58 protein-coding genes (2 of these 58 running past the window's edge) are annotated in these 55500 nt (G+C 63.4%); 21 read left to right on the top strand and 37 right to left on the bottom strand.

The genetic code is table 11. The features are described 5' to 3' along the window. The 4 genes from A2I95_RS03270 to A2I95_RS03255 all read left to right on the top strand — a co-directional run. Positions 1–648 carry the 3' portion of an ATPase gene (locus A2I95_RS03270; protein ID WP_291727763.1) on the top strand. 660 nt of this gene lie to the left of the window's left edge, so only the last 648 of its 1308 coding nucleotides appear in the window; the start codon falls outside the window, past its left edge; its stop codon occupies positions 646–648. A gap of 97 nt (positions 649–745) precedes the next feature. Next, positions 746–3163 (top strand): ligase-associated DNA damage response DEXH box helicase, encoded by a 2418-nt coding sequence (locus A2I95_RS03265; protein WP_291727761.1) that lies wholly within the window; start codon positions 746–748, stop codon positions 3161–3163. A gap of 37 nt (positions 3164–3200) precedes the next feature. Continuing rightward, positions 3201–3851, top strand: coding sequence for a ligase-associated DNA damage response endonuclease PdeM (gene pdeM, locus A2I95_RS03260; RefSeq protein WP_291727759.1), 651 nt, complete (start codon positions 3201–3203; stop codon positions 3849–3851). A gap of 74 nt (positions 3852–3925) precedes the next feature. Next, positions 3926–4333, top strand: coding sequence for a PaaI family thioesterase (locus tag A2I95_RS03255; RefSeq protein ID WP_291727757.1), 408 nt, complete (start codon positions 3926–3928; stop codon positions 4331–4333). Positions 4334–4480: 147 nt separating this feature from the next. Here A2I95_RS03255 and folD read toward each other — a convergent pair whose 3' ends face one another. The 18 genes from folD to ruvC form a co-directional block, all read right to left on the bottom strand. Continuing rightward, on the bottom strand, positions 4481–5371 hold the full coding sequence (gene folD, locus A2I95_RS03250; protein WP_027256633.1) for a bifunctional methylenetetrahydrofolate dehydrogenase/methenyltetrahydrofolate cyclohydrolase FolD: 891 nt from the start codon (positions 5369–5371) through the stop codon (positions 4481–4483). A 48-nt stretch (positions 5372–5419) separates the two neighbouring features. Then, entirely contained in the window at positions 5420–5725 is a 306-nt protein-coding gene (locus A2I95_RS03245; protein WP_291727752.1) for a chorismate mutase, read from the bottom strand. A 59-nt stretch (positions 5726–5784) separates the two neighbouring features. Then, positions 5785–7461, bottom strand: a complete 1677-nt coding sequence (locus tag A2I95_RS03240; protein ID WP_291727750.1) for a formate--tetrahydrofolate ligase — start codon at positions 7459–7461, stop codon at positions 5785–5787. Positions 7462–7649: 188 nt separating this feature from the next. Further along, a complete protein-coding gene (locus tag A2I95_RS03235; RefSeq protein ID WP_291727748.1) occupies positions 7650–8225 on the bottom strand; it encodes a sulfurase in 576 nt (191 codons plus the stop codon). Between the two features lie 272 nt (positions 8226–8497). Beyond that, positions 8498–10411: an ATP-dependent zinc metalloprotease FtsH gene (ftsH, locus tag A2I95_RS03230; RefSeq protein WP_291727745.1), complete on the bottom strand. Its 1914-nt coding sequence runs from the start codon at positions 10409–10411 to the stop codon at positions 8498–8500. A 78-nt stretch (positions 10412–10489) separates the two neighbouring features. After that, positions 10490–11743 (bottom strand): tRNA lysidine(34) synthetase TilS, encoded by a 1254-nt coding sequence (gene tilS / locus A2I95_RS03225; protein WP_291727743.1) that lies wholly within the window; start codon positions 11741–11743, stop codon positions 10490–10492. Then, positions 11740–12573, bottom strand: coding sequence for a tol-pal system protein YbgF (gene ybgF / locus A2I95_RS03220; protein WP_291727741.1), 834 nt, complete (start codon positions 12571–12573; stop codon positions 11740–11742). Before ybgF ends, tilS begins: the two co-directional genes overlap by 4 nt. A gap of 4 nt (positions 12574–12577) precedes the next feature. Next, positions 12578–13084, bottom strand: coding sequence for a peptidoglycan-associated lipoprotein Pal (gene pal, locus A2I95_RS03215; RefSeq protein ID WP_291727739.1), 507 nt, complete (start codon positions 13082–13084; stop codon positions 12578–12580). A 91-nt stretch (positions 13085–13175) separates the two neighbouring features. Beyond that, positions 13176–14501, bottom strand: coding sequence for a Tol-Pal system beta propeller repeat protein TolB (tolB, locus tag A2I95_RS03210; RefSeq protein ID WP_291727737.1), 1326 nt, complete (start codon positions 14499–14501; stop codon positions 13176–13178). Then, positions 14498–15625, bottom strand: a complete 1128-nt coding sequence (locus A2I95_RS03205; protein WP_291727735.1) for an energy transducer TonB — start codon at positions 15623–15625, stop codon at positions 14498–14500. The genes tolB and A2I95_RS03205 overlap by 4 nt, the downstream gene beginning before the upstream one ends. A 15-nt stretch (positions 15626–15640) precedes the next feature. Further along, positions 15641–16132 (bottom strand): protein TolR, encoded by a 492-nt coding sequence (tolR, locus tag A2I95_RS03200; protein ID WP_291727733.1) that lies wholly within the window; start codon positions 16130–16132, stop codon positions 15641–15643. Between the two features lie 3 nt (positions 16133–16135). Beyond that, positions 16136–16831 carry a protein TolQ gene (gene tolQ, locus A2I95_RS03195; protein ID WP_291727731.1) on the bottom strand — a complete coding sequence of 232 codons (696 nt, stop codon included), beginning with the start codon at positions 16829–16831 and terminating at the stop codon, positions 16136–16138. Between the two features lie 104 nt (positions 16832–16935). After that, on the bottom strand, positions 16936–17319 hold the full coding sequence (ybgC, locus tag A2I95_RS03190; RefSeq protein ID WP_291727729.1) for a tol-pal system-associated acyl-CoA thioesterase: 384 nt from the start codon (positions 17317–17319) through the stop codon (positions 16936–16938). 61 nt (positions 17320–17380) lie between these two features. Continuing rightward, positions 17381–17923 (bottom strand): RNA 2',3'-cyclic phosphodiesterase, encoded by a 543-nt coding sequence (thpR, locus tag A2I95_RS03185; protein ID WP_291727727.1) that lies wholly within the window; start codon positions 17921–17923, stop codon positions 17381–17383. Next, positions 17923–18591 carry a hypothetical protein gene (locus A2I95_RS03180; protein ID WP_291727725.1) on the bottom strand — a complete coding sequence of 223 codons (669 nt, stop codon included), beginning with the start codon at positions 18589–18591 and terminating at the stop codon, positions 17923–17925. The genes thpR and A2I95_RS03180 overlap by 1 nt, the downstream gene beginning before the upstream one ends. A 322-nt stretch (positions 18592–18913) precedes the next feature. Further along, positions 18914–19933 carry a Holliday junction branch migration DNA helicase RuvB gene (gene ruvB / locus A2I95_RS03175; RefSeq protein ID WP_291727723.1) on the bottom strand — a complete coding sequence of 340 codons (1020 nt, stop codon included), beginning with the start codon at positions 19931–19933 and terminating at the stop codon, positions 18914–18916. A gap of 106 nt (positions 19934–20039) precedes the next feature. Further along, entirely contained in the window at positions 20040–20729 is a 690-nt protein-coding gene (gene ruvA / locus A2I95_RS03170) for a Holliday junction branch migration protein RuvA (RefSeq protein ID WP_291727721.1), read from the bottom strand. 13 nt (positions 20730–20742) lie between these two features. Next, the gene (gene ruvC, locus A2I95_RS03165) at positions 20743–21240 is read right to left on the bottom strand and encodes a crossover junction endodeoxyribonuclease RuvC (RefSeq protein ID WP_291727719.1); all 498 of its coding nucleotides are present in this window, start codon (positions 21238–21240) and stop codon (positions 20743–20745) included. Positions 21241–21566: 326 nt separating this feature from the next. Between ruvC and A2I95_RS03160 the strand changes: the two genes are divergently transcribed. Next, entirely contained in the window at positions 21567–21785 is a 219-nt protein-coding gene (locus tag A2I95_RS03160) for a DUF1127 domain-containing protein (RefSeq protein WP_291727717.1), read from the top strand. 172 nt (positions 21786–21957) lie between these two features. Here A2I95_RS03160 and A2I95_RS03155 read toward each other — a convergent pair whose 3' ends face one another. From A2I95_RS03155 to A2I95_RS03145, 3 genes are all read right to left on the bottom strand, one after another. Beyond that, on the bottom strand, positions 21958–22302 hold the full coding sequence (locus tag A2I95_RS03155) for a hypothetical protein (protein ID WP_291727715.1): 345 nt from the start codon (positions 22300–22302) through the stop codon (positions 21958–21960). A 103-nt stretch (positions 22303–22405) separates the two neighbouring features. Then, positions 22406–23278, bottom strand: a complete 873-nt coding sequence (locus A2I95_RS03150) for a 50S ribosomal protein L11 methyltransferase (protein WP_291727713.1) — start codon at positions 23276–23278, stop codon at positions 22406–22408. A 137-nt stretch (positions 23279–23415) separates the two neighbouring features. Then, complete coding sequence (locus A2I95_RS03145) at positions 23416–24651, bottom strand: MFS transporter (protein ID WP_291727816.1); 1236 nt, start codon at positions 24649–24651, stop codon at positions 23416–23418. Between the two features lie 165 nt (positions 24652–24816). Between A2I95_RS03145 and A2I95_RS03140 the strand changes: the two genes are divergently transcribed. After that, positions 24817–25878, top strand: a complete 1062-nt coding sequence (locus tag A2I95_RS03140; RefSeq protein ID WP_291727711.1) for a YeeE/YedE family protein — start codon at positions 24817–24819, stop codon at positions 25876–25878. Here A2I95_RS03140 and A2I95_RS42500 read toward each other — a convergent pair. The 3 genes from A2I95_RS42500 to A2I95_RS03130 form a co-directional block, all read right to left on the bottom strand. Beyond that, positions 25763–26266 carry a hypothetical protein gene (locus tag A2I95_RS42500; protein ID WP_367150675.1) on the bottom strand — a complete coding sequence of 168 codons (504 nt, stop codon included), beginning with the start codon at positions 26264–26266 and terminating at the stop codon, positions 25763–25765. The genes A2I95_RS03140 and A2I95_RS42500 overlap by 116 nt on opposite strands. Before the next feature lie 7 nt (positions 26267–26273). After that, the gene (locus A2I95_RS03135; protein ID WP_291727708.1) at positions 26274–26468 is read right to left on the bottom strand and encodes a hypothetical protein; all 195 of its coding nucleotides are present in this window, start codon (positions 26466–26468) and stop codon (positions 26274–26276) included. 272 nt (positions 26469–26740) lie between these two features. Continuing rightward, complete coding sequence (locus tag A2I95_RS03130) at positions 26741–28936, bottom strand: primosomal protein N' (RefSeq protein WP_291727814.1); 2196 nt, start codon at positions 28934–28936, stop codon at positions 26741–26743. 81 nt (positions 28937–29017) lie between these two features. On the opposite strand from A2I95_RS03130, the gene fsa reads away from it, so the two are divergent. The 5 genes from fsa (at position 29018) to A2I95_RS03105 (ending at position 33040) form a co-directional block, all read left to right on the top strand. Continuing rightward, on the top strand, positions 29018–29671 hold the full coding sequence (fsa, locus tag A2I95_RS03125) for a fructose-6-phosphate aldolase (RefSeq protein WP_291727706.1): 654 nt from the start codon (positions 29018–29020) through the stop codon (positions 29669–29671). Positions 29672–30068: 397 nt separating this feature from the next. Next, entirely contained in the window at positions 30069–30767 is a 699-nt protein-coding gene (locus A2I95_RS03120) for a DUF484 family protein (RefSeq protein WP_291727704.1), read from the top strand. Further along, positions 30764–31684, top strand: coding sequence for a tyrosine recombinase XerC (locus A2I95_RS03115; protein WP_291727702.1), 921 nt, complete (start codon positions 30764–30766; stop codon positions 31682–31684). The genes A2I95_RS03120 and A2I95_RS03115 overlap by 4 nt, the downstream gene beginning before the upstream one ends. 51 nt (positions 31685–31735) lie before the next feature. Then, positions 31736–31963 carry a GDCCVxC domain-containing (seleno)protein gene (locus tag A2I95_RS03110; protein ID WP_291727700.1) on the top strand — a complete coding sequence of 76 codons (228 nt, stop codon included), beginning with the start codon at positions 31736–31738 and terminating at the stop codon, positions 31961–31963. Positions 31964–32329: 366 nt separating this feature from the next. Then, complete coding sequence (locus A2I95_RS03105; protein WP_291727698.1) at positions 32330–33040, top strand: phosphatidylcholine/phosphatidylserine synthase; 711 nt, start codon at positions 32330–32332, stop codon at positions 33038–33040. A gap of 41 nt (positions 33041–33081) precedes the next feature. Here the strand turns inward: A2I95_RS03105 and A2I95_RS03100 are convergent, their stop codons facing one another. Beyond that, positions 33082–33534 carry a methylated-DNA--[protein]-cysteine S-methyltransferase gene (locus A2I95_RS03100; RefSeq protein WP_291727695.1) on the bottom strand — a complete coding sequence of 151 codons (453 nt, stop codon included), beginning with the start codon at positions 33532–33534 and terminating at the stop codon, positions 33082–33084. A gap of 196 nt (positions 33535–33730) precedes the next feature. Here A2I95_RS03100 and A2I95_RS03095 point away from each other — a divergent pair, with 196 nt between their 5' ends. After that, complete coding sequence (locus tag A2I95_RS03095) at positions 33731–34117, top strand: hypothetical protein (RefSeq protein ID WP_291727693.1); 387 nt, start codon at positions 33731–33733, stop codon at positions 34115–34117. A 103-nt stretch (positions 34118–34220) separates the two neighbouring features. Beyond that, on the top strand, positions 34221–34586 hold the full coding sequence (locus A2I95_RS03090) for a hypothetical protein (protein ID WP_291727691.1): 366 nt from the start codon (positions 34221–34223) through the stop codon (positions 34584–34586). Positions 34587–34588: 2 nt separating this feature from the next. Here A2I95_RS03090 and A2I95_RS03085 read toward each other — a convergent pair whose 3' ends face one another. From A2I95_RS03085 to A2I95_RS03065, 5 genes are all read right to left on the bottom strand, one after another. Further along, positions 34589–35614, bottom strand: a complete 1026-nt coding sequence (locus A2I95_RS03085; protein ID WP_291727689.1) for a transporter substrate-binding domain-containing protein — start codon at positions 35612–35614, stop codon at positions 34589–34591. Between the two features lie 11 nt (positions 35615–35625). Continuing rightward, positions 35626–36705 (bottom strand): transporter substrate-binding domain-containing protein, encoded by a 1080-nt coding sequence (locus A2I95_RS03080; RefSeq protein ID WP_291727687.1) that lies wholly within the window; start codon positions 36703–36705, stop codon positions 35626–35628. Positions 36706–36852: 147 nt separating this feature from the next. Beyond that, positions 36853–37647, bottom strand: a complete 795-nt coding sequence (locus A2I95_RS03075) for a hypothetical protein (RefSeq protein ID WP_291727685.1) — start codon at positions 37645–37647, stop codon at positions 36853–36855. A 234-nt stretch (positions 37648–37881) separates the two neighbouring features. Then, positions 37882–40824, bottom strand: a complete 2943-nt coding sequence (ileS, locus tag A2I95_RS03070) for an isoleucine--tRNA ligase (RefSeq protein WP_291727684.1) — start codon at positions 40822–40824, stop codon at positions 37882–37884. A gap of 265 nt (positions 40825–41089) precedes the next feature. Then, on the bottom strand, positions 41090–42988 hold the full coding sequence (locus tag A2I95_RS03065) for a calcium-binding protein (RefSeq protein WP_291727682.1): 1899 nt from the start codon (positions 42986–42988) through the stop codon (positions 41090–41092). A gap of 136 nt (positions 42989–43124) precedes the next feature. On the opposite strand from A2I95_RS03065, the gene A2I95_RS03060 reads away from it, so the two are divergent. Beyond that, on the top strand, positions 43125–43547 hold the full coding sequence (locus A2I95_RS03060; RefSeq protein ID WP_291727680.1) for a group III truncated hemoglobin: 423 nt from the start codon (positions 43125–43127) through the stop codon (positions 43545–43547). 104 nt (positions 43548–43651) lie between these two features. Here A2I95_RS03060 and A2I95_RS03055 read toward each other — a convergent pair whose 3' ends face one another. The 3 genes from A2I95_RS03055 to A2I95_RS03045 are packed head-to-tail and all read right to left on the bottom strand — an operon-like array spanning position 43652 to position 46505. Continuing rightward, positions 43652–44641: a YcjF family protein gene (locus tag A2I95_RS03055; RefSeq protein WP_291727678.1), complete on the bottom strand. Its 990-nt coding sequence runs from the start codon at positions 44639–44641 to the stop codon at positions 43652–43654. Then, positions 44638–45093: a GNAT family N-acetyltransferase gene (locus tag A2I95_RS03050; RefSeq protein ID WP_291727676.1), complete on the bottom strand. Its 456-nt coding sequence runs from the start codon at positions 45091–45093 to the stop codon at positions 44638–44640. The genes A2I95_RS03055 and A2I95_RS03050 overlap by 4 nt, the downstream gene beginning before the upstream one ends. Then, positions 45090–46505 carry a YcjX family protein gene (locus A2I95_RS03045; RefSeq protein WP_291727674.1) on the bottom strand — a complete coding sequence of 472 codons (1416 nt, stop codon included), beginning with the start codon at positions 46503–46505 and terminating at the stop codon, positions 45090–45092. The genes A2I95_RS03050 and A2I95_RS03045 overlap by 4 nt, the downstream gene beginning before the upstream one ends. A gap of 112 nt (positions 46506–46617) precedes the next feature. Between A2I95_RS03045 and truA the strand changes: the two genes are divergently transcribed. The 3 genes from truA (at position 46618) to A2I95_RS03030 (ending at position 49301) form a co-directional block, all read left to right on the top strand. Then, positions 46618–47385 carry a tRNA pseudouridine(38-40) synthase TruA gene (truA, locus tag A2I95_RS03040; protein WP_291727672.1) on the top strand — a complete coding sequence of 256 codons (768 nt, stop codon included), beginning with the start codon at positions 46618–46620 and terminating at the stop codon, positions 47383–47385. 138 nt (positions 47386–47523) lie between these two features. Next, the gene (locus A2I95_RS03035) at positions 47524–48264 is read left to right on the top strand and encodes an NYN domain-containing protein (protein ID WP_291727670.1); all 741 of its coding nucleotides are present in this window, start codon (positions 47524–47526) and stop codon (positions 48262–48264) included. Positions 48265–48365: 101 nt separating this feature from the next. Continuing rightward, positions 48366–49301, top strand: coding sequence for a glyoxylate/hydroxypyruvate reductase A (locus tag A2I95_RS03030; RefSeq protein WP_291727668.1), 936 nt, complete (start codon positions 48366–48368; stop codon positions 49299–49301). Positions 49302–49427: 126 nt separating this feature from the next. Here A2I95_RS03030 and gcvH read toward each other — a convergent pair whose 3' ends face one another. Continuing rightward, a complete protein-coding gene (gene gcvH / locus A2I95_RS03025) occupies positions 49428–49787 on the bottom strand; it encodes a glycine cleavage system protein GcvH (RefSeq protein WP_291727812.1) in 360 nt (119 codons plus the stop codon). Positions 49788–50006: 219 nt separating this feature from the next. Then, positions 50007–51455, bottom strand: coding sequence for a glutamine synthetase family protein (locus A2I95_RS03020; protein ID WP_291727666.1), 1449 nt, complete (start codon positions 51453–51455; stop codon positions 50007–50009). A 212-nt stretch (positions 51456–51667) separates the two neighbouring features. Here A2I95_RS03020 and A2I95_RS03015 point away from each other — a divergent pair, with 212 nt between their 5' ends. From A2I95_RS03015 to A2I95_RS03005, 3 genes are all read left to right on the top strand, one after another. Next, a complete protein-coding gene (locus tag A2I95_RS03015) occupies positions 51668–52444 on the top strand; it encodes an IclR family transcriptional regulator C-terminal domain-containing protein (RefSeq protein ID WP_291727664.1) in 777 nt (258 codons plus the stop codon). An 80-nt stretch (positions 52445–52524) separates the two neighbouring features. Continuing rightward, positions 52525–52839, top strand: coding sequence for a hypothetical protein (locus A2I95_RS03010; protein WP_291727662.1), 315 nt, complete (start codon positions 52525–52527; stop codon positions 52837–52839). Positions 52840–52960: 121 nt separating this feature from the next. Then, positions 52961–53944, top strand: coding sequence for a glyceraldehyde 3-phosphate dehydrogenase NAD-binding domain-containing protein (locus tag A2I95_RS03005; protein WP_291727660.1), 984 nt, complete (start codon positions 52961–52963; stop codon positions 53942–53944). 52 nt (positions 53945–53996) lie between these two features. Here A2I95_RS03005 and A2I95_RS03000 read toward each other — a convergent pair whose 3' ends face one another. After that, a complete protein-coding gene (locus A2I95_RS03000) occupies positions 53997–54605 on the bottom strand; it encodes a hypothetical protein (protein ID WP_291727658.1) in 609 nt (202 codons plus the stop codon). A gap of 64 nt (positions 54606–54669) precedes the next feature. Further along, complete coding sequence (locus A2I95_RS02995) at positions 54670–55014, bottom strand: hypothetical protein (RefSeq protein ID WP_367150666.1); 345 nt, start codon at positions 55012–55014, stop codon at positions 54670–54672. A gap of 484 nt (positions 55015–55498) precedes the next feature. On the opposite strand from A2I95_RS02995, the gene A2I95_RS02990 reads away from it, so the two are divergent. Then, a protein-coding gene (locus tag A2I95_RS02990; protein WP_291727656.1) for an autotransporter assembly complex family protein crosses the window boundary here: on the top strand, positions 55499–55500 show a 2-nt sliver of it. The gene runs 1801 nt beyond the window's last position; a 2-nt sliver of its 1803-nt coding sequence is all that appears in the window; only part of the start codon is in view: it crosses the right edge, with 2 bases visible at positions 55499–55500; its stop codon lies off the right edge, out of view.

Here is a 55500-nt window from a genome sequence, read left to right as displayed (position 1 = left end):
TTGCGCCGCCGCCGCCGTTTCGACGAACGCTATGTCATGTGCCAGCGCCCCACCGTGATCACCGGCGGCGAGCTGTCGCTGGACATGCTGGACCTGGTCTACAACCCCACGGCCCGCACCTATCAGGCTCCCTTGCAGTTGAAATCCACCGGCGGCATTTTCATCGTCGACGACCTTGGCCGCCAAGCGGAACCGCCGCAATCCCTGGTCAACCGCTGGATTGTGCCGCTGGAAGAAAGCAAAGACATCCTGGCGCTGCAGTCGGGCGAGAAATTCGAAGTGCCCTTTGACACGCTGGTGATTTTCTCCACCAACTTCCACCCGAACAAGATTTTCGATCAGGCGGCCCTGCGCCGGATCTTCTTCAAGATCAAGATCGATGGCCCGGACCAGGAAAACTACCTCAAGATTTTTGCCATGGTGGCCCGCAAGAAAGGCATGCCGCTGGACGAAGGCGCATTGGTGCATCTGCTGAAAAAGAAATATCCGGCGATCAACAACGTCTATGCGAACTACCAGCCGGTGTTCCTGATCGACCAGATCATCGCGATCTGCGAGTTTGAGGGCATCCCCTATCAGATGTCCCCCGAGCTGATCGACCGCGCCTGGGCCAACATGTTCGTCAAGGACGAAGACATCGTGAATTGACCCGGCGACCGGCGCAGCCGTTTCCGGCAGCAAGAGTTTTTGAAAACTCTTGCCAAAACTTTTCGAAAAGTTTTGGGTCTTCCCCTAAAAGGAACGAATGACGAAGCTTCCCAAGGTCATTCACAGTTGGTTTTCCGCCCGCGGCTGGGCCATCCACCCGCATCAGCACACCATGCTGGAATGTGCCCAGGAACCGGCCACCCTGCTGATTGCCCCCACCGGCGGCGGCAAGACCATGGCCGGCTTTCTGCCCACCCTCGCCGATCTGGCGGAAAACCCTCATGACGGGCTGCACACACTCTATATTTCGCCGCTCAAGGCCCTCGCTGCCGACATCAAGCGCAACCTGCGCACGCCCGTCGCGGACATGGGCCTGCCCATCCGCATCGACGACCGCACCGGCGACACGCCTTCCTCCCGCAAACGGCGCCAGCGCGCCGATCCGCCGCATATTCTGCTGACCACACCGGAAAGCCTGGCGCTGCTTACCTCCTACGAGGATGCAGCCCGCACGTTCAAAGGTCTGAAGCGGGTGGTGGTGGACGAGATCCATGCGCTCGCTGAAAGCAAACGCGGCGATCAGCTGATGCTGGCCCTGGCGCGGCTGCAGACGCTCTGCCCTGATCTGCGCCGGGTGGGCCTGTCAGCTACCGTGGACGACCCGCAGGCCATTGCCAGCTATCTGGCCAGCCACCCGGACCCTTGCAAGATCGTGCTGGCCGACCCCGGCCCCGCCCCGGACATCCGGATGCTGGAAACCGACGAGGCCCCGCCCTGGGCTGGCGGCGGCGCGGCCTATGCCATCGCGGCGGTGATGGAACAGATCAAGGCGCATAAAACCACGCTGATTTTTCACAACACCCGCGCCCAGGCCGAGATTTTCTTTCGCAATCTCTGGCTCGCCAATGACGATGCGCTGCCGATCGGGATCCACCACGGCTCGCTCGACCGGGGCCAGCGCGAACGGATCGAGGCCGCCATGGTCCACGGCGAGCTGCGTGCCATTGTCTGCACCGGTTCACTGGACCTCGGCATCGACTGGGGCGATGTGGACCTGGTGATCCAGATCGGGGCACCGAAGAACGTCAAACGCCTGGTCCAGCGCATCGGCCGCGCCAACCACAGCTACAACGTCCCGTCCAAGGCGCTTTTGGTCCCCGCCAACCGGTTTGAGGTAGTGGAATGCCGTGCCGCGCTTGAAGCCGTCCGTGCAGGCGATCTGGATGGCGAGGCGCGCGGCCCCGGTCCCCGCGACGTTCTTTGCCAGCACATCCTGATTGCAGCCTGCGCCGGGCCGTTTGATGCGGACGAACTCTACAGCGAAATAACCAGCGCCGGCGCCTATGCCGCCCTCACCCGCGCCGGTTTCGATGCCTGTCTGGATTTCTGTGCCACCGGCGGCTACGCGCTGAAAGCCTACGACCAATGGCAGCGCCTGCTGCTGCGCCCGGACGGCAAGTGGCAGCTGCGCGACCCGCGTGCCGCCGCCCGCATCCGCATGAACCTGGGCACCATCCAGGACGCCGGCTTGATCAAGGTCCGCCTGAAACGCAGCCGCGGCGGCAAACCTCTGGGTGAGATCGAAGAAGCCTTTGCCGCCACCCTCACCCCCGGCGACACCTTCCTGATCGGCGGCCGGACCGTGCGTTATGAGGGCCTGCGCGAAATGACCGTCGAGGTCACCCGCAACTCCGGCAAAAAGCCGAAGATCGCAGTGTTCTCCGGCACCAAATTCGCCACCTCCACCCAGCTCAGCGCCCGCATCCTGGAAATGTTCACACAGGACAGCTGGCCAAATCTGCCCCCACACACTGCAGAATGGCTGGAACTGCAGCGCGAAGTCTCGGACCTTCCCCGCGCCGGGTCCCTTCTGATCGAAAGCTTTCCCCACGACGGACGCGAGCATGCCTGCATTTATGGCTTTGCCGGCCGCAACGCACAGCAAACACTGGGGCTGCTTCTGACCAAGCGGATGGAAGAACTCGGCCTCGACCCGCTTGGCTTTGTCTCGACCGACTACGCCACTTTGATCTGGGGGCTGGAGCCGCTGACAGACCCGGACCCGCTGTTCGATGTCACGGCCCTGCGCGCAGGGCTGGAGGGATGGCTAGCCGGCAACGCAGTGATGAAACGCGCCTTCCGCGGCGCGGCGACCATCGCCGGACTGATTGAACGCAACGCGCCCGGCCAACGCAAGAACGGACGCCAGGCGGCGTTCTCCTCCGATATCCTCTATGACACGCTCAGGAAATACGATCCCGATCACCTGCTGATGGGCATTACCCGCGAAGAGGCCTTGCGCGGTCTGGTGGACTTTGGCCGCATCGAACAGATGCTGGCGCGGATCAATGGCCGGATCACCCTGCGGCCGCTGGACCGGATCTCTCCGCTCGCAGCGCCGCTCTTGCTGGAGGTTGGCAAGGTTCCGGTCAAGGGCGCCGCCGAGGAAAAGCTGCTGCAACGCGAGGCCGAAGCGCTGATGCGGCAATCCGGTCTGGACCGGCTGGTGCAATAACGCTTGCCTGTTCAGCCTGCATAGCTAAGACCACTGCATGACCGGATTTGACTTCACTCTTGCAGACGCCCACCTCACCGCGCTCGGCGCTGGTGCGCTCTGGTGGGCCGAGCACCGGCTGCTTTGCGTCTCCGACCTGCATCTGGGAAAATCCGAACGCCATGCGCGGCGCGGCGGCAGCGCTCTGCCCCCTTACGAAGGCCGCGACACACTCAACCGCCTTGAGAGACTGGTCGCCGGTTTCAACCCGGCAACCGTGGTTTGCCTCGGCGACAGTTTCGACGATGATGCCGCAGCCACAGCCTTGCCGGCCCCGGAAAGGCGCCAAACCCAAGACCTGATGCAAAACCGCCGCTGGATCTGGATCGAGGGAAACCACGACCCCGCCCCTACCGGTTTAGGCGGAGAGCATCTGGCGGGCCTGCAGGCCGGCCCCCTCACCTTCCGCCACATTGCCGATCCGCCGGCAACCGCAGAAATCTCCGGCCACTTCCATCCCAAGGCCCGCGTCCGCAGCAATTCCCGCCCCTGTTTCCTGCTGGACGCCTCCCGCCTGATCCTGCCGGCCTTCGGCACCTATACCGGCGGCCTGCGCAGCACCGATCCGGCCCTTACATCATTGATGGCGCCGAATGCCCTGGCCATTCTGACCGGTCCGCAAGCCCTGCCCATACCGATGCCCCGCTAAGTGGCGCAGCGTCACCGCCATGGGATCGCCTCTTCTCTTCTATGCTTGTCCTCAGCAAAAGAAGGATATTCGAAATGGAACACCGCATCCGCAGCAGTTTCGCCAGGCAAAGCATGATGCAAACCCTGGGGGCAAACATCGAAAGCGTCTCGGATGGCGAAGTGGTGATCACTGCGCCGATACTGCCCGGCAGCCGCCAGCAGCACGATGCGGCTCATGCTGCACTGAGCTTTGCGATCGGCGACACCGCTGCCGGATATGCGGCGCTGACAAAAATGCCGGAAGGCAGTGAAGTGATGACAGCTGAGATGAAGATCAACTTGCTGGCGCCGGGTGCCGGGGACTCGTTGCGGGCAACCGGCAAGGTCATCAAACCGGGGCGCCGGCTGGTCATCGTCACGGCTGAGGTCCACGCGCTGCAGGGCAGCCAGGAAAAGCTGATCGCCATCCTCCAGGGCACGATGGTTCCTGTCGCGTCCTGAGGAACTGACCCGCGTTCTTCACGTTTTCACAGAGGCTCAGCCAGGCTCCAGAAGCCCTCCCGCCCTTCATCTTTTTAAAAAATACTCCCGCCGGAGACGTCCGGCGGGAGCAGGTGATCTCAGTCCGTGCTGTTGTGCGGCGCGGTTTCAGGCGGTCAGGCCTTCGGGCTCTTTCAGACCGTTGGCGCGGCAGCAGGCGGTGACGGTGTTCGCGAGCAGGCAGGCGATGGTCATCGGGCCGACGCCGCCCGGCACCGGGGTGATGGCGCCGGCGCGTTCGGCTGCGGAGGCAAAATCGACGTCGCCCACCAGCTTGGTCTTGCCGTCGCGCTCGATCCGGTTGATGCCCACGTCGATCACCGTGGCGCCTTCCTTGATCCAGTCGCCCGGCACCATTTCCGGACGGCCCACGGCGGCCACAACGATGTCGGCGCGGCGCACAACATCCGGCAGGTCCTTGGTGCGCGAATGCGCGATGGTCACGGTGCAGCTGTCGCCCAGCAGCAGCTGCGCCATCGGCTTGCCGACGATGTTGGAACGGCCGATCACAACCGCATCCATGCCCGACAGGCTCCCGTGGTGGTCGCGCAGCATCATCAGGCAGCCCAAGGGCGTGCAGGGCACCATCGATTTCTGGCCGGTGCCCAAGAGGCCCACATTGGAGATGTGGAAGCCGTCGACGTCCTTTTCCGGCGCGATCGAGTTGATCACCAGATCCTCGTTCATATGCTTCGGCAGCGGCAGCTGCACCAGAATGCCGTGGATCGAGGGATCGTTGTTCAGCTGCTCAACCACCGCCAGCAGATCGGCTTCCGAGGTGTCCGCATCCAGCTTGTGCTCAACCGAGTTCATGCCGACCTCAACGGTCTGCTTGCCCTTGGAGCGCACATAGACCTGGGAGGCCGGATCTTCGCCGACCAGAACCACGGCGAGGCCCGGGGTGATGCCGTTTTCCTCTTTCAGCCGCGCCACATGCTCGGCCACCTGGCCGCGCACCTTGGCCGCAAAGGCCTTGCCGTCAATCAGAGTTGCTGCCATTTGATCTCTTCCTCTTTGCCGCAGGCCCGGATCGCCCCTGGCGCCTGCCTATTCCTCACGGATCACCCGCGCCTCGCGGGCAATCGACCACTCCACCAGCTGCCGCCACAGGCGCTCAACCAGATCGGGGTCCAGCCCTTCCCTGTCAGCCGCGGCGCGGGCCTTCATGACCACGTCTTCAACCCGTTCCGGGATCCGCGCCGGCCAGCCGTTTGCCTGCTTCAGCGCGATCGCCCGGTCGATGTAGGCCGCCCGCTCTGCCAGCAGCGCCACCAGCTCCCGGTCCATCCGGTCGATCTGAAGCCGGAGGCTTGCCATATCGCTGCAGGCGTGCGGCGGGATGCGTGTGCTCATGTCTTAAAACTCTCACGGCCCGGGATGGGTCCCGGGCCGTGAATGTCGCATATCGCCGTTTAGAACAAGCCTTCGATCTGGCCGTCGTCATTCAGGCGGATGGTTTCCGACGCCGGTTTGCGCGGCAGGCCCGGCATGGTCATGATCTCGCCGCAGACCGCGACGATGAAGCCGGCACCCGCCGACAGGCGGACCTCACGCACCGGAACCGAATGGCCGGTGGGCGCGCCGCGCAACGACGGGTCGGTCGAGAAGGAGTACTGGGTCTTCGCCATGCAGACCGGCAGGTTGCCGTATCCTGCGTCTTCCCATTCCTTCAGCTGGTTGCGGATCTTGTTGTCGGCCAGCACCTCGTCGGCGCGGTAGATGCGCTTGGCGATGGTGTCGATCTTGTCGAACAGCGACATCTCGTCCGGGTAGATCGGCGCAAAATTGGCCTGGCCCGCATCGACGATCTCCACAACTTTCTCGGCCAGCGGCGCCGAGCCTTCCGAACCCAGTTCCCAGTGGCGCGACAGAACCGCTTCGACGCCATGGGTGGCGGCGTAGGCTTTGACGGCGTCCACTTCGGCATCGGTGTCGGTGACAAAGTGGTTGATCGCAACCACAACCGGCACACCAAAGGATTTGATGTTCTCGATGTGGCGGCCCAGGTTGGCACAGCCCGCGTTCACCGCCTCGACATTCTCGGCGCCCAGATCCGCCTTGGCAACGCCGCCGTTCATCTTCATCGCGCGCACGGTGGCAACCAGCACAACCGCGGAGGGTGCGATGCCTGCCTTGCGGCACTTGATGTTCATGAACTTCTCGGCACCCAGATCGGCGCCAAAGCCTGCCTCAGTCACCACATAGTCGGCGACTTTCAGCGCGGTCTTGGTGGCGATCACCGAGTTGCAGCCGTGTGCGATGTTGGCGAAGGGGCCGCCATGCACAAAGGCCGGGTTGTTTTCCAGGGTCTGCACCAGGTTCGGCTGCATCGCGTCTTTCAGCAGAACGGTCATTGCGCCTTCGGCCTTGATGTCACGGCAGTAGACCGGGGTCTTGTCGCGGCGGTAGGCCACGATGATGTCGCCCAGGCGCTTTTCCAGGTCCTTGAGGTCGTTGGCCAGGCACAGAATCGCCATCACTTCCGACGCCACGGTGATGTCAAAACCGGCTTCGCGCGGGAAACCGTTGCTGACGCCGCCCAGCGACGCGGTGATGGTGCGCAGCGCCCGGTCGTTCATGTCGACAACCCGGCGCCATGCGACGCGGCGGGTGTCGATCTCGCACTCGTTGCCCCAGTAGATGTGGTTGTCGATCATCGCCGACAGCAGCGAGTGGGCCGAGGTGATGGCGTGGAAGTCGCCGGTGAAGTGGAGGTTCATTTCCTCCATCGGCACCACTTGCGCGTAACCGCCGCCGGCCGCGCCGCCCTTCATGCCGAAGTTCGGGCCGAGGGAGGCCTCGCGGATACAGATCATCGCGTTCTTGCCAATCCGGTTCAGGCCGTCGCCCAGACCCACGGTGGTGGTGGTCTTGCCTTCGCCCGCCGGGGTCGGGTTGATCGCGGTCACCAGGATCAGCTTGCCGTCTTCCTTGCCCTGCACCGAGTTGATGAAGGACTGGGACACCTTTGCCTTGTCGTGGCCGTAGGGCAGCAGATCGCTGTCCGAAATCCCGATCTTCGCACCAATCTCCTGGATCGGCTTCTTCTGCGCTTCACGCGCAATCTCGATGTCACTCTTGTAGCTCATGGCAAGGTTCCTGCTGAGTTTGCATACGATCGCCGGCACAGAGATGCCGGTTTCGCGATAGACTTAGCCAATATGCGGCAAAACACGCGCTTGATTTCCGACATTATCCTGCCTTGAAGCGGCGTGAGGTCTTTCGCAGCCCCCATCACGGTTCCTTAAAGGAAACGCATTCCCCTAAAAGGAGGAAATCACGGCGCCCAAGCGCGCTGGTCCGGCACAAAGAGGCTGAATTCGCCGCCCAGAGACAGGCTTCCCGGCCGTTCCACCCAAGCGGTGATTCCCCGGCGATTCTTTGCGGCCGGCTTGAACCGGGCGCCATATCCGCTGTGATCATTTTCAATCTCCCGCCCTGGCAGGACGCAAGGCCGGTTTTCCATGTCGATAGTCAAGGTTACTCCGTCCGGTCCCTGCAGCCGGGAACCAGGCGGCACAAAGGTGAAGTCCGGGATGCCGCGAAGGATGATCGTGGCGCCCAAATAGGCAGGATCGATCCGCTCCATCCCCATATCCGCCGCGATCAGCGCCAGCTCTTCCTCGGACAAAATTGTCAGCTGGCGGACATTGCGGATTTCGGTGCCTTCCGGATAAAGATTACGAACCCGCACGCAGGAGGCGCGGTTCTCACCTTCGTGGCGTTCACCGGCAATGCCGGAAAACCCCAAGCGCAACTGGTCAGCCGGCTCGGACTGCAGACTATCGCCGGCCGGAACCATGCCCAGCCATGTGATTTCGCCCTTGAACCCGCTGTCCCGTAATACCGGCATTGCCTGTATCTCCTGCTGAAATTTAATCAATCCCGGCGGAAGCTACACGCTTTGGCAAGGGTTGCCAGCGCGAAAGCGCCTGCTACCCCTTTGTTTCCGGACGAGGGAATGGCGCAGCAGGCCAAAGGATCGGATCGCCAATGCGATCCGATCCGGGCGGGGGCCGCGGCAGGCAGCTTTGCTGCCTGCCGCGGCCCCCGCCTCCCTTCCAAAAAAAACGTCCCGGAAACCGCAACCGGCTTCCGGGACGTTTCATATTCAGATCTGGATCCTTATGCCGACGGCTCAGGCTCCATGCCGCCTTCCGGCGGGGATTTTTTCGGCTTGGCCTTGGGGATTGCGGTGACCGAAGCATTGCCCTGGTCCTCACCGCTGTCCTCGTCATCGCCCGCCTGCGGAGGTTCGCCGTTCATGACCCGCTTGATCTCGTCACCGGTCAGCGTCTCGTACTCCAACAGCCCCTGCGCCAGGCGTTCCCATTCATCGTGATGGTCGGTCAGGATCTGAAAGGCGCGGTCATAGCCTGACTGGATGAAGCTTTTCACCTCTTCCTCGATCATCTCCTTGGTATGGGCCGAGACCGAGAAGCCGGCAGTGTTGCCCGAGTAGCCTTCATGCGCTTCGGCATAATCGATATTGCCGACCTTGTCGGACATGCCCCAGCGCATCACCATGGCGCGGGCCAATTGGCTGGCCTGCTGGATATCGCCGGCCGGGCCGTTAGACACATGATCTTCGCCGTATTTGATCACTTCAGCCGCCTTGCCCGCCATCGTCATGGCCAGCTTCTGCTGGCACTCATCGCGGTGCCAGTTCAGCCGGTCCATTTCCGGCAGGGACACCACCATCCCCAGCGCACCGCCGCGCGGAATGATTGTCGCCTTATAGACCGGATCGCATTCTGGCAGCTTCAGGCCGACAACCGCGTGGCCTGCCTCGTGAAAGGCGGTCTTTTCTTTCTGGTCCTGGGTCAGCACCATCGAGCGGCGCTCAGCCCCCATCATCACCTTGTCCTTGGCCGATTCGAAATCTTCCATGGTGACAAAGCGGCGGCCGACACGGGCGGCCATCAGCGCCGCCTCGTTGACCAGGTTGGCCAGATCCGCACCCGAGAAACCAGGCGTGCCGCGGGCGATGATGCGCAAGTCCACATCCGGGCCCAGCGGAGTCTTGCGGGCATGCACGCCCAGGATCTTTTCGCGGCCTTTGATGTCGGGGTTGCCAACAGTCACGTTGCGGTCAAAGCGGCCAGGACGCAGCAGCGCCGGGTCCAGCACGTCCTTGCGGTTGGTCGCCGCCAGAATGATCACGCCCTCATTGGCCTCAAAGCCGTCCATTTCGACCAGCAGCTGGTTGAGCGTCTGTTCGCGTTCATCGTTGCCGCCGCCATAGCCTGCACCACGATGGCGGCCGACGGCATCGATCTCGTCGATGAAGACGATGCAGGGCGCGTTTTTCTTCGCCTGCTCGAACATGTCGCGCACACGGGAGGCACCAACGCCGACAAACATTTCCACAAAGTCCGAACCTGAAATGGTGAAGAACGGCACCCCGGCCTCGCCTGCGATGGCGCGGGCCAAAAGCGTCTTACCGGTGCCCGGAGGGCCCACCAGCAGCGCGCCCTTGGGGATCTTGCCGCCGAGGCGCGAAAATTTCTGCGGGTTGCGCAGGAATTCCACGATCTCTTCCAGCTCTTCCTTGGCCTCATCAATGCCAGCCACATCGTCAAAGGTGACACGGCCGTGCTTCTCGGTCAGCATCTTGGCCTTCGACTTGCCGAAACCCATGGCGCCGCCTTTGCCGCCGCCCTGCATCCGGTTCATGAAATAGATCCAGACACCGATCAGCAGAATGAACGGCAGCAGCGTGATCAGGAAGGACTGAAAGCCCGACTGCTGCTGTTTTTCGGCGCGCACCGGAATGTTCTTGTCGATCAGAAGCGCGGTGACTTCGGCATCGGCCGGTTTGATGGTGACATAGTTCTGCCCATCGGTCGTGGTGTAGCGCACCTGCTCCCCGTCCAAAGTGACAGTGCTGACCTTGCCGGTCTCAACCGAGCTGACGAAGTCCGAGAAAGTGCGTTCACGGCTCTGCATCGTGCTGCCGGAACCGCTGAACAAATTGAACAGCGCCAGAATCAGCAGAAACAGAACAACCCAGAAGGCGATATTGCGAGCGTTGCCCAAGGAAAGTTCTCCCTATCAGATAGGCGCGCCACACGGGCCGCCTGCGTTGTGCTTAAAATAAGGATCATTCGGGCAGGTTCAATGCGATAAAAGGGATGCAAAGAACTCTTCTTCGGTTCCAGCCAATTCCGCTGACCAGCCATTGGCGAATCCAGCCGCAGGTGCAGCCGCCAATTCCCCGCCCAGCCATACCGCCGGCGTGGCCTGCAGAACGGCACCAGGCACCCCGGCGGCACGCCAGTCAGGGCACTGTTGCAGTCCCTTTGGGCCTAGCGCACGAACCTCGCAACCCTTTGCGTTACCGCCATAAACTTCCCATCTTTTATCCCAGGCCTGCCCCGGCAGGGACGCCTCGCCGCGCACAGAATTATATTCACGGCAGATCCATATCTGTTTGCTGGTAGTAACCAGGCGGCAGCCCGCCAATGTGGCTGATCCGCCGTTGCGGGCCGCCAGAACGGCTTTTTCCATCGGCACCCGCCGCGGCGGGTAAGCGGTGCCGGAAATCCACTGAAAGGCCCGCACCAGCAGCCGATGGCTGATTTCACTGGGCAAAGTTCGGAATTTGCGCTGGCACAGAACAACCGCCCCCGCCTGCACATGCGCCAGGTCGCGGGCGGCGAGAAACACATACCAGTCCAGCGCTTCACGGGCTTTGGCCATATTGCGGGCAATCTTGGCCAAAACAGCAGCGGTCAGCCCCAGCGGCGCCAGTTCCTCCAGCGCCCGGCGCACCCGGACCCGCTCGAACCTGGTATCCTCGTTGCTCGGGTCTTCAGACCAAGCGATGCCGCGGGTTTGCAGATAGTCGCGCAATTCGCAGCGGGTCACATCCAGCAGCGGCCGCAGCAGCGTCACGCCGTTGTGCGTGCGCCGCTCTGCCATGCCCGACAGCCCGGTCACACCCGAGGCGCGCGCCATCCGCATCAGCACCGTTTCAGCCTGATCATCGGCGGTGTGGCCCAGTGCCAGCACCGGAATGCCGTGGCGCCGCGCCCAGCCGGTCAGCAGGTCGTACCGCGCGTCACGGGCCTGATTCTGCAGATTGCCTTCCTGGGGGCCGTCCTCCCAGCGCAACACCTCATGACTGATGCCAAGCCGGGCTGCTGCTGCCCCCGCGGCCTCGACCTCTGCCGCTGCTTCCGGGCGCAACCCGTGGTCCACTGTGGCGGCAAACAACGCCACTTCGCCGCTGGTGAAACAATCGTGCAGCAGATGCATCAGCGCCATCGAATCACCGCCGCCGGAAATCGCAATCCCCAGCCGGTCAGGAAGGGCGGAGCGGAACTGGCTCCGCACCAGGGGCAGGATATTTTGACGCGCGCCCGTCAAGAACAGCCCAGCTTGGCCATTTCCGCCGCGGCGGCGGCCTCTTCCGCCGCACCCGGAAAGCGCACACCGACCTCGGTCAGCGTGACACAGGCCTGATCGGTCTGGCCAAGGCGGCCCAGCGCCGAGCCCAGCTCAAGCAGCGCTTTGGGGGCCACCGGGCCGGCAGAATTACCGGTGAAGGCCGCCAGATAGGCCCGCGCAGCTTCGCGGGTGTCACCGAGACCATCCAGTGCCTTGCCGCGGCTGAATTCGGCGGCCGGCGCCAGCGGGCTGCCCGGATAGACCTGATTGAACGCCGCGAACCTCTCCGCCGCATCCTGAAAAAGCCCCTCGGACAGCAGTTTTTCGGCGGCATCGAAATCCGCCTGCTCGCCAATTGCCAGCTCGCCGCTGGCCGGGCTGTCCTCAGCAGCAGCAATGGCGCCTGCACCGGCAATCGGCAGCTCGCCGCCGCCCAGGGTTGTTGTCTCGCCCAAGGCGCCGATGTCGCCGCCCTCCAGCTCGACCAACCGGAATTCCAGGTCTCCAATCCGGTTGGTGCCATCGGTGACAATCCGGTCGATCCGGTGGCCCATCTCTTCGGTCTGCAGGGTCAGCCGCTGCAGCTCGCTTTCAATCGCACCGACCCGGTCCAGAACAGTATTGCCGGAAATATCCGCAGAGGGCGCGCCGGTGGTCGACAGTTCCCGCTTCAGCCGCTGGATCTCGACATGCAGAACGGTCAGCTCCTGGCGGATGTCCGCGAGGGTCTGCTGATCCTGTGCCGCCAGCGGCAGCGGCAGCGGCAGCAGCAGTACAGAGGCCAAAAGCGCAATGCGCAAAGGTTTCATGGCGTTACCCCGTCAACCCGCCTGCCAGCACCGTCACCGCGCGGCGGTTCTTGGAATAGCAGACCTCGTCCGAGCAGATTTCCAGCGGGCGTTCCTTGCCAAAGCTTACCACCTTGATGCGGCTGCCGGCGACACCTTGGGACATCAGGTATTCGCGGGCTGCATTGGCGCGTTTCGCACCCAGGCCAAGGTTGTATTCGCGGGTGCCCTGCTCGTCCGCGTGCCCTTCGATGGTGACTACATAATCGGCGTTCCGTGTCAGCCACTGCGACTGGCCTTGCAGCGTTGCCTGAGCCGCAGGAGACAGGGTGGACTGGTCGATTGCAAACAGCACCCGGTCGCCCACGGTCTGCTGGAAATAGGCCGGGCTGGCCGGATCCAGCGCGCCAGCGCCGGCCCCCGCACCGCCTGCCCCGGCGCTGCCGTTCAAATCGTCGTTCCATGGGTTGCTGCTGCAGGCTGTCAGCCCCAGCACGGCCACCGCCGCCATTGCCAATTTCAAACCGCTCATATCGTCTGCCTATCCCTTTGCGTTTCTTGACCCGAAACTAGCATAAGCCCGGGGGTGGTTCTATGCGGGTATCCCCGCCCTAACGGCCCTTTTACCTTTGCAACGGCGACCAGGCCGGATCCGAGGCCCCGTCCGGCGTCCGCACCGGCTTCAGATTGCGCCCGGTGATGTCCACCGAATAGAGCAGCGCCCGCCCGGTGCTGCCCTGGCTTTCGCGGGTGAACATGATCACCCGGCCATTGGGCGCCCAGGTCGGCCCCTCATCCAGGAACGAGGCCGTCAGCAAACGTTCTTCGCTGCCGTCGGTGCGCATCACGCCGATATGGAACCGGCCCTTGTTCTGTTTGGTAAAGGCAATCATGTCCCCGCGCGGCGACCACACCGGGGTGCCATAGCGCCCCTGGCCGAAACTGATCCGCCGCGCCTCGCCGCCGCTTGCGGGCATTACATACAGCTGCTGGCTGCCCGAGCGGTCGCTTTCAAAGACAACCTGCGACCCGTCAGGCGAAAACGATGGCGCGGTCTCGATCGAGGGCGCCGAGGTCAGCCGGGTCTTGGCTCCGGTCCCGATATCCATCGAGAACAGATCCGTATTGCCGCCCTGGGTCTGCGAATAGACCACCGTGCGTCCGTCAGGGGCAAACCGCGGCGCAAAACTCATGATGCCGTCGCCGCTGGACAGAATCTTGCGCTGCACCTGGCCGACGTCCAGCACATGGATCTGCGGAAAACCGCTTTCATAGCTGGTGTAAAGCACCCGGTCGCCGGTGGGCGAAAACCGCGGCGCCAGCACAAGCGCGGCACTGTTGGTCAGGTACTGCACGTTAGCACCGTCGTAATCCATGATCGCCAGCCGCTTGCGGCGGTCGTTCTTGGGGCCGCTTTCGGAGACATAGACCACCCGGCTGTCGAAATAACCGCTCTCGCCGGTGATCTCGCTGTAGATCGCATCGGCCACCTTATGCGCCATCCGGCGCCAACCGCCAGTGGTGCCGGAGAATTGCAGCGCGCTTTCCAGCTCCTTTTCCGCAAACACATCATAGCCGCGGAACCGCACCGTCAGCCGGTTGCCGGTGACACTGACCGCGCCGGTGATCAGCGCCTGCGCGTTCACCGCCTTCCAGTCGGCGTACTTCACCGGATCGTCAAAGCCGGTCACCTTGGAGATATGGGCGCTGGCGGGCACTTCCCGGAACAACCCGGTGCCGCTCAGATCCGCCGCCACCACCCGCGCGATCTGCGCCGCATGTTCAGCAGCCGAAGGGGTCTCCGGCACGAAATCCGGCACCGCATAGGGCAATGGCTCAATCACACCCTGATCAATCTCGATGCGGAGCGGGCCGGTCTGCGCCGCAGCGGCGCCCGCTCCGGCCAGTGCCGAAGCCCCGATCAGCAGAGCTGCCAGAATTTTCCTCATTTGATCCGCATCCTTTCAGGATTGAATGTCATCTCAATATCACGCCATTGCGCGTATTTTTCAGGGGGAAGCTGAAACCCCTTGGCTCCGCAGCGGATTATTGCCCGCCGGGCGGCCCCAAAGGCCTGCTGTGCCGCCGACGACGAGCCGCCGGTGCTCGACAGCATCCGGATGCTGCCGCTGTCCGGCTTGCCGTCCTGTGCCAGCGACACCGCCACAACCACCGTAGTGTTCAACGCATCAGTCGACAGCGAGCCCACGTTCCAGCACTGCGAAACCGCAACCCGCAGGGCGTCCTTCTCGCCCAGCGTCAGCGGCGGGCCGGACGGTTCCGGCGCTTCCACATCGGCACCGCCTGCCAGCGCTTCAGCCAAAGCATCCTCCACCGCGGAGGGCGTATCCGCCGTCTCCGGCTGCGCCTGTTCTGCCGGCTGGGCCGCTTCCACGGCCTCTTCCGGCTGCGGCCGGGCTGGCCGTGTCTTGGGCCGCACAGACACTTCCGGCGCAGCAGAGGCTGCGACATCCTCGCCTTCGTTCTCTTCGGTCACGATCCGGTCGCTGGCGGCCTCAGCCGCGGTCGCTTCCTGCGCCTCCTGCTCGGTTTCCGCACCTTCTTCCGGCGACACTTCCGGCTGGGCGATGTCATCCACACGGGTGTCCGGCTCCGGCGGCGCGACAGGCTCAGGCGCGACCCGCTCCACCGGGCGCGGCGCGGTCTCAGGGCGCAGCTGCGGCACCAGCGCGGCAATCTCCGGCGCCTCAGCCGCTGCAGGCGGAGTGGCCGGCACATCCGGCTCAGGCTGCGGCTCAGGGATCTCTGTCACCTGCGGATCCGGCGCCGCCGGCGTGACCGGTTCGGGCTGAACGGTTTCCGGCTCAGGATCCGGCTGCGGTGCCGGCTCGGGCGCGGGCTGCACTTCGGCCGGTTCATCCAACGGTGCAGGTTCGGGCGCGACTTGCGGCGCCTGACGCTGCTGACTGAGCTTTTCAAACTGCTCGGCCGAAATCAGCGCGACTTGCTGCACCCGGGACGGCAAGGGTTCAGACGGGAACCAGGCGCCAAAGACAACCCATCCCATCAACAGCCCGTGTCCGGCAAGAGAGATCCTGGTTCCGGTCTGCACCGCCCGCGTCCCCGCTTATTGCCCTGCGCCCTCAGACGGCTGCCCGTCCAGGGCCAGTCCGCCGGTGTCCGTCACCAGCCCAACATTGGAAAACCCGCCTGCGTTCAGCGCACCCATCACCTGCATCACATCCGCATAGGCAATCCGCCCGTCAGCGCGCAGGAACACCCGGTCCGAGCTGCGCTCGGCTGCAATTGCCTGCAGCTTGAGCACCAGTTCATCGCGCGCCACCGGCGTGGTCTGGATTTCCACCCCGCCTGCTGCGGTCATGGTGACGGTCAGCGGCTCTTCCTCATCACCGGACAATGCACCCGCAGCCGTTTTGGGCAGTTCCACCGGCACGCCGACGGTCATCAGCGGTGCAGCCACCATAAAGATGATCAGCAGCACCAGCATCACGTCCACAAAGGGCGTGACATTGATTTCCGACATTGGCCGCCCGCGTCCGCGGCGGCGGCCCCGGCGGCGGTTGCCGCCTCCCTGCGGCTGCTGGACAGCGGCGCCCATCCCTCAGGAATCCAACTGGCGGCTGAGAATGGTGGCGAACTCATCGGCAAAGGCCTCATAGCCGCCGATGATACGGTCGCTGTCCGCGCTCAGCTTGTTGTAGAAGACCACAGCAGGGATCGCCGCCAGCAAGCCCAGACCGGTCGCCATCAGCGCCTCGGCGATGCCCGGCGCCACCACGGCCAGGTTGGTGTTCTGCTGCTCTGCAATCTCGATAAAGGCGGTCATGATGCCCCAGACGGTGCCGAACAGCCCCACAAAGGGCGCGGTGGAACCGACGGTGGCAAGGATCGACAAGCCGCTTTGCAGCCCCTCGGTCTCTTTGGCAATGGCAACATCCATCGACCGGTCGATGCGCGCCTGCGCGCCGGGAATCAGCCCGCCGTCGCTGCGATGACTGCGCCGCCATTCCGTCATGCCCGCCGAGAAGATTCGTGCGGCCTGCCCCGGCGGCTCTGCCCCGACCTGGTCGAACAGCTCATCCAGCGGGTTGCCGGACCAGAAGGCGCGGTCAAAGGCATCCGCTTCGCCGCGCGCCTTGCGGTAGTTGATTGTCTTCTGAATGATGATGCCCCAGGACCAGACCGAAGCCCCGACCAGCATCAGCATCACCAGTTTCACGGTTACGGTGGCCCGCGCGAAAAGGCCCCACATGGAGAAATCAATCTCCTGCGCCAGCGCCAGAGTTTCTGCTTCCATTCGCCTGCTCTAATTTTCCCGGCCGTTTCTCCGGCCTTATTTGGCCAAAGGCTAGCCCAGTTCAATGTCAAAGGCCATAAAAACAGGCGCCACAGCACCAAATGTTACCGCAATGCGCGAATCTCTGCCGGAAGCCGCGCAGGCTTGCCCCCTGTGGTGATGCAGACAATGGTGACCTGGGCCCGGAACAGCGGCTGGCCGCCGCGGGTCACCTCCTGGATCAGGGTCATCCGGGCCGGAGTCACATTGTGCATTGAGGTTGTGACGAGCAGCTTCTCGTCGAATTTGGCCGGCGCCAGGTAATCCGCCTCAATCCGGCGCACCGCATAGATCAGCCCGGCCTCGCGCATGGCGTTCTGATCAACGCCGATGCCGCGCACCCAGTCGCTGCGGGCACGTTCGATAAACCGCAGGTAATTGGCGTGATAGACGATCCCGCCCATGTCGGTGTCCTCGTAGTAGACCCGCACCGGGAATTCGTGGATCATGCTCAGCGCTCCTGTGGCTCTGCTGGCAATCTATGGCTGGGACCGGGCCGCCGCAAGCGCTTCAGCCTTCCAGCGGGTATTCTGCCAGGACATCATAGCGCGCGCCTTCGGGGGCCAGCGTGGACTGGTAGAGCGCAAAACAGTCTGCCTCTGCCTGCAGCCGGACCACCGCCGCCTGCTGCAGAAACCCGGCGATCTTCTCCAGCTGCCCCGGCTGCAGATGCCGCGGGAAGCGGGCCAGCGTCACATGCGGGCGGAACCGCTCCCGCGCTAAGGCGATCCCCGCAGCCTGACAGGCACTGCGCACTTGGTTCCGCAGGCGGCTCAGCTCCGGCGTCTTTTGCACCGCCGCAGCCAGAACCCGCGGCTGCTTGCCGCCAAACACCTCCAGCCCCTGAATGCTGAGGGTCAGAACCGGCGCGCGGATCCCGGCAAGCTCCTGATGCAAGGCCTGCAGCACCTGTTCCGGCTGATCATCCAGAAAAGCCAGCGTCAGGTGCATGTTCTCTGCCGGGACCTGCCGCCCCACCGTCAGTTCCTCTTGCACACGCTCCAGAGCGCCGAGGGCTGCATCCGGCAGCGGCAAACCTGCGAAAGCGCGCATCAGGACTGCGGCTGCCCCGCTGCCGGGGCTTGGAGGCGCGCAAACAAGCGCAGAGCGTGGGATTTGTCGTCTGCGGCCACCGGCATCATCCGGTCATAAGCTGCCGCGATGATCCCTGCAATTTCGGGGCGCAGAATGGTGGCGCCGGTGCCCGGCAGCACCGCCAGCGGCGAGGCCTCGGCAAAGGCCGCATCTCCCCACATCAGCGCCACCTGCACCGCCTGGGTCAGCGCCAGCGTTTCGGCCGGCATCTGCGTCATGGCACCCCGCATCCGCAGGAAGACAAAAGCTGCCTTGATGCCGCCCTGATCGTCAAACCGGAACGCCCGGTACTGGCTGGCCTCCGCATCTTTCAACCTGGCAACCAAAGGTGCAAGCCCCGGGATCAACCTGTCCAGATCCGGCACCTCCAGCAATTCGTCCCAGTCGCGAAAGAAGAAGAACATCAAGTTGGACCCCAGCTCCGGATCGGTCTCGGCCATCTGATGGCCGGCCAGGGTCATCACCGCCTCCAGCGCACCCTTTACGGTTTTCAGCGTCTCGTCCTGAACCCCAAAGACGATCGGCGCCACCGGCCGGCCCCAGCGGGCACAGGCGTAAGAGCCGTCTTGGCGAGTGAACAAGGCTTCGATCTGTTCGGGCGTCAGGTCTGGCAGCTGGGCGGTCATATGCGTCTCCTTGATCCTGCCCAGTCTATGCCGTCTGTGCCGCGCGGCGGCAAGGGGGAGGCTCCCGCGCCTGCCCGGCCACCTGGCTGCGCCAGGGGGCCGGGAACAGCCTTGGGCCAGGCGCCGCTGGCGCGGCGCGGCTCCCGGGCAGGTCCCCCTGTGATCAGCAGCCTGCGGCCCGCCAGCCCGGCCCGCCCATCGCAGAGGCACATCGCCTCTGCTTTCCGCCCCGCAGTATAGGGCATCACTCCTGACGCAATGTTTCGCGCACGAAACATTTGGACAGCAAGGCTGGCACAACTTATAGTAGTTTACCCGCTGCTTACCCGAACAGATCGTTCCGTGAGCGCGGCGGCGCCATACCCAGATGGGTCCAGGCCTTCTGCGCCAGCATCCGCCCGCGCGGGGTGCGCTGGATCAGGCCCTGCTGCAAAAGGTAGGGCTCTATCACTTCCTCCAGCGCATCACGGCTCTCGGACAAGGCCGCGGAGATCGTTTCAATCCCCACCGGCCCGCCGCCGTAATTCTCCGCGACCAGAGCCAGATACCTCCTGTCGGCGCCATCCAGCCCCAGCTGATCCACCCCCAGCCGGGTCAGCGCCCCATCGGCCAGTTCGCGGGTGATCGTGCCATCGCCCTCCACAACCGCAAAGTCCACAACGCGGCGCAAGAGCCGCCCGGCGATCCTGGGGGTGCCGCGGGCGCGCCGCGCTATCTCGCGGGCGCCGGCATCATCCGCAGGCGCACCCAGCTTGCGGGCATTGCGGCGGACAATCTCGAACAGTTCGTCAATGGTATAAAACTGCAATCGGGTCGGGATGCCGAAGCGGTCGCGCAGCGGTGTGGTCAGCAGGCCCATTCGGGTGGTGGCCCCGACCAGGGTAAAGGGCTGCAGCTCAATCCGGACGGTGCGCGCCGCGGGGCCTTCACCGATCACCAGATCCAGCTCGAAATCCTCCATTGCCGGATAAAGCACTTCCTCGACAGCCGGGTTCAGCCGGTGGATTTCGTCGATGAACAGCACGTCGCTGGCTTCGAGATTGGTGAGGATCGCGGCCAGATCGCCGGCTTTGGCCAGAACCGGGCCGGAGGTCATGCGGAAATTCACCCCCAGTTCACGGGCAATAATCTGGGCCAGAGTGGTTTTGCCAAGGCCGGGAGGGCCGTGGAACAGCGTGTGGTCCATCGCCTCGCCGCGGCGGCGGGCGGATTCAATAAAGACCTTAAGGTTGGCGCGGGCTTCGGCCTGGCCGATGAATTCGCCAAGTCCCTGCGGGCGCAGGGCACGGTCGTTGTCCTCAGGCAAAGGGTCTGGGCGCAGGGCGGGGTCGGCGTCAATCATTTCGACCACCCCGCAGCAGAGTTCCGGCGGCCCGCCCCGTTTTGCCAAAGGCAAACCCACGGTTTGACGGGCGGGCGCTGCCCTTCATGATTGTTCGCCATCCCGATCACCCCTTCGGCGCCAGCAGGCGCAGTGCTGCGCGGATCAGCTCTGCTTCATCCGCATCCGGATAGGTCGCCGCAGCCTCTGCCACAGCTGCCGCCGCATCCGACGGACCATAGCCGAGATTACCCAAAGCCGACAGCGCCCCTGCGGAAGCTGCAGCAGCCCCGGTGGGTTTCTTTGGCGGCGCCTTGCGGACCGGTTTGTCAGCAGGTGCCGGCCCGGCGTCCTCGATCACCTCCAGCCCGGGACCGTCCATCGCATCCGCCACAGCTCCTCCCATGGCCATCACACCCGGCGCCTTGTCCTTGAGGTCCAGCACGATGCGCTGCGCGGTCTTGGGGCCGACGCCCTTGGCCGCCTTCACCGAGGCCCAGTCGCCCAAAGCGATCGCCCTGCTCACCCCGTCCGGCCCCAGCGCGCCGAGGATGGCCAGCGAGACCTTGGCCCCGACCCCCTGCACCGATGTCAGCAGCCGGTGCCATTCCTTCTCCACTAAAGAGGTGAAACCATAAAGCTGCATCAGGTCTTCGCGCACCACCATCTCGGTATAAAGCGCGATTGCCTCGCCCGTGCCCGGCAGCGTCGCCATAGTGCGGTCGGAGCAATAGACGATGTAACCGACGCCGCGCACGTCGATCAGCACGTGATCCTGCGACCGGTAGTCGAGGCGGCCTGTCAATTTGCCTATCATGCCAGCCTGCCAATCATGCGCGTTTCTCCCTCAGCTGCCGCTGCTGCGTGCCCCCGTAATAGGCGTGGCAGATCGCAATCGCCAGCGCATCGGCGGCATCGGTATTTTTGGGCAGGCAGCCAGGCAACTGCAGTTTGACCATATGCATGACCTGTTCCTTTTCGGCGTGGCCGACGCCCACCACCGTTTTCTTGACCCGGTTCGGGGCATATTCCCCCACCGGCAGCCCGGCCTTGGCCAGCGTCAACAGCGCCACGCCCCGCGCCTGGCCCAGCTTCAGCGTGCCGGCGCCGTCCTTGTTCACAAAGGTCTGTTCGATCGCGGCCTGATCCGGGGCATAGGCCTCGATGATTTCGGTGACCTGATTGTGCAGCGACAGCAGCCGCTCTCCCAAATCATCGCCATCGGAGGTGCAGACGCCGTTGGCAACGTGGCTCAGCCGGGAGCCATTTGATTCGATCACGCCCCATCCGAGGTTCCGCAACCCCGGATCAATTCCCAAAATCCGCATGATGTGCCCGGTCCCTGCCCGCTTATCAGAAATTATTTTCCTCACGATTAGCACAAAACGCGAACATGTCCAATTGCTTTCCCGCATCCGCCAATTGCAAAACCGCGCCAGCAAGGTCTGTTTCCGACCCTCTGCAGAGGCGTCAGCGACATTTTCCGGCATTTTCGGCAACCGGGCGTTTATGCCTTATTTATATGGCGCAAAGCTATGCGCTGATTGCATACGACACATGCAATTTCGGACCTTGCCGGGTCGGATTTTCCTCACTAGATCGCCGCCATCGCAACACCGCGACGAAAGCCAACACCAGATCAGAGGACACGGATATGGCCGCATTTGACACTACCCGCACCACCTATGGTTCCACCGGCCTGTTTGGCCGTTTCGGCGCACTGGTTGCAACCGCAACCGGCATGCTTGCTGCCTGGAATGACGCCCGTGCAACCCGCAACGCCCTGTCGGGCCTGACCGACCGTGAACTGGCCGACATCGGCATGTCGCGCGGCGACATCGAGTCTGTTGCAACTGGCAAAACTGCTTTCTGAGCACTCTTTTTCCGCCCTGCCTCCTCCCTCGGGGCGATTAGGAAAACGCCGCGGACCTGAAAAGGCCGCGGCGTTTTTTGTTGCTGGGTTGCGCGGCAAGACCGCGGCACAATAAAAGGCCGCCGGCTCCCCCCTGCCAGCGGCCTTTTTTCACCCTCTGCTGACATTGCTGTCAGCGCAGAACGGGCCCGATTTTCCGGGCCAGGAGAACTGACACCGGATCGGCCTGCATCAGGAAGGCGCCCGCACGCTCTATGCCGCTGCCGCCGGCCAGAGTCTGCACCCGCTCGTCATAGCTGCCAAAGCCAAGCGCGGCCATCAGGAAGCCTTTGAACAGCAGGAACGCCGCAACAAATAAAACGATGGAGCGCCCCGAAATCCGGGACTGCAGCCGCTGCGGCTTCACCACCAGCAGCCCGTCCGGCCGCAGCTTGGCGGAATAGCCCGCAGACAGGGCTTCATGTTTGCGGTTGATGTGCTTCAAGCGCGCCTGGAACTGATCACGATGTTCGCCCATTACGAGCCTCCGAACTGGCCCCCACCAGCGGATGGCCCATCTTTGGCTCGAATTGGGGCGAAAATGCGGCAAACCATTCAAATTCGCCACAAAGTTAAGTCAATCAACCCGCTTTACGCAGAAGTAACGTTGTCCATTCACCAATTTCATCCCGGCGCTCGGGATTGATGCCGTTCTGTGTATAAACGTTAACCACGTCCCCGGCCTGTTCGTTCAGGATTCCGGAGAGAATCGCATAGCCGCCGGGGCGCAAATTCGCGGCGACATCCGGGGCCAAAGCGACCAGAGGCCCCTTCAATATATTGGCAAAGATGAGGTCAAAGGGCGCCTGCGCCTGCAGATCCGGGTGATCAAAACCGGCGGCCTCCACACAGGCAACCTGGCCTTCCATGCCATTGGCCTTAAGATTTGCTTCAGCGACTTCAACCGCAACCTGGTCAATGTCGCTGGCCAGAATGGTGCCGTCCCAGACCCGCGCTGCCGCCATTGCCAGCACCGCAGTGCCGCAGCCGATATCGGCCACTTTTTCGCCACGAAAGCCCTGATCCAGCAGATGGTCCAGCGCCTTGAGGCAACCCAGAGTGGTGCCGTGGTGGCCGGTGCCGAATGCCATCGCCGCCTCGATCAGCAGCGGGATGCGGTCTGCGGGCAGCTTGTCTGCGTCATGCGAGCCATAGACAAAGAACCGGCCAGCCTCGACCGGTGCCAGTTCGCGGCGCACATGGGCGACCCAATCGGTTTCCGGCAGTTCCGAGACAACAAAGGGCTTGGCGTCATGCATCGAGGCCAGCAGGGCAAGGCCGGCGGCATCCGGAGCATCCGTAAAGTAGCCGCCAACTTCCCACAGGCCGGAGCCATCTTCCATCTCAAAGACGCCCACGCCGCTAGGTTCCGGGTTCAAACGCTCCATTGCCTCGCCCAGCGCTTCGGCCTGGGCTTTTCCGGTGAGCGTGGTGAGGGCGGTGAATGTGGGCATGGCGTCTCTCCTGAAACTGTTGGCAAGCGCCTAGGCCGCTGCGCCGCCCGCGTCAAGCACCAGCGCCTGGCCGCACGGCCAGGCAGCGCCCGCGCTCACACTCTGCGCGGGCGCTCGCCCCTGAAAGGACTGCCGGGTTACTCGGCCGGCGCCGGGCTTGCGTATTTGCTGAAGATGGTCTCGTTTCCGGGTTCCGGATGACGCGGGATCAGCAGCGACAGGGACAGCGACACCAGCGCCATAGCCGCCGCCAAAACAAACACCATTCCGGGCGAAAAGACCCACAAAAGACCCAGCAGCACCGGCAGAAACACCGCTGCAATATGGTTAATGGTAAAGGCCACCGCCGCAGTCGGTGCAATATCGCCCGGATCGGCGATTTTCTGGAAATAGGTTTTCAGCGCCAGCGCCAGAGCAAACAGCACATGGTCGATCACATAGAGCACTGCCGCAACCGCCACGCCCCAGCCGAACCAGTAGATCCCGCCATAGGCCGCAAAGACAATCGCCAGCCCGGAGTATTCCAGGATCAGCGTGCGGCGCTCGCCGAACATGGCCACTGCCTTGCCCAGCATTGGCGCTGCCACCATGTTGATCACCAGGTTGATCAGATAAAGACCGGTCAGCTCATGCACGTCAAAACCGAATTTTTCGACCATCATGAAGCCGGCAAAGACCACAAAAATCTGACGCCGCGCGCCGGCCATGAATTGCAGCGCATAGTACAGCCAGTAGCGTTTGCGCAGAATCAGTTTTTTGGTCTGCGGATGCGGCGCATCAAACTGCGGATAAGCAATCAGCGCAAACAGGGCAATCAGCGCCGTCGCCCCGCCTGCAGCCAGAAAGACGGTATTATAGGCCAGATCAAACCGGTCCCAGGTCAGCACGATGAGGCCATAGACCACCAGTGTCGCCGCTGAGCCTGCCGCCACCAGCCAGCCCAGCGTCTGCGGCGCCTTTTCCTTGGACAGCCACTGCAGCTGCAGCGACTGGTTCACAGTCTCATAATAATGAAAACCGATGGAGCTGAGCAGCGTCACCATCAGCAACCCGCCCAGCGACGGGAACCAGGCGGTGACAGCCGTGGCCACCCCAAGCAGGATGAGCGAGATCAGCCCCAGCACCTGCTCCCGCACAAACAGGATCACCGCAATCACGCCCACCGCCAGGAAGCCCGGAATTTCCCGCACCGTATGCAGCAGACCGATGTCGGCGCCGTCAAACTGCGCCGCCTCGATCACAAAATTATTGAGCAGCGCGCTCCAAGCGTTGAAGGCGATCGGCATCGCCAGCGCCATCACAAACAGCAACACCGCGGGACGGCGCCAGAAGGGGAGGCTTTGCGCCTCAAGCAGGGGCATGGGCTTGAACATATCCAGCATTTACGCCTGTGCAGCGGGTTTGGCGAGCGCAAAGAACGCTTGCACATGGACCCTCGCATCAGCGCGCAGAAGCCGACGGCCTGGCGGTTTCTGATCTGCATCAAGACAGACTCTCCCGCCATCACATATGCAGCTTAGTGAATTTGGAGATGCGTGATGGATCTGGTTCCCCTGGTTGAACATATTGGCGAAGCCCCGGCAGCGGCGCTGCTGGGCCTGGTGACCGGCATCCTGTTCGGGGTGGCGGCGCAAAGATCGCGCTTCTGCCTGCGGGCAGCCACGGTGGAGTTCGCGAGCGGCCGCTTGGGGGATAAGGTCGCCGTCTGGCTGCTGACCTTCTCCACGGCGGTTGTCTGGGTGCAGGCGGCACAGCTCGCGGGCCTGATGGAGAGCGCCGATGCAAGGATGATGGCGGTGCCAGGCAGTTGGTCCGGTGCTACCCTCGGCGGGCTGATGTTCGGCTGCGGCATGGTACTGGCGCGCGGTTGTTCCGGGCGGCTCTTGGTGCTGGCCGCCACAGGAAACCTGCGGTCGGTGGTGTCCGGGCTGATCTTTGCCGTGGTGGCGCAGATGAGCCTCTCCGGCCTGTTGTCGCCCGCGCGGGACTGGCTGGCCAGGCTTTGGATCACCGACGGCGGGCGCAACCTGGATTTGCTGGCCGCCTTAGGCCTGCCGCAAGCGGGCGGGCTGATCCTGGGAGCGGTTACGGCAGCCCTGGCGCTGGTGCTGGCACGCCGCAACCGAATTGGTGCTGCGCGGCTGGTCTTTGCCTCCGGCGTTGGCTTTGCGGTGGCGCTGGGATGGGTGCTGACCTATGCGCTCAGCCAGGTGGCCTTTAACCCGGTGCAGATCGAAAGCGCCACCTTCACCGGGCCTTCTGCGCATACCCTGATGTATTTCCTGGACCGCGATGCGGTGCTGGAGTTCGACATCGGCCTGGTGCCCGGCGTGTTCATCGGCGCGATGCTGGCCGCGGCGCTGGCCGGAGAGATGAGGCTGCAGGCATTCGACGATGCCGCCACCATGCGCAAGGCAATGACCGGCGCCGCGCTGATGGGCTTTGGCGGCATGCTGGCCGGCGGCTGTGCCATTGGCGCCGGGGTTACTGGCGGCTCGATCTTTGTTGGCACTGCCTGGGCGGCGCTGTTCTGCATGTGGACCGGCGCCATGGCCACCAGCATCCTGACCCGCGCTCCAGCTGAATCCGCGGCGGCCTGAGCCAATGTCTCATGCGAGGCTCTGCCTCGCGCTCCGGGATTATGTGTTTGTCATTGCCCCAATTAACCCGTGCAAGGAAGCTGGGGCGGTCGCTGCTCCAGTTGGCCGACCGGGGCAGCAGTGGCGGGTAAGGCCGCTTTGGCGCGCGATGAGCCTGAGATCGGCGTCCATCGCCTCCGCGGCGGCGCAAAGCCCGCAGTTCCTCGGCCTCCGGTTCAACTGGCTGCCTCAGCCGTAAACCATCTGACTTCTGCGCGAACAGCGCAAGCATCCGGGCGTCGATGGCATCCGTCTTGGATGCCAACCCAAGAAACCGGGCAAAGTTACGGATCCGTGTTCCATGGGCCCGGTGCACGGGCAAACGGGCATCCGCACAGCAGGCAAGCACATGCCGCTCATAACCCCCCTGAGGCTTCGCAAACAGCAAAGGAGTTTTCCAGCGCACCGGCTTTTTGCAGCTTACTGATTGCAGCAGGCGTATTGCTGATTGTCACCTGCCGGTCATCCGGCAAAACATGCACTGTCAGGCTCGCCTTGGAGACTTCGAATGCGATGATGCGTTCGGGCGCGGGTTGAGAGGCCTTGTTCATATGAGTATCCTGTTCCTCGACTATGTTCGGTCGCGAAGACCCTTCTACCGTTCGGATGGCCGGACATATGGTGTGGCGGGTGGCAAGATATTTGACGACCGGCTGACAACTGCGCAGATCACCCGAGCGAACGCCCGCCCGCCACCGCTGCTACAGTTGGCCAACCGAAGCAGCGACCGCCCCAGCTTCCTTGCACGGGTTAATTGGGGCAATGACAAACACATAATCCCGGGAGGCCCCAGGCCGGGGGCAGAGGCCCCTTCACCCTGGCCTCAAAAGAAACTCTGAGGATCAATGTCAATGCTCAGCCGCAAGTCCCCTTTGAGGCGCAAGGGCGCGGTCCAGCGGGCGATCGCCTCTTGCAACGGCACGCCCTTTGACGCCTTGATCAGCAGCCGCACCCGGTGGCGGCCGCGGACACGGGCAACCGGCGCAGGCGCGGGTCCAAATAGCTGCGCACCGATTTGGCGCAAGGGGCCGTCATTGCGGGCCATCGCATTGCCCAGATCAAAGACTTCCGCCAGATCCGGCCCCGACAGGATGATCCCCGCCATCCGCCCATAAGGCGGCACGCCGGCGGCCTGGCGCTCAGCAGCCTCGGCTTTCCAGAAGCTCTCCTCGTCCCCCGACAGAATTGCCCGGATCACCGGATGTTCCGGCTGAAAAGTCTGCAGCAAAGCCTCGCCCGGCCGTTCGGCGCGGCCTGCCCGGCCTGCCACCTGCCGCATCAGCTGAAACGTCCGCTCCGCCGCGCGCAGGTCGGAGCCTTGCAAACCAAGGTCGGCGTCGATCACCCCAACCAGTGTCAGCAGCGGAAAGTTGTGCCCCTTGGCCACCAGCTGGGTGCCCAGGATAATGTCGGCCTCCCCTTTCGCAATTTCCTCGATCCGGCTCTTCAGGGCGCGGGCCGAGCCGAAGAGGTCGGAGCTGAGAACCGCAATCCGGGCCTCGGGGAACAGGGCGGTGGCTTCCTCCGCCAGCCGTTCAATGCCAGGGCCGACAGGCGCCATCTTGCCCTCCACCTCGCAGGACGGGCAGGCCTCTGGCACCGGCTTGGTCTCGCCGCATTGGTGGCACATCAGCCGGTTCGTGAAACGGTGCTCGACCATCCGCGCGTCGCAATGATCGCAGGCCACCTGGGCGCCGCAGGCGCGGCAGATGGTGACCGGCGCAAAGCCGCGGCGGTTCAGGAACAGAAGCGACTGCTCGCCCCGCTCCAGCCGCAGCTTCATTGCCCGCTTCAGCGTTGGCGATATCCAGGTGGAAGGCAGCAGATCCTCTGACCGCATATCGACGCTGCGCATCTCCGGCAGCACCGCGGCACCAAAGCGCGCAGTCAGATCCAGCCGTTTGTATTTGCCTGCTTCGGCGTTGACCCAGCTTTCCAGGCTGGGTGTGGCGGAGGCCAGCACCACCTGCGCCGAGCACATCGCCGCCCGCAACACTGACATGTCGCGGGCGTTGTACAGAACGCCGTCTTCCTGCTTGTAGGAGGTATCGTGTTCCTCATCGACGATAATCAGCCCCAGGTCGCGGAACGGCAGGAACAGGGCCGAACGCGCGCCGATCACCAGCTGCGCAGCCCCCTGCCCGACCATTTTCCACACCCGGCGGCGTTCGGTCATCGTCGCGCCAGAGTGCCATTCAGCGGGTTTGGCGCCGAACCGGGCCTCGACGCGGGTGAGAAACTCGGCTGTCAGCGCGATCTCCGGCAGCAGTACCAGCGCCTGCCGCCCGGCGCGCAAGGCGGCGGCGACCGCTTCCAGGTAAACCTCGGTCTTGCCGGAACCGGTGACGCCCTTCAGCAGCGTGGTGCCGTAGCGCCCGCTGCGGACGCCTTCGGCCAAGGCGGCGGCGGCATTTGCCTGATCCTCGGTCAGCTGTTTGCCGGGCAGCTGCGGGTCCAGATGCGGATAAGGCGTGTCGCGCGGCGCTTCCTCCTCGCGCAAAGCACCCTGTTTCACCAGCCCCTTCACCACCGGTGGCGTCACATCGGCCATATCCGCCAGCTCGCGCGGGGTGAAGGCGAGGCCACCGTATTGCTCCATCACCTCCAGCACCCGGGTGCGGGCCTCGGTCATCCGGTCCGGCACGCCCTCGCCCCGGCGCAGGATCTTGCGCATCGAGGGCGGATCGCTGAGGCCCGGCGTGCGGGTCGCCAGCCGCAGCATTGCGGGCATCGGTGTCAGGGTGTAATCCGCTGCCTTGCCCAGAAACTGGCGCATCTCGGTGCGCATCGGGGCCACGTCCAGAACCCGGATCACTGATCGCAGCTTGGTCGAATCGAAATCGCCTGCACCCGCCCCCCAGACTACGCCCAGCACCTTGCGCGGACCCAGCGGCACCTCGACATAGGCGCCAAGGAAACAGCCGCCTTCCGGCGCCCTGTAATCCAGAAGCCGGTCAAGAGGTTGCGTGGTCAGCACCCCGACCCTCTCACCTGCCTGAAAGAACTCCTGCCCGCTCATGCTGCTGCCCATGTTGCCGCCTGTAATCCCATGAGGTAAAGGCTGTGGCGACCGAGGCCAACCCATCCAAAGGACTGCCCCATGAAATTCTTCGTAGATACCGCCGAGATCGACGCGATTGCCGAGCTGAACGATCTTGGCATGGTGGACGGTGTCACCACCAACCCGTCGCTGATCAAGAAATCCGGCCGCGACATTATCGAAGTGACCAAGGAAATCTGCGACCTGGTCGACGGCCCGGTATCGGCAGAAGTCACCGCCACCGATGCCGAGACCATGATCGCCGAAGGCCGCAAACTGGTAGAGATCGCCGGGAACATCGCCGTCAAGGTCCCGCTGACCTGGGATGGCCTCAAGGCCTGCAAGACGCTGTCCGATGACGGTCATATGGTGAACGTGACCCTGTGCTTCTCCGCCAACCAGGCGCTGCTGGCGGCCAAGGCGGGCGCGACGTTCATCTCCCCCTTCATCGGGCGTCTGGACGACATCAACCTGGACGGCATGGAAGTGATCGAAGACATCCGCACCATCTATGACAACTATGGTTTTGAAACCCAGATCCTGGCCGCCTCGATCCGTTCGGTCAACCACGTGCTGGACTCGGCCCGGATCGGCGCCGATGTGATCACTGCGCCGCCGGCCGTGATCAAGTCGATGGTGAACCACCCGCTGACCGACAAAGGCCTGGATGCGTTCCTCGCCGATATCAAGGCGGCGGAGATCAAGATCCTCTGATCCCGCTTAGCGGATCCAGGACAGCGAAAGGCGCCCCTGATCGCGGCGCCTTTTTCTTTGCGGCTGTTACGACCAGTGTCCTTACCAGCACCTTCATAACCGCAGCGAAGCACTCCCGCGTCCCCGCACTGCCCGGCTGACGCCGGACCGCAAGGGGGGCTTGGGCCCGGCAGCGCGCCTGCGGCGCGCTGCAGCGGCGTTTCACGCCGCCGCGCCGGGCACTCAGCCCGGCGCCCGGCCCAACGGCCGCGGTGCATGCCAATGCACTGCCGGCGGGCGGGAGCAGCGCCGCCGCTGCAATTTCCGCTGCAACTGCATTTTTCCGCAGCAAAGCCCGGTTCCCATGTTATACACGGTCCAAACCCGTCAGAGGTCCGGACCCGCAAGAGTTTCAAATATGAGCAGTTCAGCCAACCTGGAAGACCAGTTGCGCGAGGCGATCCTCGCCAAACCCGACGCCGTGCTGCAAGACCAGCACCTGATGAATGCGCTTGTCGCCGCCAATGAGCGTGCGATGGGCTCCAATGTCGTTGACCTGCGCGGTATCGCGATGGAACGGATGGCCGCGCGGCTCGACCGGCTGGAAGATACCCACCGTTCGGTGATTGCCGCGGCTTATGACAATCTGGCCGGCACCAACCTGATCCACCGCGCCGTGCTGCGGCTGCTGGAGCCGCAGGACTTCGCCGCCTTTCTGGCCTGCCTGGAACAGGAGATGCCGGAGATCCTGCGCGTGCAGTCCCTGGCGCTGGTGCTCGAGACCGCCCAGCCCGGCGGCGCCGAGATAGAACGTAAATCCGGCGCCCTAAAGCTGTCCGGCCCCGGTTTCACCGAAAGCTACGCCGGCCAGCCCGGCAGCCAGCGCATTGTGACCCTGCGCCAGACCCAGGGCGGCAGCCCGCGTGTTTATGGTCCCAAGGCCGAATGGATCCGCTCCGAGGCCTGCCTGATGCTGGACCTGGGCGAGGGCCGCCTGCCCGGAATGCTGGTGATGGGTTCGGAAGACCCGCATCAGTTCTCGCCGATGCAGGGCACCGATCTGCTGGCTTTTTTCGCCGGTGTCTTTGAACGCGCGATGCGCTGCTGGCTGTCATGACCCTGATTTCCCCGGCCTGCCGCGATGCCCTGCAGCTTTGGCTGGAGCGCTTGGGCGGGCTGAAGGATGCCTCTGCCAATACCCTGACCGCCTACCGCTGCGATGTCAGCGCCTTTCTGGCCTTTATGACAGCGCATTCAGGCGGCCCTCAGGGGCTGGGTGCGCTGGCCCGGATCTCCACTGCCGATATGCGCGCCTGGATGGCCTCGGAGCGCGGCTCGGGCACCGGTGCCCGCTCGCTGGCACGCAAGCTGTCGGCGGTAAAGACCTTTTACCGCTGGCTGGCGGAACGCGAAGGGTTTGAGCCTGCCGCGGTGCTTTCTGCCAGGGCGCCGAAGTTCCAAAAGAAACTGCCCCGCCCGTTGGCACCGGATGCCGCCAAGGCGGTGCTGGAAACGGTGGAGCTGCAATCGCAAACCGATTGGGTGGCAGCGCGCGACGTGGCGGTGGTGACACTGCTTTACGGCTGCGGGTTGCGGATTTCTGAGGCGTTGGGGCTGACGGGCGCCGACGCGCCGCTGCCGCCGGTGCTGCGTATCCTGGGCAAGGGCAGAAAAGAACGCGTGGTGCCGGTGCTGCCCGCCGCGCGCGGCGCGGTGGACCGCTACCTTGCGCTCAGCCCGCATCCGCAGGAGGCGCAAGCACCGCTGTTCCGCGGTGTGCGGGGCGGCGCGCTGAACCCGCGCCAGATCCAAGGGGTGATGGCCCGGACCCGCGCCCAGCTGGGGCTGCCTGCGACGGCAACGCCGCACGCGCTGCGGCATAGCTTCGCCACCCATCTGCTGGAGGCAGGCGGCGATTTGCGGGCTATTCAGGAATTGCTGGGACACGCGTCCCTGTCGACCACCCAGGCCTATACAGCGGTCGACACCACGCATCTGATGGACGTCTACATGCGGGCGCACCCCAAGGCATGACTTGACCTCAGCTCCTGGCTGGCCTCTGCTGAGATCAGGGAGGACTGCCGCATGCCTGCATCTGAACCCGCAAAACCCGTCCTGACCAGTGTCCTCACCTGCCCTTCTTGCGGGCATGAGACCGCAGAAGAGATGCCGCAAGATGCCTGCCAATGGTTTCATGAATGCCCGGCCTGCCGCACCCTGTTGCGGCCAAAACCGGGAGATTGCTGCGTTTTCTGCTCCTACGGCAGCATCCCCTGCCCGCCGGTGCAGACGGGAAGCACCTGTTGCGGCTAGCGCTGCGGTGCACCTGTATTTGTTAAAATGCGCTCTATTTTCGAGGCGGCGTGAAAGCTGCTGTTAAGGCGCTGCGGGCTTGATGGCAGAAACCGATCCAGAAAGGATTCTGCTATGACCTGTACCGGCTTTTCTGCCTTGTTTGCCGATGGCGCCCCTGCCGCCCCTGCTCCGCCGCCCGGGACACACCCCTGGGACCGGACACGCGATATGCCGTCCAGAGCGCCCTTCTCCTCGCCTGACATCACCGACCCTGCACCCTTTGGCCAGCGCATGGCCCGCATCCAGTTCTCTAAGGGTACGGAATTCCGCCCAAAGCTGCATTGAATACTTGCGGGATTCGGCCAAATTCGCCATCAGGGGCGCATGACACCTCAGATCCGCGCCCTTTCCGTTCATCTGCTGACTGCAACCGGTGCCGTGTTCGCCATGCTGGCGATGCTGGCCGCCGCAGATGGCAAGTGGAGCCTTATGTTTGTCTGGCTGGTGGTTGCGTTTGCCGTTGACGGCGTTGATGGTCCGCTGGCCCGGCATTACCACGTCAAACGCTATTCGCCGGAATTCGACGGGGTGCTGCTGGATCTGATCATCGACTATCTGACCTATGTTTTCATCCCGGCCTTTGCGCTGTTCCAATCGGGATTGATGGCGGGCTGGACCGGCTGGTTTGCCATCATCGTCATCACCTTTGGCAGCGCGATGTATTTTGCTGACACAAGGATGAAAACCAAGGACAATTCCTTTTCCGGCTTTCCCGGATGCTGGAATATGCTGGTGCTAGTGATCTTTGCGCTGGAGCCGAGCCATTGGACCAGCCTGGTTCTGGTGACGCTGTTGTCCCTGGCGATGTTCCTGCCGCTGAAATTCATTCATCCGGTGCGCACGGTGCGCTGGCGCAAGGTGTCCTTGCCCATGGCGCTGGCCTGGACTTTCTTTGCCGGCTGGGCCGCCTGGGTCGATTTTCACCCCGCCAGCTGGGCGCACTGGGGGCTGGTGGTAACCTCGGTCTACCTGCTGTTTGTCGGCATTGCCCAGCAGATCGTGCCGGAACGGCAGCGCAAATCCACAGCGGTTTGATGCGTGGCTGACAAAGGGGCGCTGCAGGCCGGACCGTGCGTTCAGATCAGCAGGCCCGCAGCGCCTTCATGTTTCAAAAGCACGACCTTGGTTTCCACCCCGCCCTGGCCCGAAAAGCCGCCCAGACCCGTGGCGCTCAGCACCCGGTGGCAGGGAATGATCACCGGGATCGGATTGGCGCCGCAAGCATTGCCAACCGGCTGCGGCGGGGCGCCGAGATCCTTGGCGATTTCTCCATAAGTGCGGGTTTCGCCAAGCGGGATTGCCAGCATCGCATCACAGACCGCGCGCTGAAAGTCCGAGCCCTCCACATGCAGCGGCAGATCGAAGACCGTCAGCTCTCCGGAAAAATAGGCGCGCAACTGCGCCAGCGCGCTGTCCAGAAGCGCCGACTGCCCGCCTGTCTGAGCTGACCAGGCGAGACGCACAATGGCGCCGTCCCGCTCTGTCACGCTGAGCGCACCCACGGGTGTATCAAGACTAGCTGAAATCATGGATCCTCCCCGGAGCGTCTTCTGCCTGCGCATCCTCTGCAGGAATGGCGTCAGAGGCAAGGGCGTCTCCGCCCGGCCGGCCGCAGCTCCCGCTGCACCGCATTAACACTATATTAACCAGTGTTAAGGTTTCGCCGCCACATTGCATCAAATTATAATAAAGTGAGTTTCAAGAACGGTCCTAAAGGTCAGCAAGATGATTACTGCAGTTTCCAGCACCGCCAGCCTGTACAACAGCATGAAACAGATGCAGGCCGCCTATCAGCGCCAGCCGGCAGTCGCACAAGCAGGCGGCCAGCCGGTGGATGCACCGCTGATCGAGGGCACTGCCCAAGGGCAGGCCCGGGCCGCTGCCCGCGAACAGGCGCTGAGCGGCGAACGCCCGGATGCCCTGACAGCCCAGTACGTCGGCCCTGCCCGCGCAGCAGCCCGCACCGCGGCGCTGGACCTCAGGCAGATAAATGGTATCGACATGGCCGCCTATTTCCTGGATCTGGCCAGCGGCTGCCAAGCCGGCCCCAAGCCGGTCAGTGCCCTGGAGGCGGAAAACCTGTATGCCAAGGCCCGGCGCATCACCGGCTGATCCGCCCTGCCGACGCGCTGAGGACGGCATTAACCCGCTGTTAAGCGCGTTATGTTAACCTTCCTGCAAGACCGGTTCTCAGCCACCGCGAAGGTTCCGCTCAATGTTTATACCAGTTTCAGGACGGGTAGATCCTGCCAAACCGAACCGCGGTCTTTTGACCGCCCGCCCGGTTGTCCGCTCGGACGACCCGGAGCGCAGCGAATCTGCCAGCACCAGCCCGCGTGAGCGGGACCCGGACGGCCACTCGCAAGACCCGTCCGGCGATCAGGGCAGCCGCGGCGCCCGGGCGGGAGAGTATCAACGCGATACAGACCGGAGGCCGGCCCTGTTTCAGGAAAACGCCGTCCTGGCTGCGGATCTGCTGCTGCAACGTGCGGGGCGCAAAGGCCCGGATCCCGAGGCGGGATCCGAAGCTGCCTGCCATGGCTATGAGGCCGCCAGGACCGTGTCGGCCTGGCGGGCCTGAAGTTACTGCAGCTGCGCCCAGAACAGCTCCAGATGGCGCGACATGATTTCCTCGAAGCGGCCGCTTTCACGCAGCTTTTTCAGGCCTGCGTTGATCCGGTAAAGATGCGACGTGCCGCGCCAGTGGCGCTTGGAGATCACCACATGCAGGCCTTCCTCGGACAGCGGTTTCTCCAGCGGCAGAACGGTGTCGCGCAGACCTTCCCGGACGATGGTGCTGGCGCCCAGGAACAGGTTCACCGCCACCGCATCCACCTGGCCCTCGGACACCATGCGGAAGCAGTCTGCCGGTGATTGCGGCTGCACCAGAGTGATCTTGCCGTCATCCAGCCAGCGGCGCCCCTGCCGGTTCAGATCATGAGTGAAATAGCCCTTGGGGCGGCACAGGGTTTTGCCTTCGATGTCGGCGTCATCAGCAAAGGCGAACTGATCCTCCACCCGCACAAACAGCATGATCGGCAGCGCCATCACCGGTTCGGAAAAGTGGAAGTTCACGCAGCGCTCATTGCCGGGGTCCGCCTTGCAATCGGGCTTGAACCAAGGGAAGCCCATATCGAACTCCTTTTGGTCCAGCATCGGAAACAGATGTTTGGACCAGTCGTCCTCCCAGTTGATCGCATAAGACACCGGCGAGGGCGCCAGTTCCAGCGCCGCATTGACCAGCTCGGTCACCATGCCCTGACCCGGCAGTCCGCGGTCGGTAAAGGGCGCATAGCCGCCGCCGGTCAGCAGCGTCATCTCTGCTTCCTGCCTGCGCAGCGGGGTGGCGTCCGGGGCGGTCGCCTGTTTGATGCAGGGGATTTGCAGCTTGCGGCCCGGCACCACCGATGAGCCGACCAGAACATCCTGGTTGCGGTAGTAAATCATGGTCCAACGCTCGCGGTCGCCGTAATGGGTCTCGGCAATCGAAAACAGGTTGTCCCCCGGCTGCACGACATATTCCACGTCGCAGATCGCCAGGGCCGCCGAGGGCAGCAGCCCCAGCAGCAGCCCCAAACCCAGCAAGTGGCGGCAAAAGCTGTTCAGCATGCTCTTCCCCCTCAATATCCGGCCCAGACTCTGGCCATGTGGTCTTCGATGATCGCCTGATAAGTGCCGTCGTCGCGGATACCCCGCAGCGACGCGTTGACCATCTCCATCAGCTGTTGCGCCTCGGGGTGGGTCTTGTGGACGATCACATGCAGCGCCTGGATCGAGATCGGCTCGGGCACCGCGTCAAACCGGTCGGACAGGCCCAGCTCCTTGATCTGCGCGCGGCCGGTGAATTCGTTCATCACCACCGCATCCGCCTTGCCTTCCAGCACCATCTCATAGCATTCGGCAGTGGTCAGCGGCTGCACCACCTCAACCTTACCATCGCGCAGCCAGTGGCGGCCCTGCTGTTCGAACAGATAGGTCTCATAGCCCTGCGGGCGGCAGAATGTCTTGCCGAACAGGTCTTCATCCTTGGTGAAGGTCAATGGCCGCGCCTTGTCGGTGAACATCAGCACCAGCACTTCGAACAGCGGATCCGAGAACAGGAAGTTCTTGCAGCGCGGTTCTTCGGGGCTGTTTTCGCAGTCGGGCTTGTACCAGGGGAAACCCGCATCCAGCAGCGCATTCGACAGCAGCGGCTCTTCATGCGCCGTCCACAGGTCGACCCAATGGACCGCGTAGCCCTGCTCAGGGCCGGCGTGGCGCATTGCGGCGTTCAGCACGTCGGTCATCATGCCGCCGTTGTGCAGATCCTTGCCGGTGAAGGGGGCAAAATCATCCGCCGTCAGCAGGTTGATGCGGTGGCGCACCTCGGCGCTGCCCGAGGCGATCCGCACCGGTTTGGCAGCCACAGGCACGCTGGCAGAGATTTCCTTGCCGCCTTCCAGGCCCAGGGGCAGGCCCTCAAGACAGGCCAGCGACAGCTTCATGCCGACGCGCAGGGCACTGGGCTTGGGGCCGATGGTATCAATGTTGCGGCTGTGGATCGCGCTCCATTTGCCCGCATCCTTGTACAGTTTGTCAGCGATCACCGACAGGCTGTCGCCCGGCTGCACGGCATAGATCCCGCCGCAGGTCTCGGCCGCAGCGGAATTGGCTGCAAAGGCAAACACGCCCATGGCAGCGGCTGCAATGTATTTCTTCATAGTCCCCCCGGGAAATAGTCTGCACCGCAGCCTGTTCCGGTCTGCAGCGCCCGTCGTTCTGGTTGTTATGAGAGGTCCCCGGCCTGTACTGGCAGCGCGCCCAAGGGGCAAACGGGAACGGCCCCGGCGCAGCCGCCGGAGCAAAGATCAGTTGCCGACAAACAGGGCCAGCAGCGTCGCCGTATCAACCCGCCCGTCTGCCCCGATCAAGCTTGCGGGCACGGTGATTTCCTTGCGCTCATAAGCGCCGTTCACCAACTGATCGATATAGGCCTCGGACTGGCCCTGGGCCGCGGCGGTCAGCACCATCTTGTAGAGCGCTGTACCTTCGGCCGGGGCCGCAGCTGCAGCCTGGTTCAGATTTTCAGGATTTACCTGTTTGCTGCGCAGCGCGGCCAGGGTTCCGGCGGTTATGCGCGCGACCATGGCGTCTTCGCCGCTGGCTCCGTCCTTCTGCAGGCCTGCCGCCGCAGCGGCACCGGCCGGCTGCACGATACCGGCAGAGGGGTCAGCTGCCGCCGGCGTTTGCAGGCTGGCCTGCTCAGCCGTTTCAGCCGGGGTTCCGCCGCTGAACTGGAAATACAAAAGCATCGCCGCGGCCACCGCCAGACCGGCTGCTGCAAGGCCCAGCTTTGGCAGCGCACTGCCACCGTCCGCCTGCGCCGGCGCATAGGGTTGCGGACCTGGAACACCTTTCGGTTCATCCAGCGCTGCACCGGCAGGTTTCGCCGTCTTGGCAGGTTTGGCCGCTTTGGCGGCAGCCGCTTTTGAAGAGGCAGGCTTTGCAATTGCTGCCGCGGGTTCCGGTTTAGACCCGGAGCTGTCCGCGATCAGCCCGATTTTCATATTCTTTGGTGCCGATACCCCGTCAATCCGGATAGATGCACCGCGCGGCTTGCCCGGCTCGCCTGCCGGTTGCGCGTCCGCTTTCCGCTTCAGCATAATAAACTGCCCCCCTGCCCCATGCTATATTATTAAGCCGGCTGAAAACCTACATGGAATTAACGAATTCTTAACCAATTGTAGAAAACCGGTCAACATCTAGAGGAATTCAATTTTCCAATACACAAGGCCGCACTCGGAAAAAGTGCAGGAAATCCCGCAACAATAGCGCAAAAATGATAACGCCCGGCAATTAAGCCGGGCGCCACACACAAGCCAAAGCTGAAAGCCGGGTTATCCCAGCGCGCTATCGCAGCGGCCGCAAACACCGTCATGGACGTGATTGCCCACATCCGGCAGGATTTTCCAGCAGCGCTGGCACTTGCCGCCTTCTGCCTTTTCAAACACCACCGAGACGCCATCCACTTCCGGCATCCGGAAGGCTTCGGCCGGGGCCGGGTCATTGGTCAGCATGATGCCCGAGGTGATGCAGACATCAGCGAAGTTCACCGAATTCAATGCCTCCAGCGCCTCGGCGTCGCGCACATGCACCACTGGTGCGGCTTCCAGCGAGGCACCGATCACCTTGTCGGTGCGCTGCACCTCAAGTGCTGCAGTCACCACCCGGCGGGCCTGGCGGATCTTGGACCATTTGGCGGCCAGCGGCTCGTTCAGCCAGTCAGCGGGGGTGTTGGGAATATCCTGCAAGTGGACCGAGCTGCCCTCGCCCGGGTATTTCTCCAACCAGACCTCTTCCATGGTGAACACCAGAACCGGCGCCAGCCAAGTGGTCAAACGGTGGAACAGGATATCCAGCACGGTGCGCGCTGCACGGGCGTTCAGGGTGTCGCCGTCGCAATACAGCGCGTCCTTGCGGACGTCGAAATAGAAGGCCGACAGATCCACGGTGGCAAAGTTGAACACCGCCGAGAACACACCCTGGAAATCAAAGGTCTGATAGCCCGTGCGCACCTTGTGGTCGAGTTCGGCCAGGCGGTGCAGCACCCATTGTTCCAGCTCCGGCATATCCGCCGGCTCAATGCGCTGATCCTCGGTGAAATCGCTCAAGCTGCCCAGCAGGAAGCGCATGGTGTTGCGCAGACGGCGATAGCTGTCGGCAGTGCCTTTCAGGATTTCCGGCCCGATCCGCTGGTCCGAAGTATAGTCGGTCTGCGCTACCCACAGGCGCAGGATATCGGCGCCGTACTGCTGCACGATCTTTTCCGGCACGATGGTGTTGCCCAGCGATTTGGACATCTTCATGCCCTTCTCGTCCAGCGTGAAGCCGTGAGTCACCACATTGCGGTAGGGCGCCCGCCCCTTGGTGCCGCAGGCCTGCAGCAAGGAGGAGTGGAACCAGCCACGGTGCTGGTCGGTGCCTTCCATATAAACATCGGCAATGCCGTCCTCGGTGCCGTCCTCGCGGTCGCGCAGCACAAAGGCATGGGTCGAGCCAGAGTCGAACCAAACGTCCAGCACGTCGAACACCTGGTCATAGGCATCTGCATCGACGATGCCGTCCAGCACCTTGGCCTTGAAGCCATCCTGATACCAGACGTCGGCGCCATGGGCATCGAACTCCGCAACGATGCGCTTGTTCACCTCGCCATCGCGCAGCAGGAAGTCCGCATCGGTCGGCAGCGCGCCCTTTTTGGTAAAGCAAGTGAGCGGCACACCCCAGGCGCGCTGGCGGCTCAGCACCCAGTCGGGGCGGCTTTCGATCATCGAATGCAGGCGGTTGCGGCCGGTCTGCGGCCACCATTTCACCAGCTCGTCGATCGAGCGCAGCGCGCGTTCGCGGATGGTATCGCCCATCTGGTCCATGCCGTCGTCCATCTTGCGGTCGACGGAGGCAAACCACTGCGGCGTGTTGCGGTAGATGATCGGCGCCTTGGAGCGCCAGGAATGCGGGTAGCTGTGCTTGATCTTGCCTCGCGCCAACAGGCCGCCGACCTCGGTCAGCTTGTCGATGATCGCCTTGTTGGCATCGCCCTCGCCGCCCTTGCGGTTGAGGATGTATTTGCCGCCAAAGAACGGCAGATCGGCGCGGAAGCCGCCGTCATCCATCACGTTGTAGGTGATGACCTGTTCCAGCATTCCCAGATCACGGTAAAGTTCGAATTCCTCCATCCCGTGCGACGGCGCGCAGTGGACAAAGCCGGTGCCTTCGGTGTCTGTCACAAAGTCCGCCGCGCGGAAATCGCGGATATCGTCCCATTCGCCGTTGCCGCCCTCGGCGCCCGCCAGCGGGTGGGCCAGGCCGATGCCCGCCAGATCAGCGGCAGGCACGTCAGCCACACGGGTATACTGGTCCTCGCCCAGGCGCGCGCGCTTGAACACGTCAGCTGCCAGGTTGTCAGCCAGGATGTACTTCTCGCCCACCGCGGCCCAGCACTCATCCGGGGTGCCGGTCACTTCATAAAGGCCATAGGCAATCTCTTCGCCAAATACGACAGCCTTGTTCGACGGCATGGTCCAGGGAGTGGTGGTCCAGATCACCACATTGGCGCCCGCCAGCTTGTGGTCCGCAGGCTCAGCCACCTTGAACTTCACCCAGATGGTGAAGCTTTCCTTGTCGTGATACTCGACCTCTGCCTCGGCCAGGGCGGTTTTCTCGACCGGCGACCACATCACGGGCTTGGAGCCTTGATACAGCGTGCCGTTCATCAGAAATTTCATGAACTCATCCGCGATCACCGCCTCGGCGTGGTAGTTCATGGTCAGATACGGATCATCCCAGTTGCCGGTGATGCCCAGCCGCTTGAACTCCTCGCGCTGGATATCGATCCAGCTGTCGGCAAAGGCACGGCATTCCTGGCGGAATTCGACCACCGGCACCGCATCCTTGTTCTTGCCCTTCTTGCGGTACTGCTCCTCGATCTTCCATTCGATCGGCAGCCCGTGGCAGTCCCAGCCCGGCACATAGCGCGCGTCAAAGCCCATCATCTGATGCGAGCGGACGATCATGTCCTTGATGGTCTTGTTCAGCGCGTGGCCGATGTGCAGATGGCCGTTGGCATAGGGCGGGCCGTCATGCAGGGTAAAGGGCTGGCGCGCATCGTCCGCCCCCTTGGCCGCGGCGGCCTTGTTGCGCAGTTGGTCATAGACCCCGATTTCCGCCCAGCGCTCCAGCCAGGCAGGTTCGCGCTTGGGCAGGCCTGCGCGCATCGGGAAATCGGTTTTCGGCAGGTTCAGGGTGTCTTTGTAGTCAGGTGTCTGGGGCGTGTCGGCGCACATCGGGGGCGTCCTTTGGATAATCAAGGTCGAAAACGGGGATATTCGGTTCGGCGCGATGGCTCAAGCGCCTTTGCCCGGCCGCTCAAGCTTTCAGAGCGCCGGGGATGTAATTCGAATAATGATGGCCGCGAACAGGGACATGGGAGGCCTTATAGGATGGTCCCGCGGGAGGGTAAAGCGGCAGTTGCGCCGTATTCCGGCATAGGCACCGCCCGCCCTGGGCGGCACCCTGAAACACTACAATAATCAGGCAGGGCAGCCCCCGTCAGAACAAGAGAATATCTCCGCTGCTCACATTGTCTCCATAAATGGTAAGTGTGTTTCCTCCGCCAAAATCAAAAACCGTGCTGTTATCCGCCCCTGGAGCGCCCATCGCAATTATATCATCAGCGTTTGCGACACCAAATGCAGCTTTGTCGAAGGACAGCTTGTCTCCACCGTTGCCGAAATCCGTAACAACGTCATTGCCCATAGAGGCATAGAAAACAAACGTATCTCCGCCAGGTCCGCCCTTCAGCGTATCGTTGCCGGTGCCGCCATCCAGCCAGTCATTGTCATTGCTGCCGTTCAGGTCGTCATCGCCCGCGCCGCCACTCAGCGTGTCCTTGCCGTAACTTCCGAACAAGGTGTCATCACCCCCCCCGCCGGTTAGAGAGTCGTGATGGTAGCCTCCATCCAATGAATCATTGTCGTTGCCGCCGTCCAGCACGTCGTCGCCATAGCCGCCGGTCAAAATGTCATCACCATTTTTGCCGCTGAGCATATCATCACCTATACCTCCGTCGAAGATATCGTTGCCGCCACCGCCAGTGACCGCATCGTGGTGTTTGGTACCAATGACCGTAGCGCCGCTGGTGCCGGAAACAGTAAGCTTGGCTGTAACCTCGTCTACGCCATTCTTGAACGTCACACCGGCGAATGAATAGTATCCGCCGCCCTGCAGGAAAATCTCCTCGTCGGCAGCATCAACAACCCCAACGCTCTCGAACTCAAAACCGGAACCAAGGCGGATGTCGAAACCTCCCTCTACAACCAGCTGCAGCACATCCGAGCCGCTGCCACCGTCGACTGAGTCATTTAGCCAATCTCCACCTTCATCGTTGGAATACAGGATGATGGTATCTCTCCCGGGACCACCCTTTAGAAAATCGGCGCCGCTGCCGCCTTCCAGCAGGTCATTGCCATAGTCACCAGCAAGCGAGTCATCGCCATCGCCACCAATCAAGGTATCATTGTCATCGCCGGCCAGCAGTGTGTCATTCCCCGACCCGCCAACAAGCGAATCGTCGCCATAGTCGCCATCTAGAAAATCATTGCCACTGCCGCCGTTCAGCACATCATCGCCATAGTGGCCGGTCAAAGTATCCTCTCCGCCGCCGCCGCTAAGCGTGTCATGCCCCTTGCCACCATGCAGTGAATCGTTACCGCCGGCGCCAGTGACCGCGTCGTTGAAACCGGTGCCGGTGACCGTCGTGTTACTGCTGCCAGAGACGGTGAGCCGGCCATCAACCACATCATCACTATGTTTGAACGTTACACCGGCAAACGAATAGTCCCCGCCGCCCTGCAGGAAAATCTCATTGTCAGCGGAATCGATAACCCCAACGCTTTGGAACTTAAAGCCGGAACCAAGGCGGATGTCGAAACCTCTTCTCCCCAGTAACAGCACATCCGAGCCGTTGCCGCCGTCGACTGAGTCATTTAGCCAATCTCCACCTTCATCGTCGGAGTACAGGGCAATGGTATCGTTCCCGGCGCCACCGTCCAACGTGTCGATGCCTTGGCCGCCTTCCAGCCAGTCCTTATCTTCGTTACCTCTAAGCGAGTCATCGCCATTGCCGCCAATCAGCGTGTCATTGTCATAGCCGCCCAACAGTGTGTCGTTGCCCGCGCCTCCGTCGAGCGAGTCATCGTCATTGCCGCCCTCCAATAAATCATTGCCACCGCCGCCGCTCAGAACATCATTGCCATAGTGGCCGTCTAAAGTGTCGTTCCCGCCGCTACCGCTGAGTGTGTCATGCCCGTTGCCACCTTCCAGTGAATCGTTACCGCCAGCGCCGTCGAGCACATCATCGCCTGCGAGACCGCTCAGCGTATCATCGCCAGAAGTGCCGTTCAGGGTGTCTGCACCGCTGGTTCCTTGCTGAGAAATTCCAAGAGTCATAATTCAACCTTTGTTAGTACCGGCTTGCCTTACCTCAATTAGAAGGTCAACAAATCAATAAACCTTCATTAACGGCCAGGAAATTGCAGCCAGTTCCGAAATCCGGTATCAGCGCGGCCAATCAAAGGAGCATCCGATGAGTGACGCAGACACCGCAAACCCGCTGGCGCGGTTCGACATCACCGCTGGGGAGATCGCCCGCGTCGTGACCGTCTTTTATGCCCAAGTGCGGGCGCATCCGGTGCTGGGGCCGGTCTTTGCCGCGCATGTCAGCGACTGGGCGGAGCACGAGGAGAAGATTACAGGCTTCTGGCGCAATGCAATCCTGCGGGAGCGGAGCTACAGCGGCAATCCGATGCGGGAGCATGTGAGCCGCCCGGATGTGAAGGCAGAGCATTTCCCGCTGTGGCTGGGCCTGTTTCACGAGGTGCTGCGCGGCGAACTGCCGCAGCGCACTGCGCTGCAATGGGGCGCTTTGGCGGACCGCATCGGCGAGGGCTTCCGCACCGGCATCGTGGCGATGCGCCAGCCCAAGGATCAGCCGCCGAAACTGTTCTGAGCACCACCAGCGGGGCGCTCTCATGCCTGCTAGTGTCCTGGCCACGCCAGAACACCTCAGCAGCCTTGGGCATGGCTCATGCTGCGCATGAGCCTGGAAGCGCGCTACTTCTCCTTGGAAAACAGCCCCGTCAGCGCCCGCTGGACCACCTTGCGGGTGCTCGGTCTGTGGCGCGGGGAAAACGGCATCGGGCGGCAGACCTCCATGGCCGCTATGCCGACGCGCGCGGACAGCGCGCCATTGACCAGCCCCTCGCCGAAGCGGCGGGAGAGTTTAGACAGCACCGATCCGCCCAGCACCGGCTCCAAGAGGTCATCACCCGCAGCCACCGCGCCGGTGGCGGCCAGATGCGCCAGCACCGCGCGGGTCAGCCGCCAGGAACTGAAAAATCCCGGCCGCCCGCCATAGATCCCGGCCACCCGGCGGATCATCCGCAGGGAGGAGACCAGCGCCGTCAGGATATCCGCCAGCGCCATAGGCACCAGCGCCGTCACCGTCGCCACCTGCCGGGCGGCAGCCTCCACCTCGCGCAAGGCCAAAGCGTCAAGCGGCACCAGCAGCTCTTGCTCGGCCAGCATCAGCAGGGCATCAGCGTCCATTACTTCTGACTTGCGCTCCGCCAGCCGGGCCTGATGCCAGGCCAGATCCTCGCGGGCCTTGTAGAAGCTTTCCAGCCGGGCCGTGAAGGCGCGCGCCGTGGCCAGGTTTGCGGCCTCCTCTGCCTGATGGCGCAACGCATCGACGCGCCGCAGCCGCGACAAGGCGGCCAGTTCACGCAAAGCCATCAGCAGCGCCAGCAGCGCCAGCAGCGCCAGCCCGGCGGTGACCACCCAGCCCAGCACCGGCACCCGCGCAATAAGCCCAGCGGCAAAATCCCAGGCTGCGACCGAGGCCATGGCGCCAATGACCGCTGCCAGCAGCGCCCAGAACCAGCGCGCCAAGCGCGAGGGGCGGCGGGCGGCTATCCGGGCTGCCTGCTCCATGGCTGAGGGCTGCGCGGATGGGGAAACCGGGTCCGGCACCGGCGGCGCTTCGGCTACAGAGGGCGCCTCGACCTCATCTTCCAGATCGAACAGAACCGGCTTCTTGCTCATGCTGCCGCCTCCTGGCTGCTGTGCCATTCATAGGCGATGTCGGGCAAGCCTTCCTCGTTGTCTGTGCCGTCGCCGCGGCCTGTCTCGGCAAAGCCCTCGCGCCGGTAGAACCGCTGCGCCATTTCGTTGGCAGCGAAGGTCCGCAGCGTCAACCGCGGCACGGCGGCCTTGGCAGTGTCCAGCAGCGCCTTGCCCGCCCCCCGCCCGCAGGCGCCCGGCGCCAGGTAAAGTGCGCAGACCTCCGCGCCGTCACGGGCCAGAAAGCCCTGCACGCGGCCCTCCCGCACGGCCACCGTGACCCAGCCGCGGTCGATCATGACGCCGCAGAAGGCGATCACCTCCGCCGAGGTGTAAAGCTTGGGCATCCACCCGGTATCCTGCTGAAAACGATGGAGAATACTGCCAACCGCACCGGCATCCAACGGCGTGGCAGGGCGCAGGGAGAGGGTCACAGGGCATCTCCGATCAGGAATTCAGCGGCGCGGTCCAGCCGGATATGCGGCGGGCCGCTGCCATGTTTCAGGGTAAGCGGCGCAGGTGCAAAGGCCATCGCCTGATAATCGCCCTCCAGCCACTTCTCCGCCCCTTGCCGCGCGGGGGTGAGCAGCTGTGCGGGATCGCCGGGCAAGGCTCCGGGGTAGAACGCCGCCTGCTTGCCGCTCTGCAGCAGGGTGCCGCGCACGCAGGGCAGATCAGTTCCGTTATGGGGGCGCATTTCCTCGGTTGTGGTGCGCAGCGAAGCCATCGCCAGCGCCGCGGTTTCCGCCCCGGCAAAGCGGGCGCGGTCCTGCGCTTCGCGGGTCAGCGCCTCGATGATGGCGGTCATTTGCGGGTGCTGGGCGTGGTGCAAGTGGTCGGCCTTGGTGGCGGCAAAAAGGATCTTCTCCACCCGCTTGCCGCCCAGGATCCGGGTCAGAAAGTGATTGCGGCCCGGCTTGAAGGCGCTGAGGATATCCGTCATCGCGTGGCGCAGATCCTCCACCGCCTGGGGGCCGGAATGGATTGCCGACAGCGCATCCACCAGCACCACCTGGCGGTCGATGCGGGCAAAGTGATCGCGGAAGAAGGGTTTGACGACCTTGGATTTATAGGCGTCAAAGCGGCGCTCCATCTCGCGCCACAAGCTGCCGCGCGGCGGGCTGGCCGCAGGCGGCAGCGGCGCAAACGTCAGCACCGGCGAGCCCTCCAGGTCACCGGGCAGCAGGAAACGGCCCGGGGTGCAGTCATAGAACCCTGCGGCACGGGCGGCAGTCAGGTAGTCCGTAAAGGCGGCAGCAAGCATTTGCGCCTGCGGCTCATCATGTGTGCTAGCGGGGTCAGCCTTGGATTGTTCCGCCAGAAACCCTTGCGCCTGCGGGCGGCAGGCAATGCGGGACAGCACATCAGCGGACCATTCGCCATAGGATTTGTCCAGCAGCGCCAGATCCAGCAGCCACTCGCCGGGGTAGTCGACAATATCCAAATGCAGCGTGCGCGGCCCCTGCAGGCCAGAAAGCAGGCCGGCGGGCCGCACCTTCAGACTGAGACGAAGCTCGGACACCGCCCTGGTGCTGTCCGGCCAATGGGGTGACGGCCCGGTCAGCGCCGCGAGGTGGTTTTCATAGTCGAACCGCGGCACGGTGTCGTCAGGCTGGGGCTGCAGAAATGCGGCCTCGATCCGTCCCTCACGCGCCGCACCCAGTTGCAGCATCCGGCCCCGGTCCATCAGGTTGGCGACCAGCGAAGTGATGAACACAGTCTTGCCGGAGCGCGCCAGCCCGGTGACGCCCAGCCGCAAGGGCCGGTCGAACAGCACTGCGGAGACACTGCTGGCAGCACGCTCCACACTGCTCATCACCCCGTCTGCGAGGGAGGTTATCACCAAGGCCCTGATCCTGCTCTGTTCTTGCTGCTGACAAGATAGGCAGCATGTTGCCGGGATACCAGAGCGCACGCGGGGCTTGCCCCGCCCCGGCTCTGTTGCTAGGTGCCCGCCCATGCCGCGTTTTGCTTTGAAAGTCGAATATCACGGGAAGCCTTTTGCCGGCTGGCAAAGGCAGAAGGATCAACCCTCGGTGCAGGGCGCGATCGAAGCTGCGCTGGCGCGGCTGGAGCCGGGAGAGCATACGATTGCTGCCGCCGGGCGCACGGACACCGGCGTGCATGCGCTGGGCCAGGTGGCCCACTGCGACATGGCCAAGGACTGGGATCCGTTCCGGCTTTCGGAGGCGCTGAATTATCACCTGAAACCCGATCCGGTGGCGATTGTGGACTGCGCGCGGGTGGGCGGCGGCTGGCACGCCCGGTTCTCAGCCGTGGAGCGGCAGTATCTGTTCCGCATCCTGATCCGCCGTGCGCCTGCAACCCATGAGGCGGGCCAGGTCTGGCAGCTGAGCCATGACCTGGATGCCAACGCCATGCAAGAGGCCGCCGGCTATCTGATCGGCAACCATGATTTCACCACCTTCCGCTCCTCGATCTGCCAGGCGGCGAGCCCGGTCAAGACGCTGGATGAGCTGACGGTGGAACGCGTGCAGGGGTTCTCGGGGCCGGAGATCCATTTCCACGTCCGTGCCCGCAGCTTCCTGCACAATCAGGTCCGCAGCTTTGTCGGCACGCTCGAACGGGTTGGCGCCGGGGCCTGGGAGCCTGCGGAGGTGAAGGCCGCGCTGGAGGCCTGCGACCGCGCCGCTTGCGGGCCGGTATGTCCGGGACACGGCCTCTACCTGGAACGGGTGGGCTACCCGGAAGACCCTTTTGCCTGAACCGCCACCAGCACCGTCAGCCGCAGCCCGCTTGCATAACCGCGGGCACACCGCATAATCGGCGCACTCATCCCATCAGGGCCTTTCGGCAGCGCAGACGCTGGCGGCCTGCCCGTAGAACACACAGGCAGACCCCCTATGGCAAACCCGACCAAACCTCCCCTTCTGGCCGTCCTGATCGACGCCGACAATATCTCGGCCAAGTACGCCGAAGCAATGTTCGAGGAGATCGCTTCCTTCGGAGAGGCCAGCATCCGCCGCATCTATGGCGATTTTGCCGGCGGCAGCCCGCAGGGGTGGAACAAGGAAAAACTGGCGGCGCTGGCGATTGTGCCGCATCAGCAGTTCGCCAATACCACTGGCAAGAATGCCTCGGACATCGCGCTGGTAATCGACGCGATGGATATCCTGCATTCCGGGCGCTTTGACGGCTTTGTGCTGATTTCATCGGACAGCGATTTCACCCGGCTGGCCAGCCGTATCCGCGAACAGGGGGTGGATGTGTTCGGCATGGGCATGCGCAAAACACCGGCGGCATTCGTGCAGGCCTGCAAGCGGTTCATCTATGTGGAAAACCTGCTGGAGGAGCCGGGTAAACCCAAACCGAAACCCAAGAAAGAGGATGGCGCCGGCAACGGAAACGCACCGGCAGAGCTGGCGGATCCGACCAAACTGGTGGTCCGCGCGATGGATGCGATCGACCAGGATGACGAATGGTTCACACTGGGCCAGATCGGCCAGTATATCACCGCAGCCGCACCGGACTTCGACACCCGCAGCTATGGCAAGCGCAAGCTGAGCGACCTGATCGCCTCGCTGAAGTTGTTTGAGACCAAACGCGGAGACGGCAACCAGATCCTGGTGCGGCGTCTGGACTGAAGCGCAGCAGCGCGGGCAGAATTCCTGCGCAAATACCGCTTTCCCTTGGTCCTGAACCGTGGCTTAGTCCGGCAAAAGGGACGCGGACAGGGAGAACACGCATGGCATTGCTGATCAGCATCGGCCACGATGGCTGGTACACCGAGGAACAGCTAGCGGAGGAGCTGCGGGCCGTTGACCCCGGCGCCGATATCCGGCCCATCTCTGACCCCGGCAACCTGGAAGATATCACCGTGCTGGCAGTTTCGGCGCTGAAGGGCGATCTGGCCGCGCAGCTGCCGAACCTGCAATTGGTGCAAAAGCTTGGCGCCGGGGTGGACAGCATCGTGGCGCACCCCAGCGTGGCACCGCATGTGCGGGTGGCCCGCCTGAAGCCGCAGGAGCCGGCGTATGAGATTGCAGACTACTGCCTTGCCTATGTGCTGCGCGGCCAGCGCAACATGGCTGCGCATGCGGCTTCCCAGTACCGCAGCGCCTGGCAGCCGCTGGCGCCGGGGCGCCCGGCGGAGACCACTGTAGGCGTGCTGGGGCTTGGCCATATCGGCGGCATGACCGCGCGGCTGATGCGGAACATGCGGTTCCGGGTGCTGGGCTGGAGCCGCTCAGCCAAGGAGATCGAAGGCGTGGACTGCCGCCATGGCGATGCGGCGCTGCCTGCGATGCTGGCGGAATGTGACTATGTCTGTTCGATCCTGCCCTCCACCCCGGCGACCCGCGGACTGATGGATGCAGAGATGCTGGCAGCGATGAAACCGGGCGCGACGCTGATCAATGCCGGCCGCGGCGATCTGGTCGATGAACCCGCACTGCTGGCCGCGCTGGACAAGGGCACGCCGGGCCATGCGGTGCTGGATGTGGTCAGCCAGGAACCCCTGCCCGCAGACAGCGCGTTGTGGACGCATCCGCAGGTGACGGTCACCCCGCATGTCTCGGGCTGGCATCTGGGCGATGCGCTTCGGGACGTGGTGGAGAACTACCGGCGGCTGGAAGCCGGCAAAGAGCTGCTGCACCAAGTGGACCGGCAGCGCGGGTACTAAGCCGGACCGGGGCAGCACACCCCGGCTTCTTTCTGGTTTCAAATACCTCCCGCCGGAGGCACCGCCTTGTTCCCGGCAGGGAACAAGGCGGCATTCAACGGCAGCCCCGATCGGGCCGCTCGCGGATCAGGAGATGAAGGCTTTGTAGCCCGCCTCGTCCATGTAGTCGTCCATCGGTGACAGGTCCGAGGGCTTCAGCTTGAAGAACCAGGCGCCGCCTTCGGGGTCTTCGTTCACCTTGCCGGGATCATCCGTCAGCGCTTCGTTCACCTCGACCACTTCTCCGTCCAGCGGCGACAGGATGTCCGAGGCGGCCTTGACCGATTCAATCACCACGATTTCTTCATCCTTGGAAACCTCGGTGCCGACTTCCGGCAGCTCCACAAAGACCACTTCGCCCAGTTGTTCGGCGGCATGGGCGGTAATGCCAACGGTGATCAGATCGTCTTCGGGCAGCAGCCACTCGTGTTCTTCGGTGTATTTCATCATCGTTTGTTCCCTTGGAAGAGGCTTGGGTTTTCAGTGCGGGTCGGTATTCAGTGCGGGTTTTGCCGCCGTAACGGATACCGCGGAAAGAAGAAAGCCGGTCCTGCCGGGCCTTGCATACGCGGGTATACGCTATCAACGGTGCCGGTCTCCGATCAAGATGGCAAATCATGGGTTTCCTGCGTTTTTTTGGGCGCAAGTCCCTGATGCCCTGTGCGGTCAGAACAGGTTAAAATATTCCGCCTGCTCCCATTCGCTGACGGTGTCCAGGTAACGTTCCCATTCGAACTGCTTGAGCTGCAGAAGGTAGCTGACGGTCTCTTCCCCCAGCGCTGCACGGCACATCCGGGAGCCGCCGAACCCCTCCAGCGCCTGGCCCAGCGAACGCGGCAAGCGGTCCGCGTTTTCACTGTAGGGCGACAATGTGGGCTTGGGCGCCTCCAGCCCTTCATTGATCCCGGCCATGCCTGCGATGATCTGGGCGGCCAGCGCGTAATAAGGATTGGCAGTGCTGTCCGGCGCGCGGTTCTCAATCCGGCTGGCGGTATCACCCGGCTGCATCAGCGCCCGCAGCATGGCGCCGCGGTTGTCCTCGCCCCAGCCGATGCGGCTGGGGGCCAGTTGATAGGGCAGATAGCGTTTGTAGCTGTTCACCGTCGGCGCGATCATCAACGAGGTCTCAGGGGCGTATTTCAGCAGCCCCGCCATCCAGGCGCTGGCAGGCGGAGACAGCAGTCCGGCGGTTTCCGGCATGAACAGATTGCGGCCCGTCGCCAGATCCAGCAGCGACTGATGCACGTGCCAGCCGTTTGCCATGGCACCCGCCAGCCGCGGTTTGGCCATGAAGCTGGCGTGCAACCCGTTGCGGGCGCAAACCTCCTTGACCATGGTGCGGAACATCACCATCGCGTCCGCTTGGGCCATGGCGCCATCCGGGGCAAAGGTGAATTCAACCTGGCTGGGACCCATTTCAATTTCCACGGACCGCACCGGCAGCCCCAGTTTCTGGGCGTTGCGGCGCAACAGGTCCAGCACCCCCTCAACTTCTCCATAGCGGGTTTCGCTCAGGTACTGATACCCTTGCGTCAGGTTGCGGGTTTGAACCGGCGCACCGGGGCGGGTGGCCTGATCATGGGCCGATGCCTTGTCCGCCAGCTCGAAAATGTGGAATTCCACCTCTAAGCCAAAGATGGCCGCCATCCCCTGCTCTTCCAGCGCGCCCGCTGCCCGCTGCAGCACGCCGTCAGAGGCAAAGGGGACCGGGCTGCCATCCGGATAGACCGGCGTGCAGAAAATCCAGGCGGAATGGCCGGACCAGGGCAGCGCGCGGAAGGTTTCGGGGCGCGGCACCAGCAGCACGTCGCCGGCGCCCTGCATCGGGCCAGACAGGCCGGTGCCGTCTTCCCAGACTGATACGGCGGTGCGGTGGGACGTGTCCTTCAGCAACAGTGTCGCCGGCATGTTGAGACCGCGGTCAAAGACACTGGCGAAGGCCTCGGCCATCATTGTCTTGCCGCGCAGGATCCCGTGCTGGTCAGGGAAGAGCACCCGCACGGTTTCTATCCCGTCGAACTGCGCGCGGGAGGTGATCTCGGCTGCCTTGCGGCATTCTTCGGCGCCGAGCAGCCCCAGGCGGGCCAGTCTGCCGGATGTGAAGTCTTGTGCCATGGGCGGCCTCTTGGCTAGCGAGCTGATTGAAATTGCACCGGAATTATCCCGGCGTCCAGTCCACGGCGGATTTTGACGCACCCCGGTGCGCAATCCGGATATTGCGGGGGATTTGCGCCTTGACAGCATTCGCAAAGCGAACATTGTATCGAATATTCGCACAAAACCACGGCCCCAAGCGGAGCCAGACAAGATCAGGACAGCGGTTTCAGATGACGGCAGTTGAACAGGACAGGAATATTTCGTCGAGCTTTGCCAAGGGGCTGGCAGTTCTGGCGGTGTTTGACGCGGCTTCCCCCAGCATGACCCTGGCCGAGATCGCCCGGCGCACCGGCCAGGACCGGGCCACCGCCCGGCGCGGCGCGCTGACGCTGGTGCAGGCGGGGTATCTGCGCCAGGACGGGCGGATGCTGTCCTTGACGCCGCGGGTGCTGGCGCTGGCGGGCGGGTTTTTGCAAGCCAACCAGTTCGGCCGCCGGGTGCAACCGGTTCTGAATCGCCACGCGCGGCAGATGGAAATCGAGGTGACGCTGGCAATGCTGGATCAGGGCCGGGTGCTGCTGCTGGCGCAATCCACCGTCGAGCACGGCCATATCACCTATGGCTTCACCGCGGGTTCCCATATTCCGCTGGCCCATACCAGCCTGGGGCGGATGCTGCTGGCCGGGCTGCCGGAGGACGCGGCGGCAGCGGTGCTGACCGGAACAGAAATCCCGCGCCATACCGAAGCCTCGCTCACCGATCCTGGCAGCATTCTGGACTGCGTGGCCGAGGCCCGCACACAGGGCTATTGCCTCACCAGCGGCGAATTCGAGGCCGGGATCACCGGTTATGCCGTGCCTGTCTCGCGGCCCGGCCAGACGCCGATTGTCGCCGGCTGTTCAGCGCCGCGCGGACTGCAGCCGGAAGCGGATGCCCAGCGCCTTCTGCGCGGGTTGCAGCTGTGCGCGGCAGAGCTGCGCCAGGCGGAGGCTGTGGAACACCTGTAACCGCTCTATTTAAAAAGCCTGCCTTGCATTGCGCCACCCCCTTGCTAGGCTGAAGCAAGATATTTCCGCAGGAGCATTTGATGATCAAACAAACTGCATTGGCAGCCGCCCTGTGTGCCGCGCTTGCCCCGGCCGCATCGGCCAAAGACGCCGAAGGCACCATGGTCACCGTTCTGGGCCGCGACTGGGCGGTTTTTCCGGTCGCGGACGTTCCGGGCCGCTACAGCGCCACGCGGATGAACCTGGAGCATTTGCCGTTCCGCCCGCCCGCGGTGCTGACCGCGCGCCAGGCGGTGCGGGCCTTGCGCGCGGCCACCGGCTGCAGCGTCAACATGGACACGATGGTGCGCAGCATCAACAGCACCTATTACGCCCAAGTGATCTGCCGCAAATAAGAACGCGCCTGACGGCTCTGCGGTTTTGCAGGGTTTTTCTGAAACATCCCCTTGGGAAATGTGATCATTTTCCGGGAGGCCATGGATTGAGCGGCCCCGGCGCGCCTGCCATAGATTGCGCATGAAACTTGCTATCAACGGATTCGGCCGCATTGGCCGCGCCATCCTGCGCCAGATTCTGACGACCCCGCGCGGAGACGGCATCGACGTGGTGCGGATCAACGATATCGCACCCTTGGACATGTGCGCCTATCTGTTCCAGTACGACAGCACATTCGGCCCCTTTGCCCATCCGGTGGAGCATGGCGGCGGGGCGCTGCAGGTAATGGGGCGCTCGATCCCCGTCAGCCATGAGCCGGATCTGACATCGGTGAACCTGTCCGGCGTTGACCTCGTGCTGGAATGCACCGGCATCGCGCGGACATCTGATGTGGCTGAACGCGGCATCAAGGCAGGTGCGTCCAAGGTGCTGATCTCCGGCCCCTCCCCGGCGGCAGAGCTGACTGTGGTTCTGGGGGCCAACGAGGAGAGCCTGGGCGATGCGCGGATCGTCTCCAACGCCTCCTGCACCACCAACGGCCTCACTCCGCTGGTCAAGCTTCTGGACCGGATCGCCGGCATTGATACCGCGCATATGACCACGATCCATTGCTACACCAACTCGCAGCCGATGGTGGACGCCCCGCGCGGCGATTTTGCGCGGTCGCGCGGCGGCGCGCAGTCGATGGTGCCGACCACGACCTCGGCGATGCATCTGATCGACGAGGTGCTGCCGCATCTGAAAGGCCGGGTCAGCGGCGCAGCGGTGCGGGTGCCGACGGCCAGCGTTTCCGCCGTGGACCTGGTGGCGCAGCTGAAAACCCCGATGAGCGAAAGTGCGTTTACTGCCGCCCTGCGCGAAGGCGTGGCAGCTTCCAAGGTGCTGGGCTGGACCGATATGCCGCTGGTCTCCTCGGACCTGCGGGCACGGCCTGAATCGCTGGTGATTGCCGGACCGGAAACCCGCATGGCCGGCGAGCATCAGGCGCGGGTGTTCGGCTGGTACGACAACGAATGGGGCTTTTCGGCCCGGATGCTGGATGTGGCGCGGCTGATGGCGGGATAAAAACCGTGCTCGTCCGCAGTTCGGTTTGCAAGCCCGCCGCTGGCGGGCTTTGCTATTCCTGCGGTTTCCGCCCCGTTCCGGTCAGCCGGATCCAGCGGAAAATCAGCATCAGCGTAACCATGCAGACCGCCAGGCCGATCAAATCGCCAGCCGCATAAACGGCCATGACCGGCAGTTGATCACGGGGAAAGATCAGACCGGAGAACACCACCGATTGCCCCAGAGAATTGATGACGGAGGCCAGCGCCCCCAGCGCCAGCAGCCCGGTCCAGGCGATCCGGCGTGCCTGGCCGGCATAAAGGTTCCAGCCGAACAGCCATGCGATTTCAAAGGCCGCATATGCGGAAAAGGCGCCAACCGCGATGGATTCCAGCAGCACCGGCTCCATCAGTTGCTGAACATTGGATGACGTGAACATCAGCTCAGACAGAAACGCGCCAGCAGCGAGAGGCAGAACCGCCCTCCAGCCGAACAGCCAGATGCTCAGCACCCGCACCCCGTGCGGCAGGTAGATCAGGCTGGCAAAGACGGTGATCTCCGGCAGAAACAGCTTCTGCACCGGCGTGACGACCCAGGCCGTCAGGCCATGGCAAATGACATAGGCCGCGGTGATCACCGCAAAACTCTGAATTCCGGGCAGGAACTGAAATACTCGTATCATGCCGCCCGTTTAGACAGCACGCAGGGAAGCTGCAATCGGATGTTGGACGGCTGGCAGGCTGCTGTCACCTTGCGGCGGGTTCAAAGCAAACCACGTAATGCTTGGCCTTGCTGCCGCCCGCCCGTTCCAGCAATCCCAAGGCCAGCAGCGACTTCAGAGTCCGGTGAAAAGTCGCCTGGGCAATTTCCTTCACCAGCCGGTGGCTGCGGATCTGCTCGGACTGAACCGGGGCGCCGGGCACGCTGGTCAGCGCATGCGCGGCCAGCAGCACATCCCTCTCGGCTCTGCTCAACCGGTCCAGACCGATGTCGCGTTCCATAATATGGAGCATATCCCGAAGTTCAAAAATTGACTTTAATCGATCCACAGTTGCACCTCCGGGAAACCCAAACTGCTGCTCCAGCACCATTTAATCTGCCAGTATAAGATGACACCACGCGAAAATTATCAATCCGACAATTATATGGACAGTTCCATTCCGCGTGGTATCATTCCCGTCAGGCGAGGCTGCATGTGAGTGGTGGCTGCGCCTGACGTTTACTCGAAGTAGCTTTGTTAACCAGTGCCAGCTCCGGCAGATTCAACTGCCGGAGCTGAACTGAATAGTACAGTTTCCTTACCGGTTTCCAATCACCTTTGCAGCCAATTTTACTGTGCACACGCCAAACCGGCAGGATTGTGCCCGCGGCTTTGCACTCCCCCTCCAGTGTCGCCGCCTGCCAGCTACCGCCATGCGCGGCAATCCGCCGCCGGCCGGTGGAGGCCGAACCCCGGCGGAAAGCTGCTGCTTTGCCGGTTTCATCTTGCAATTTTCCCGTGTTAGGCTTTGACCCAGCCGCCTGCGGCCCTGCCGGGCTTAGAGGCAGATTTTCCGCCCGCCGCCGGGAGCAGACAT

The organism is Leisingera sp. F5 (assembly GCF_001593695.1).
This window is presented reverse-complemented; position numbering and strand designations above follow the sequence as displayed.

What these genes read in the sequence shown, in the direction of transcription:
- ybgF (WP_291727741.1), bottom strand. Translation starts at nt 12,573, where the DNA reads ATGAAACCTTTGCGCATTGCGCTTTTGGCCTCTGTACTGCTGCTGCCG.
- A2I95_RS03135 (WP_291727708.1), bottom strand. Translation starts at nt 26,468, where the DNA reads ATGAACAAGGCCTCTCAACCCGCGCCCGAACGCATCATCGCATTCGAA.
- A2I95_RS03255 (WP_291727757.1), top strand. Translation starts at nt 3,926, where the DNA reads ATGGAACACCGCATCCGCAGCAGTTTCGCCAGGCAAAGCATGATGCAA.
- A2I95_RS03035 (WP_291727670.1), top strand. Translation starts at nt 47,524, where the DNA reads ATGGCAAACCCGACCAAACCTCCCCTTCTGGCCGTCCTGATCGACGCC.
- folD (WP_027256633.1), bottom strand. Translation starts at nt 5,371, where the DNA reads ATGGCAGCAACTCTGATTGACGGCAAGGCCTTTGCGGCCAAGGTGCGC.
- A2I95_RS03110 (WP_291727700.1), top strand. Translation starts at nt 31,736, where the DNA reads ATGCCTGCATCTGAACCCGCAAAACCCGTCCTGACCAGTGTCCTCACC.
- pal (WP_291727739.1), bottom strand. Translation starts at nt 13,084, where the DNA reads ATGAGCGGTTTGAAATTGGCAATGGCGGCGGTGGCCGTGCTGGGGCTG.
- A2I95_RS03235 (WP_291727748.1), bottom strand. Translation starts at nt 8,225, where the DNA reads ATGCCGGTATTACGGGACAGCGGGTTCAAGGGCGAAATCACATGGCTG.
- A2I95_RS03100 (WP_291727695.1), bottom strand. Translation starts at nt 33,534, where the DNA reads ATGATTTCAGCTAGTCTTGATACACCCGTGGGTGCGCTCAGCGTGACA.
- A2I95_RS03030 (WP_291727668.1), top strand. Translation starts at nt 48,366, where the DNA reads ATGGCATTGCTGATCAGCATCGGCCACGATGGCTGGTACACCGAGGAA.
- A2I95_RS03265 (WP_291727761.1), top strand. Translation starts at nt 746, where the DNA reads ATGACGAAGCTTCCCAAGGTCATTCACAGTTGGTTTTCCGCCCGCGGC.
- A2I95_RS03160 (WP_291727717.1), top strand. Translation starts at nt 21,567, where the DNA reads ATGGCCGCATTTGACACTACCCGCACCACCTATGGTTCCACCGGCCTG.
- A2I95_RS03075 (WP_291727685.1), bottom strand. Translation starts at nt 37,647, where the DNA reads ATGCTGAAGCGGAAAGCGGACGCGCAACCGGCAGGCGAGCCGGGCAAG.
- ruvB (WP_291727723.1), bottom strand. Translation starts at nt 19,933, where the DNA reads ATGATTGACGCCGACCCCGCCCTGCGCCCAGACCCTTTGCCTGAGGAC.
- A2I95_RS03145 (WP_291727816.1), bottom strand. Translation starts at nt 24,651, where the DNA reads ATGTTCAAGCCCATGCCCCTGCTTGAGGCGCAAAGCCTCCCCTTCTGG.
- A2I95_RS03055 (WP_291727678.1), bottom strand. Translation starts at nt 44,641, where the DNA reads ATGAGCAAGAAGCCGGTTCTGTTCGATCTGGAAGATGAGGTCGAGGCG.
- A2I95_RS03130 (WP_291727814.1), bottom strand. Translation starts at nt 28,936, where the DNA reads ATGAGCGGGCAGGAGTTCTTTCAGGCAGGTGAGAGGGTCGGGGTGCTG.
- tolQ (WP_291727731.1), bottom strand. Translation starts at nt 16,831, where the DNA reads ATGGAAGCAGAAACTCTGGCGCTGGCGCAGGAGATTGATTTCTCCATG.
- A2I95_RS03180 (WP_291727725.1), bottom strand. Translation starts at nt 18,591, where the DNA reads ATGACCGCCCAGCTGCCAGACCTGACGCCCGAACAGATCGAAGCCTTG.
- A2I95_RS03080 (WP_291727687.1), bottom strand. Translation starts at nt 36,705, where the DNA reads ATGAAGAAATACATTGCAGCCGCTGCCATGGGCGTGTTTGCCTTTGCA.
- ruvA (WP_291727721.1), bottom strand. Translation starts at nt 20,729, where the DNA reads ATGATAGGCAAATTGACAGGCCGCCTCGACTACCGGTCGCAGGATCAC.
- A2I95_RS03105 (WP_291727698.1), top strand. Translation starts at nt 32,330, where the DNA reads ATGACACCTCAGATCCGCGCCCTTTCCGTTCATCTGCTGACTGCAACC.
- tolB (WP_291727737.1), bottom strand. Translation starts at nt 14,501, where the DNA reads ATGAGGAAAATTCTGGCAGCTCTGCTGATCGGGGCTTCGGCACTGGCC.
- A2I95_RS03120 (WP_291727704.1), top strand. Translation starts at nt 30,069, where the DNA reads ATGAGCAGTTCAGCCAACCTGGAAGACCAGTTGCGCGAGGCGATCCTC.
- ruvC (WP_291727719.1), bottom strand. Translation starts at nt 21,240, where the DNA reads ATGCGGATTTTGGGAATTGATCCGGGGTTGCGGAACCTCGGATGGGGC.
- A2I95_RS03095 (WP_291727693.1), top strand. Translation starts at nt 33,731, where the DNA reads ATGATTACTGCAGTTTCCAGCACCGCCAGCCTGTACAACAGCATGAAA.
- ybgC (WP_291727729.1), bottom strand. Translation starts at nt 17,319, where the DNA reads ATGATCCACGAATTCCCGGTGCGGGTCTACTACGAGGACACCGACATG.
- truA (WP_291727672.1), top strand. Translation starts at nt 46,618, where the DNA reads ATGCCGCGTTTTGCTTTGAAAGTCGAATATCACGGGAAGCCTTTTGCC.
- A2I95_RS03140 (WP_291727711.1), top strand. Translation starts at nt 24,817, where the DNA reads ATGGATCTGGTTCCCCTGGTTGAACATATTGGCGAAGCCCCGGCAGCG.
- A2I95_RS03005 (WP_291727660.1), top strand. Translation starts at nt 52,961, where the DNA reads ATGAAACTTGCTATCAACGGATTCGGCCGCATTGGCCGCGCCATCCTG.
- tolR (WP_291727733.1), bottom strand. Translation starts at nt 16,132, where the DNA reads ATGGGCGCCGCTGTCCAGCAGCCGCAGGGAGGCGGCAACCGCCGCCGG.
- pdeM (WP_291727759.1), top strand. Translation starts at nt 3,201, where the DNA reads ATGACCGGATTTGACTTCACTCTTGCAGACGCCCACCTCACCGCGCTC.
- gcvH (WP_291727812.1), bottom strand. Translation starts at nt 49,787, where the DNA reads ATGAAATACACCGAAGAACACGAGTGGCTGCTGCCCGAAGACGATCTG.
- A2I95_RS02995 (WP_367150666.1), bottom strand. Translation starts at nt 55,014, where the DNA reads ATGGTGCTGGAGCAGCAGTTTGGGTTTCCCGGAGGTGCAACTGTGGAT.
- A2I95_RS03060 (WP_291727680.1), top strand. Translation starts at nt 43,125, where the DNA reads ATGAGTGACGCAGACACCGCAAACCCGCTGGCGCGGTTCGACATCACC.
- A2I95_RS03155 (WP_291727715.1), bottom strand. Translation starts at nt 22,302, where the DNA reads ATGGGCGAACATCGTGATCAGTTCCAGGCGCGCTTGAAGCACATCAAC.
- A2I95_RS03150 (WP_291727713.1), bottom strand. Translation starts at nt 23,278, where the DNA reads ATGCCCACATTCACCGCCCTCACCACGCTCACCGGAAAAGCCCAGGCC.
- A2I95_RS03245 (WP_291727752.1), bottom strand. Translation starts at nt 5,725, where the DNA reads ATGAGCACACGCATCCCGCCGCACGCCTGCAGCGATATGGCAAGCCTC.
- A2I95_RS03010 (WP_291727662.1), top strand. Translation starts at nt 52,525, where the DNA reads ATGATCAAACAAACTGCATTGGCAGCCGCCCTGTGTGCCGCGCTTGCC.
- A2I95_RS03065 (WP_291727682.1), bottom strand. Translation starts at nt 42,988, where the DNA reads ATGACTCTTGGAATTTCTCAGCAAGGAACCAGCGGTGCAGACACCCTG.
- A2I95_RS03240 (WP_291727750.1), bottom strand. Translation starts at nt 7,461, where the DNA reads ATGAGCTACAAGAGTGACATCGAGATTGCGCGTGAAGCGCAGAAGAAG.
- ileS (WP_291727684.1), bottom strand. Translation starts at nt 40,824, where the DNA reads ATGTGCGCCGACACGCCCCAGACACCTGACTACAAAGACACCCTGAAC.
- A2I95_RS03085 (WP_291727689.1), bottom strand. Translation starts at nt 35,614, where the DNA reads ATGCTGAACAGCTTTTGCCGCCACTTGCTGGGTTTGGGGCTGCTGCTG.
- thpR (WP_291727727.1), bottom strand. Translation starts at nt 17,923, where the DNA reads ATGCGCGCTTTCGCAGGTTTGCCGCTGCCGGATGCAGCCCTCGGCGCT.
- A2I95_RS03115 (WP_291727702.1), top strand. Translation starts at nt 30,764, where the DNA reads ATGACCCTGATTTCCCCGGCCTGCCGCGATGCCCTGCAGCTTTGGCTG.
- A2I95_RS03015 (WP_291727664.1), top strand. Translation starts at nt 51,668, where the DNA reads ATGACGGCAGTTGAACAGGACAGGAATATTTCGTCGAGCTTTGCCAAG.
- A2I95_RS03090 (WP_291727691.1), top strand. Translation starts at nt 34,221, where the DNA reads ATGTTTATACCAGTTTCAGGACGGGTAGATCCTGCCAAACCGAACCGC.
- A2I95_RS03000 (WP_291727658.1), bottom strand. Translation starts at nt 54,605, where the DNA reads ATGATACGAGTATTTCAGTTCCTGCCCGGAATTCAGAGTTTTGCGGTG.
- A2I95_RS03020 (WP_291727666.1), bottom strand. Translation starts at nt 51,455, where the DNA reads ATGGCACAAGACTTCACATCCGGCAGACTGGCCCGCCTGGGGCTGCTC.
- fsa (WP_291727706.1), top strand. Translation starts at nt 29,018, where the DNA reads ATGAAATTCTTCGTAGATACCGCCGAGATCGACGCGATTGCCGAGCTG.